Source organism: Cupriavidus campinensis, assembly GCF_905397395.1.
In the GTDB taxonomy this organism is placed as follows: Bacteria; Pseudomonadota; Gammaproteobacteria; order Burkholderiales; family Burkholderiaceae; genus Cupriavidus; species Cupriavidus campinensis.
In genome coordinates, this window is record NZ_CAJPVH010000019.1 from 1 (window position 1) to 56,481 (window position 56,481).

Genomic DNA, 56,481 nt, shown 5'->3' on the forward strand with positions numbered 1-56,481 from the left:
GCTGCCGCTGCCGCCCCGGCCGCCGCTGCACCGAAGGCCGCTCCGGCCCCGGCGCCGGCCGCCGCCACGCATGCCGGCAGCGCCGACATCCAGTGCGACATGCTCGTGCTCGGCGCCGGCCCCGGCGGCTACTCGGCCGCGTTCCGCTCAGCGGATCTCGGCATGAACACCGTGCTGGTGGAACGCTACGGCTCGCTCGGCGGCGTCTGCCTGAACGTGGGCTGCATCCCGTCGAAGGCGCTGCTGCACAACGCGGCCGTGATCGACGAAGCCAAGGCGTTGGCCGCGCACGGCATCCTGTTCGGCGAAGCCAAGATCGACCTGGATGGCCTGCGCCACTACAAGGAAACCGTGGTCGGCAAGCTGACCGGCGGTCTGGCCGGCATGGCCCGCGCGCGCAAGGTGCAGGTGGTGCGCGGCATCGGCACGTTCCTGGACCCGCATCATCTTGAGGTGCAGGAAACCGAAGGTGACGCCAAGGCCACGACCGGCAAGAAGACGGTGATCCGCTTCGAGAAGGCGATCATCGCCGCCGGCAGCCAGGCCGTGAAGCTGCCGTTCGTGCCCGAGGACCCGCGCATCGTCGATTCGACCGGCGCGCTGGAGCTGCCGGACATCCCCAACAAGATGCTGGTGATTGGCGGCGGCATCATCGGGCTGGAAATGGCCACGGTGTACAGCACGCTCGGCGCGCGCATCGACGTGGTGGAAATGCTCGACGGCCTGATGCAGGGCGCGGACCGCGACCTCGTCAAGGTCTGGGACAAGATGAACAAGCAGCGTTTCGACAACGTGATGCTGAAGACCAAGACGGTGGGCGTGGAAGCCAAGCCGGACGGCATCTACGTGAAGTTCGAGGGCGAGGCCGCGCCGGCCGAGCCCCAGCGCTACGACCTGGTGCTGGTGTCGGTCGGCCGTGTGCCGAACGGCAAGAAGATTGGCGCCGAGAAGGCGGGCGTGACGGTGACCGACCGCGGCTTCATCGAGGTGGACAACCAGCTGCGCACGAACGTGCCGCATATCTTCGCCATCGGCGACATCGTCGGCCAGCCGATGCTGGCGCACAAGGCAGTGCATGAGGCACACGTGGCAGCCGAGGCCGCGCACGGCGAGAAGGCTTACTTCGACGTCAAGCAGATCCCGTCGGTGGCCTACACCGATCCGGAAGTGGCCTGGGCCGGCCTGACCGAGGAGCAGTGCAAGGCGCAGGGCATCAAGTACGGCAAGGGCACCTTCCCTTGGGCCGCCTCGGGCCGCGCCATCGCCAATGGCCGCGACGAGGGCTTCACCAAGCTGATTTTCGACGAGGAGACGCACCGGATCATCGGCGGCGGCATCGTCGGCACCCATGCGGGCGACCTGATCAGCGAAGTGTGCCTGGCCATCGAGATGGGCGCCGACGCCGTGGATATCGGCAAAACGATCCACCCGCACCCGACGCTGGGCGAGTCGATCGGCATGGCAGCCGAGATCTACGAAGGCGTCTGCACGGACGTGCCGCCGCCGCGCAAGCGCTAAGCTTCGGCCGCAACGAGAAAGCCCGCCATCCCGGCGGGTTTTCTTTTGGATTGATATTTCGCAATTAACCGCCAAGCGGAGCCAGCGGGCGCCGGCCGCGAGCGGGCAGGGCGAACAGCGGCGGGGCTGTCCATCCGGCGTGGCGATTCCGGGGCCGATCTCCTAGCATCGTTGGGTGAACACGATGCGGAAGACACACCTGCTTGCCGCCGTGCTGTGCCTGGTGCTCCTGCCCGGCGCAGCCTGGTCGCAATTTGACGAACCGGGCAGCAAGCCGTCGATGGGCCAGCCGGGCAAGGACGTGATCTGGATCCCGACGCCCCAGCCGCTGGTGAACCAGATGCTCGACATGGCGAAGCTGACGCCCGAGGATCGGCTCGTCGATCTGGGCTCCGGGGATGGCCGCCTGGTCATTACTGCTGCCAAGCGCGGCGCCACCGCGCGCGGCATCGAGTTCAACAATGAACTGGTCGAACTGTCCCGGCGCACTGCCCGGGCCGAAGGCGTGGCCGGCCGCGCCACCTTCGAGCGCGCGGACATCTTCAAGTCGGATTTTTCCGATGCCACGGTCGTCACGCTGTTCCTGCTGCCGAGCGTGAACCTGCGTCTTCGCCCCACGTTGCTCGGCTTGCGGCCTGGCACGCGAATCGTCTCGAATTCGTTCGATATGGCGGACTGGCGGCCGGATGAGTACGTGCCGAGCGTCGAGGCCTGCCGGGGACCGTGCGGCGTCTACCTGTGGCTGGTGCCGGCCAGGGTGGCAGGGATCTGGGCGATGGGGAACAAGCTGCTGGTGCTGTCGCAGACGTTCCAGAAGCTGGAAGGCGTGATGCGCGAAGGCGAGCGGTCGACGCCGGTATGGGACGGCCGCGTGCGCGGCACGGAGATCGTCTTCACGATCGATGACGAGCGCTACGTCGGCCACGTGGATGGCCGCGAGATGCAGGGCGCCATCGAGGGTGGCGAGCCGTGGCGCGCCACGTTCCTCAAGCCGTAGCGCAATATCTCGGGACGAAAAAAAACCCGGCCCCTCATCAGAGGGGCCGGGTTCTTGCCGACCCGGCGCCGTGGCCGGAGCCGGTGCGCGGGGCGGGCGAGGGCGCTACCGCTCAGGCGGTGGCAGCCGGCTTCTTGGTAGCCGTGCGGGCCGTGGCCGAGGCTTGCTGAGCAGCCTTGGTTGCGGCGGTGGCGGCGGCCTGGAAGTTGGTTTCGGCCATTTCCACGGCTTGCTTCGTGGCCTTCTGGACCGACTCGTACGCGTTGTTGGCGGCCGAGATGGCCGACTTCACGATGGCGACGGTCGATTCCGAACCGGCCGGGGCGTTCTTGGCGAAGTTCTCGACGAGCGCTTGCACGTTCTTCGTGCCTTCGGCCAGTTGGGCTTCGGCCACCTTGGTGAACTCGCTCTGCGTTTCCGAGGCGATTTCATACAGGTGACGCGAGTACGCCAGGGTCTTTTCGGCAACCGGCTGCACCAGCGAAGCCTGGATGGCCAGCAGTTCCTGGGCATCCTTGGCGGACAGGGCCTTCTTGGCGTTGTCGACGTTTTCGGCAAAGGTCGCCTTGACCACTTGCATGTTCAGTTCGACAAGCTTTTCAACGCCTTCGAATGCTTTGGTGGTCAGACCGAACAGGGTTTCCAGGTTGGCTTTTTGTGCGGCTGCAACTTGTTCCGGGGTCAGGATCATTGCTGGTCTCCAGTGGTGAACTTCAAGGTCAAGCAAAATAGAAATTAATCCGCCCGAATGTCAAAGCCATGAACGCAATGTCCTGGCCAGCCCGAGCGATGTATTGGTGTGCGGTCGAACCGGGCTTGTTAAAAAGCTTTGATGCGCCGCAACAATTCCTATTCTAAGGGCAGAAAAAAGCCTGTCAAGCGGTTTTGTTGCACTGCACAAGAAATAGCAGACATTGAGCAGACATATGCGTCGTAATGACCACGTAAGGGGCGCCGGGCAAGGGTTTATCCCGATGCGACTGCCATGATGCAACGCGGGGAAGGTCTGCTGTTTGATACGTTTTCACGCAATGCGGAACGCGGTGCTACCATCGCAGACTGCCCGGTCGATAAATGGTCACGCACCGTCACTTCCCGGGAATTTCCCGCCCGATCCCCCCGATCCGCCCCGATGCAAGCTTTCTACGCCGACCACTTCGTCCTGCCGCTGCCGCCCGGCCATCGCTTCCCGATGCGCAAGTACAGCATGCTGCGAGACGCGGTGGTGCGTGAAGTGCCGGGCCTGACCCTGCACGAGGCGCCCCGCGCCGACGACGCGGCGCTGGCACTGGCCCATACCGCCGACTACATCGCCGATGTGTCTTCCGGCCGGCTCGATGCCGCCCGACAGCGCGAGATCGGCTTCCCGTGGTCGCACGAGATGGTGGAGCGCTCGCGGCGCTCGGCCGGCGCGACGATGGCCGCCTGCCGTACGGCGATGACGGAAGGGATCGCGGTCAACCTCGCCGGCGGCACCCATCATGCCTATGCCGACAAGGGCGGCGGCTTCTGCGTGTTCAACGATGCCGCCATCGCCGCGCGCCAGATGCAGCGCGAAGGGCGCGTGCGCCGCGTGGCTGTGATCGACCTCGACGTGCATCAGGGCAACGGCACGGCGTCGATCCTGCGCGACGACCCCAGCGTGTTCACGCTGTCGCTCCATGGCGAGAAGAACTATCCGTTCCGGAAGGAGGCGAGTGACCTCGACGTCGGCCTGCCGGACGGCTGCGATGACGATACCTACGCGGCGGCGCTGGCTGGCGCGCTGGATACGCTCTACGCACGCTTCGATCCCGAACTGCTGATTTACCTCGCCGGCGCCGATCCCCATGAGGGCGACCGCCTGGGCCGGCTGCGCCTGACGCTGGCCGGCCTGGCCCGACGCGACACGCTGGTGTTCGAATCCGCCCTCGCACGGCGCCTGCCGATGGCCGTGGCCATGGCCGGCGGCTACGGCAACCAGATCGAGGACACCGTGGCCGTGCACACCCAGACCGTGCGGCTGGCCGCGCGCCACCACCAGCGCTACGGCGCCGGGGCGACCGCCGCTGCGGCGGCAGCTTATTGAGATCGCAACACATCACAACAAAAACGCCGATGCCGATGAAGCCACAACCGGACACCCGCAGCGCCTACGCGCATTTCCAGCCAATCACCACGCGCTGGATGGACAACGATGTCTATGGCCACGTGAACAACGTTGTTTACTACAGTTACTTCGATACCGTCGTGAACACCTACCTGATCCGGGCGGGCGTGCTGGACATCGAGGCGGGCGAGACCATCGGGCTGGTGATCGAGACGCAATGCAACTATTTCTCGTCGCTCTCGTTCCCGGACACCGTCGTGGCCGGTCTGCGCGTGGCCCGACTGGGCAACTCGAGCGTGCGCTACGAGGTGGGCCTGTTCCGCAACGACGACGAGGTGGCTGCCGCGCAGGGCCATTTCGTCCATGTCTATGTGGATCGTGCAACACGCCGCCCCGCAGCGCTGCCGCCCGCATTGCGTCTGGCGCTGACACCGCTGGTGCGGCCAAGTGCAGAGTGATCAATAACACACAATAACCCGGAGACCCCCAAGCATGTCCAAGCCCGGCGCCGCCCCCCGCGACACCCTTGAAGTCACTTCCGCCACCGGCGATACGAGCCTGACCGATTCCGCGGCGATCGTCGACCGCGCCATCACCACGCGCCGCTCGATCCGGGCGTTCCTGGATACCCCGGTCTCGCGCGAGACCATCGAGGACATCCTCGCCGTGGCCAGCCGCGCACCGTCCGGCACCAACACCCAGCCGTGGCGGGTCTACGTGCTCTCGGGCGACGCCAAGGCGCGGCTCTGCGCCGATGTGCTGGCCGCCTACCATGACCCCGAGCGCGACACCAAGTACCGCGAGGAATACCCGTACTATCCGCGCGAGTGGGTCAACCCGTACCTGGCGCGCCGCCGCAAGGTGGGCTGGGACCTGTACGGCCTGCTGGAGATCAGTCGCGAGGACAAGGCGCGCATGCACGAGCAGCACGCCCGCAACTTCCGCTTCTTCGATGCGCCGGTCGGCCTGATCTTCACGATCGACCGGATCATGGAGCAGGGCAGCTGGCTCGACTACGGCATGTTCCTGCAAAGCATCATGGTGGCAGCGCGGGCCCGCGGGCTCGATACCTGCCCCCAGGCGGCGTTCACGCAATTCCACAGCATCCTGGCCAGCCAGCTGCGGCTGACCGAGAACGAGATGGTGGTGTGCGGCATGTCGCTGGGCTACGCGGACCCGGAGGCGACGGCCAACCAATTGGTCACGGAGCGTGAACCGGTGAGCGAGTTCGCGCGTTTCCTCTCATGACTTTGCGCCGGATTGAGGTTTCCCCTGATGAGGATTTCACGAAAGCCGCCGATATTGTTGTTAGGGAAGCGGTTTCTTATATAGGTGCGAAGCATTGTGCGCAGTTGTCGACATACGAATGCGCACGACCATCACGGGCGCTAAAAATGGCGAATACGCCATATTTTCCGCAATATGGAATTGTTTGCGAATCGAACTTTAAAGAGCCTTCGTAAGTCTTTAATCTTGCTAACAATTTCTTTATTTCCTAAACTAGCGCCATTCCACCAAATGCCGCGCTGAACAGATCATGTTCCGGTCCAAATCCTTTATTTCCCGACTCTTCAGCATGCCCCTGACCGCCATCGCCACCTCGGCGCTGGTGTCGGTGTCCATGCTGGCCGCGCCGGTGACGTACGCAGCGACGAAGTCGACTGTGACGAAAACCTCGGCTAAAAAGCAGGCAACTGCTACCAAATCCACTAAAAAGGTCGCTTCTGCGAAGGAGCGGTCATCGTCTTCGCGGAAGGTGATCGTGCTGCGGCACGGCAAGAAGGCCGTGATGGCCAGCCGTGCACAGCCGGTTCGCGCGGCCTTCGTACCGTCGAAACCGACGCTCGCCGAGGCCATGGGCCTGCGCGATACGGAAGATGCGCTCGCGCTGCGTTCCTCCGTGGCGCTGGTGTTGGACCAGAACACGAACGAAGTCCTGTTTCAGAAAAATCCGACGGCGGTGCTGCCGATCGCTTCGATCACCAAGCTGATGACCGCGCTGGTGGTCATGGATTCCCGCCTGCCGATGGACGAAGTGCTGACGGTGAGCGAGGAAGACCGCGACACCGAGAAGCACAGCAGCTCGCGCCTGCGCTTTGGCACGCAGCTGACCCGCCATGAAATGATGCTGCTGGCGCTGATGTCGTCGGAAAACCGTGCCGCTTCGGTGCTGGGCCGCAGCTATCCGGGCGGCCTGCCGGCGTTTGTGAGCGCGATGAACCGCAAGGCGCGCGAACTCGGCATGAACGACAGCCACTTTGTCGATTCGAGCGGTCTTTCCAGCAGCAATGTGTCGAGTGCGATGGACCTGGCCCGCCTGGTCAATGCCGCTTACCGCAACCCGACCATCCGCGAATTCTCGACCCAGACCGAGCATGAAGTGAACGTGCTGGGCCGTCCGCTCCATTACGTGAGCACCAACCGCCTCGTGCGCGGCGGCAACTGGGAGATCGGCCTGCAGAAGACCGGTTTCATCTCGGAAGCCGGCCAATGCCTGGTGATGCAGGCCCGCGTGAACGACCGCAACGTGGTGATGGTGTTCCTCGACTCCGTGGGCAAGCTGTCGCGCTTTGCCGATGCCACGCGCGTGCGCACGTGGCTTGAGCACCAGCCGTCGGTGCAGGGCCCGCAACGGCCGTTCCCGGCCTCCCCAAACCTTACGCAGGGTCCTAGCGCGCCGCACGCGGCGCACGCGATCCTGGCCTCGCAGCAGGCACGCGGCACCTGATCCAGGTAGCCGCCGCCAATTGAAAACGCGCCGCGGGGCAGCCCGTCGGCGCGTTTCTTTTTGGGGGGAGTGCGCGGGGGCGCTCAGGGGTGCTCAGGCCCAATCAGGCCCAATCAGGCCCAATCAGGCCCAATCAGGCCCAATCAGGCCGACACGGCGTCCGCCACGTAGCCCATGCCGCGCGAAATCTGCAGCGCGGTGTCCTTGAGGTTCTGCAGCCAGCTGTCCTGCAGGCGGTCTGCCGGCGCGGACAGCGACAGCCCGGCCACCAGCCGGCGCGAGTCGTCGTAGATGCCAGCCGCAATGCAGCGCACGCCCAGCTCCAGTTCCTCGTTGTCGCGCGCATAGCCGTTGGTGCGCACCCAGCTCAGTTCGCGCTCCAGCTTGGCGATGTCCGTGATCGACGTCCCCGTATGCCCGGCCAGCCCGGTGCGCGTGGCATAGCTGCGCACGCGCCCGGCCTCGTCGGCGGCCAGGAACAGCTTGCCGACCGAGGTCAGGTGCAGGGGGGCGCGGCCACCGATGGCGCGCACCACCTGCATGCCCGAGCGCTCGCTGTAGGCGCGCTCGATATAGACGATTTCATCGCCCTGACGCACCGAGAGGTTCACGGTCTGCCCGGTGACGCGGTGCAGCGCACGCATCGGTGCGAGTGCCGCATCGCGCACGGACAGCCGTGCCTTCACGAGGTTGCCGAGTTCCAGCAGCCGCATGCCGAGCCGATAGCTGCCGGGGTCCGAGCGATCCACGAAACGGCACGCCACCATGTCATTGAGAATGCGGTGTGCCGTGGACGGATGCAGGCCGGTGGCCAGCGACAACTCCTTGAGACTGACGGGGTCCGCGTGCTGGGCGAGCGCATCCAGCAGCGTCATCATGCGTTCGATGACCTGGATGGAGGTCTTGCCGGGTGACTTGTCTGCTTCTGCCATAGGAGGAAATGTTGCCATGCGGCAAATTAAGCGTTTGCCTGATTCTATCTCGCATTGTGAAAATTTCAATAGGTGAAATGCAATTACCGGGATTCCTATCCAATGACGGGGCCGCTTTCGCATGAGCGGCATTGCGCGCGGGGATGAACAAGTTTGCGGCGCGCGCTGCCCGCAGCGGCGCGGCGGGGGCGCATAATTGCGAGGTTTCGGGTCTGGATAAAAGGAAGCGATGCGAATCGGACTGTTCGCCACCTGTCTGGTGGACCTCATGCGCCCGGAGATCGGGTTTTCGGTGCTGAAGCTGCTGGAATCGGCGGGTTACGAGGTCATGGTGCCCGAGGCGCAGACCTGCTGCGGCCAGCCCGCCTACAACTCGGGCGAGCGCGCCGTCTCGCGCGACCTCGCCGAAAAATTCCTGCGTGAGTTCGAGATGTTCGACTACGTGGTGATCCCCTCGGGCTCCTGCGGCGGCATGGTCCGCGCGCACTACCAGGACCTGCTGCGCGACGACCCCGAACTCCACGGCCGCTACGAGCGCCTGCGCGAGCGTGTCTACGAACTGACCGATTTCCTGGCCAACGTGGCCAAGATCGAGACCGTCGACTCGGCGTTTTCCGGCCACGTCACCTATCACGACTCCTGCTCCGGCCTGCGCGAACTCGGCGTCAAGCAGCAGCCGCGCGCGCTGCTCGGCAAGCTGCCCGGCGTGCAGCTGACCGAGATGAAGGATTGCGAGGCCTGCTGCGGCTTCGGCGGTACGTTCTCGGTAAAGTACGGCAATATCTCGACGGCCATCGTCGACGAGAAATGCGCCAACATCCAGGCCAGCGGCGCCGACGCCGTGGTGCTGGGCGACCTTGGCTGCATGCTCAATATCGAAGGCCGGCTGCGCCGGTCCGGCGATACGCGCACCCGCGTGCTGCACATTGCGCAGGTCCTGGCGGGCGACGCCTGATCGATCGAACCTCGGCAAAATACGATGCAAGTCCACAGCATGGAATTCAAGGCGCGGGCCGGGCAGAAGCTCGCCGACCAGCGCCTGCAGCAGAACCTCAAGAAACTGTCGACCAAGTTCGTGACGGCGCGGGCCGATGCGATCCGCGACATCGACTTCGACGCCACGCGCGCCGCGCTCAAGGAGCGCCGCAACCGCGCGCTGGAAAACCTCGACGTCTGGCTCGCCAAGTTTGAAGAAAATGCGACCAGGCGCGGCGCCACGGTGCTGTTCGCCGAGACCACCGCCGACGCAGCCCGCCTGGTGGCCGAGATCGCGCAGAAGCATGGCGTGAAGAAGGTCATCAAGAGCAAGTCGATGGTGACCGAGGAGATGCGCCTGAACCAGGTGCTGGGCGAGATGGGCGTGCAGAGCATCGAGACCGATCTGGGCGAGTACATCCTCCAGATCAACGATGCCGAGCCGCCGTCGCACATCATCGCGCCCGTGATCCACAAGGACAAGGACGAGATTGCCGACCTGTTCGCGCGGGTCCACCACAAGCCGCGCCTGACCGACATCCCGCAGATGACCCGTGAGGCGCGCGAGGTGCTGCGGCCCGAGTTCCTGTCCGCCGACATGGGCGTGACGGGGGGTAACTTCATCATTGCCGAGACGGGCTCGGTGGCCGTGGTGACCAACGAGGGCAACGAGGGCATGTGCACCGTCATGCCGCGCGTGCACGTGGCCGTTACCGGCATCGAGAAGGTGTTGCCGACACTGGAAGACCTGGCCACGGTGATGCGGCTGCTGCCGCGCTCGGCTACCGGGCAGGCGATTTCCAACTATTTCTCGCTGCTGACCGGCCCGCGCGCCGAGGGCGAGCGCGACGGCCCCGAGCATATGTACTTCGTGCTTGTGGATGGCGGCCGGACCGGCCTGATCGGCGGCGAATTCCAGGAGATGCTGCGCTGCATCCGCTGCGGCGCCTGCATGAACCACTGCCCGGTGTACCAGAAGATCGGCGGCCATGCCTATGGCTGGGTCTACCCGGGACCGATGGGCAGCGTGCTGACGCCGAGTTATGTCGGCCTCGCCAATGCGGTCGATCTGCCCCAGGCCGCCACACTTTGCGGCGAGTGCAACAGAGTGTGTCCTGCGTCGATCCCGCTCTCAGACCTGCTGCGCAAGCTGCGCGAGAAGCAGATGGAACGCGGCCTGCGCCCGTGGCAGGAGCGGCTGTCGCTGCAGGTCTGGGGCTATGTGGCGCGCCGCCCGGCGCTCTACGCCTTCGCCACGCGCATGGGCGCGCGCCTGCTGGCGCGGATGGGTGGCCGGAATCGGCTGATTGCCAGCCTGCCGATGGCGGGCAAGGGCTGGACCGACACGCGCGACATGCCCGCGCCGAGCGGCCGGACCTTCCGCGAGTTGTACAAGGAGAGGAGGGCGCGCGCATGAGTACGCACCAGGACAACCAGCGCGCACTGAACGCGATGCGCGAGGCATTGGCGAGCCATGTGGCCGGTACGATGCCGGTGGCGGATCTCGTCGGCGCGTGGCGCGCGGCGGCCACGTCTTTGACGCTGCCGCCGGTTTTCAGCCAGGCGATGGAGGAATTGCTACGCCGCCTGGAGATGTCGGCGGTGTTCACCCAGGACAGCTGCTCGTTCTCGAGCACGGCCGTCACGGACCAGCTCAAGCGCTGGCTGGACAGGGCCGAGACGGCGTAACGGGCGTCAGCCACGTAAACGACAACGGCCGGGGAGCACCCCCGGCCGTCTTTCTTCCCTTTCGATTCAGCTCAGTTCAGCTCAGCAGCAGCGCGTCATCATCCAGCTGCTCATGCCGGGTCTGCTCGAACATCCGCAGCAGGTCGGGCACGTCGAGGCCCTTGCGCTGGTCGCCTGACACATCCAGTACCACCTGCCCCTGGTGCAGCATCACCGTGCGCTCCCCGTAGTCCAGCGCCTGCCGCATCGAGTGCGTCACCATCATCGTCGTGAGCTTGCTTTCCGAGACGATCCGCGCGGTCAACTCCAGCACAAAGGCGGCGGTTTTCGGGTCCAGCGCGGCCGTGTGCTCGTCGAGTAGCAGGATGCGCGACGGCTGGAGCGATGCCATCAGCAGGCTCACCGCCTGCCGCTGGCCGCCGGACAGCAGGCCGATCCGGTCCGTCAGACGATTCTCAAGCCCGAGGTTCAGCAGCCGCAGCTTGTCGCGGAACAGCTCGCGCGACGCCTTGTTCAGCGCCGGGCGGAAGCTGCGCCGCGAGCCGCGCGCCATGGCCAGCGCCATGTTTTCCTCGATGGTCAGCGCCTCGCAGGTGCCGGCCATCGGGTCCTGGAACACGCGGGCCACCAGATGGGCGCGGTCCCAGGCGGGCTGCCGGGTCACGTCGATGTCGTCGATGGTGATGCGGCCGCTATCCACCATCTGGTCGCCGCTGACGGCGTTCAGGAAGGTGGACTTGCCGGCGCCGTTGGAGCCGATCACGGCCACGAACTGGCCGCTCGGGATCTCCAGGTTCAGGCCGCGCAGCGCGCGGTTCTCGATCGGCGTGCCGGGGTTGAAGGTCAGCTTCAGGTCTTGTGCGCGCAGCATCTCAGGCACCTCCGTTCTTGCGGCCAAACAGCTTCTTGCGCGTGGCCGGCAGCACCAGCGCCAGCGTCACCAGCGCCGCCGTCACCAGATTCAGATCCTGCGCCTTGAGGCCAATGAACTCCGTGTTCAGCGCCAGCGCGATGAAGAATCGGTACAGGATGGCGCCCAGCACCACGGCCAGCGTCACATAGACCAGACGCCGCGCCGGCAGGATGGTCTCGCCGATGATCACGGCGGCCAGGCCGATCACGATGGTGCCGATGCCCATCGAGATGTCGGACCCGCCCTGGGTTTGCGCGAACAGCGCGCCGGCCAGCGCCACCAGCCCGTTGGAGAGCGCCATGCCGGCCAGCGTGGCACGGCCCGTAGGCACGCCCTGCGACCGCGCCATGCGCGGATTGGCACCGGTGGCGCGCATCGCCAGGCCCAGTTGCGATGAGAAGAACCAGTCCAGGCCGACCTTCGCCACGATCACCACCACCAGCAGCACCAGCGGGCGCAGCAGGTAGTCTGGCAGCCACTCGGGCTGGAGCACCGTGAACAGGGTCGGCTCGGTAATCAGCGGCACGTTCGGGCGGCCCATGATGCGCAGGTTGACCGAGTACAGCGCGATCATCATCAGGATACTGGCCAGCAGATCCATGATCTTGAGCCGCACGTTGAGCCAGCCGGTGATCCATCCGGCCACCCCGCCGGCCGCGATGGCGGCGAATGTGGCCAGGAAGGGGTCCTGGCCAGCGGCGATCAGCGTGGCCGCCACGGCGCCGCCGAGCGGAAAGCTGCCATCGACGGTGAGATCGGGGAAATTCAGGATGCGGAACGAGATCAGCACCCCGAGGGCCACGAGGCTGAAGATCAGGCCGATCTCCAGGGCGCCCATAAGGGAAAAGAGGGACATGGGGAAATCCTGTTGCGGGGGGCCGGCCGGGCTGTCGCGCGCCGGGTAGGCGACGAGCGCGCTGCGGTCCGGAGGCCCCGGCCGGCCGGATAGGCCGGGCCGGGGCCGGAGAGCGTCAGGCCGCGCAACCCCTCGGGGGCGGCGCGGTCCGTTGCGGGTCTTACTTGATGACGGTCTTGGCTTCCTTGACCAGTTCCGGCGCCAGCGTCACGCCCTGCTTGGCGGCGGCGCTGGTGTTCACGAACAGTTCGAGGTTGTCCGAGGTCTGCGAGGCAATCGCGCCGGGCTTCTCGCCCTTCAGGATGCGCACGACAACCTTGCCGGTCTGGTGGCCCAGGTCGCTGTAGTTGATGCCCAGCGCGGCCACGGCGCCACGCTTCACGCTGTCCGTGTCAGCGGCCACCAGCGGAATCTTCGACTCGTTGGCCACCTTCACCAGCGCCTCGTAGGCCGAGACCACGTTGTTGTCGGTGTTCGTATAGATCACATCGACCTTGCCGATCAGGCTCTTGGCAGCCGGGCCGATATCCACGGTACGCGGCGCGGCGGCTTCCTTCAGCGTCAGGCCCTGCTTGGCCAGCAGTTCCTTCAGTTCCTTGACCACCACCACCGAGTTGGCTTCGCCGGGGTTGTAGACCATGCCGACGGTCTTGACCTTGGGCACCACGCGCTGGATCAGGGCGACCTGCTTGTCCAGCGGCAGCTTGTCCGAGACGCCGGTCACGTTGGTGCCGGTGGCGCCCCAGCCCTTGACCAGTTGGGCAGCCACGGGGTCCGTCACGCCCGAGTACACCACCGGCACGGTCTTGGTGGCGGCCACCACGGCCTGCGCGGACGGCGTGGCGATGGCGACAATCGCGTTCGGCTGGTCGCCGACGAACTTGCGGGCGATCTGGGCGGCGGTGCCGGTGTTGCCCTGCGCGCTCTGGTATTCCCACTTCAGGTTCTTGTCGGCGTCATAGCCGGCAGCCTTCAGTTCGGCGCGCACGCCGTCGCGGATGGCGTCGAGCGCCGGGTGATCGACGATCGACAGCACTTTCACGGTCTGGGCCTGCACGGCGCCGCCGTACAGCACCGACAGCGCGACCACGCCGCCGAGAATGGTTTGGGTGGATGCCTTGAGGCGCGACTGAAGACGCAGCATGTAATGGTTCTCCCCCGAGGGTTCGGTACTTTTGAAGCCTGCGAGGATACCATTTTCGGGCCTCCCGCGGCTCTCTTTTAGTGCACCGGTCGGCCATATCCTGCTGTTAAACGCCTCGGCGGGCGAGGCGTGCCGCAAATTATTGCGCCAGGAAGCCGATTTTCGTGAATGTGTTGCGGTGCAACATCCTCAACCGGCAACGGGGTGGCGCAAGGCGGCGGCGCAGTCCCGCACCAGGGCGGGGCCGCGGTAGATCAGGCCGCTGTAGACCTGGACCAGTTGCGCGCCGGCATCGATCTTCGCGCGCGCGTCGGCGCCGCTGAAGATGCCGCCCACGCCGACGATCGGCAGGGCATCGCCCACCACGGCGCGCAAGGCGCGCACCACGCGGGTGGAGGATTCGAACACCGGGCGCCCGGAGAGGCCGCCCGCTTCCTCGGCATGCGGCAGGCCCTGGACCGCCTCGCGCGAGATCGTGGTGTTGGTGGCAATCACCCCGTCGATGCCGTGCCGCACCAGCGCATCGCCGATATTGCGGATCTGGTCGTCGTCCAGGTCCGGCGCAATCTTCAGCGCCAGCGGCACATAGCGCTTGTGCTGGTCGGCCAGGCGCTGCTGGGCGGTTTTCAGCGTGGAGAGCAGGCTGTCCAGCTCGCTCGCGCCCTGCAGCTGGCGCAGGTTCTTGGTATTCGGCGACGAGATGTTCACCGTCACGTAGCTCGCGTGCGGATAGACGCGCTCGAGGCAGTAGAGGTAGTCGTCAGCCGCGCGCTCGATCGGGGTGTCGGCGTTCTTGCCGATATTCAGGCCCAGCACGCCGCCCTCGGCCTTCCAGCGCGACGCCTGCACGTTGGCCACGAAGGCATCCACGCCGCCATTGTTGAAGCCCATGCGGTTGATCAGCGCATCGGCCTGCGGCAGCCGGAACATGCGCGGACGCGGGTTGCCGGGCTGGGCGCGCGGCGTGACCGTGCCCACCTCGATAAAGCCGAAGCCGAACGCGGCAAGACCGTCGATGTACGCGCCGTCCTTGTCGAGACCGGCCGCCAGCCCCACGGGGTTCGGGAAGCGCACGCCCATGACGGTGCGCGGATCGGCGGCGATGGTGTTGCCAAGGCAACCGGCCAGGCCCATGCGCTGGGCGCGCATGAGGTTGTTCAGCGTGAAATGGTGGGCATCCTCCGCATCCATGGAGAACAGGGCGGGGCGAAACAGGGGATAGAGCGCGTTGAGCACGGGGAGGGGGCGCGGCCGCGGCCGGCGTGAAGTCGGTACCAGGGCGGCATTGTAGCGTGCGGCAGGCGCTACGCCTGGGCGGGCCCCGGTTGGGGTGCCGCGGCCGGCGTGGTGGCCGGTGCGGCGTTGGGTGCGGGCTTCGGTGCGGGGTTGGGTACAACAGCATCGTCGTCGAACGGATGCCACTGGTTGCCCGTGAGCACCTGGAGCGGCCGGAAGCGCGCCTTGTAGGCCATCTTGCGGCTGTCGGCGATCCAGTAGCCCAGATAGAGGTGCGGCAGGCCCAGCTCGCGGGTCTGGTTGATCTGCCAGAGGATGTTGTAGGTGCCGTAGCTCGCGCCGACGGCCATCGGGTCATAGAAGGTGTAGACCGACGACAGGCCGTCGTCGAGCACATCGATCATGCTGACCATGCGCAGGCGGCCCGCCTCGGGCGAGCCCGGCGGTTCGCGGAACTCCACCAGCCGCGAGTTCACGCGGCTTTGCAGCAGGAACTGCTCGTACTGGTCCCGGCTGTCCTGGTCCATGCCGCCGCCGGCGTGGCGCATCGACTGATAGAGCAGATACAGCGCGTAATGCTCCTCGACGTAGGTCAGCGGCGCCACCAGCGCCTGCAGGCCCTCGTGCTGGCGCCAGGCGCGGCGCTGGCTGCGGTCCGGGTGGAACTGGTCCACCAGCACGCGGCACGGCGTGCAGGCGCGGCATTCGTCGCAATAGGGGCGATAGGTGAAGATGCCGCTGCGGCGGAAGCCGGCGCGCACCAGCCGGGAGTAGACATCGGCATTGATCAGGTGCGCGGGCGTGGCCACCTGCGAGCGCGCCATGCGGCCATCGAGATAGCTGCAAGCGTAGGGCGCCGTTGCGTAAAACTGCAACGCGGAGAGCGGAAGTTCCTTCAGCTTGCTCATGGCTCGCTCATGACGAAAAGACGGAGGCGGCGGACACCGCGTGGCGGCATCCTGTCTGGCAGTCTATCAGAGCAAACCGGGCGGCGTGTGCAACGCGGTGCAGATCCGCTGGCGTTGCAATGATGGGGCGAAGGTCATATACTGGCCAGACCGCTTGAGAGGCGTCCCACTTATGGCAATCAGAGCCGGACAGTCGTGTCTCTCAGGCGGTTTTTCTTTTGTGCGCCACCGTCATGGTGGGCATGTCGCCACGTTCGCTGGCCCCCTCCCAAAGCAGTAGCCCCTTGGCGCGCCACACGCGCTCGAAATCCCTGTCTTCCTTCGCATAGATGCTCGCGAGCTCGTTGCAACGGGCGCGGCCGATTTGCTTGTCCGCATGCAGGATGGCAACGAGCGGGCCCAGATGAATGGTGTCGAAGGACAGCACTACCGCGTTCACATCATGCGGACGGGTGTGTGACCTGAAGATCGCCTTGGGTGCCAGCAGGGTGCCATAGATCCCTTCCAGAAATCGCCGCGGCACGTTGCGCCGGAACAGCATTTTCTCGACATTGGCGACCTTCACGGCCAGTGGAAGGTCGGGAAAACCAAGTTCCAGATAGCGGCGCGGCGTGGTGCCGAGCCGGATGGCGAGCCCCATCACCGTGTTGGCCTTGTCGGTCAGCAGCGTGGCACAGGTGGTCTTGAGAACGAGATCGTAGTTGGGGTCTTTCATCCGGCAGGTGAACGGCACGACACGCGAAGTAGCGAGTGTCTGCCCACCTGCCTTCAGGCGGATTTGCGCTGCGTCAAACAGCTGGCGCCCAGCGTGCCAGCACAGACTTGTCGAACTGCCACGGCACGATGTCGGGCTGGGCGGTGGCGGCCCGGACGTGGGCGACGAAGTCTGCGCGGGGGATGGGGCGGGCGCCGAGGGAGGCCAGGTGGTCGGTTTCCTGCTGGCAGTCGATCATCGTCACGCCGTGTTGGTCGAGGAAGGCGCAGAGCGCGGCCAGGGCGATCTTGGAGGCGTCGGTGCGCTGCGCGAACATCGACTCGCCATAGAACATGCGGCCCAGCGCCACGCCGTAGAGGCCGCCCACGCGCTCGCCCCGATACCAGCTTTCCACGGAGTGGGCGCGGCCGGCGCGGTGCAGCGCGCCGTAGGCGCTGACGATGTCGTCGGTGATCCACGTGCCGAACTGGCCGTCGCGGGCGGTCATGGCGCATGAGCGCATCACGGCGATGAAATCATCGTCGACACGGATTTCCCAGTCGGGGTCGCGTAGCGTGCGGCGTAGTGTCTTGCGCAGCGTGGCGGAGACCTTGAGCGCCTGCGGCGTCAGCACCATGCGCGGGTCGGTGCTCCACCAGAGCACCGGCTGGCCTTCGGAATACCACGGGAAGATACCTTGCCGGTAGGCCAGCAGCAGCCGTTGCGGCGAGAGGTCGCGGCTGGCCGCGAGCAGGCCGGGTGCATCGCTGGCCGGGCCGAGCGCCCGCTCGACAGGCGGAAACGGGTCCTGTGGGTCCAGCCAGGTGATCATGGGGCGGCGGGGCGTCGCCCGGGTTCAGGGGGTGACGGGCGGCGAGGCGGGCGACGTGGCCTGGGACGCCTCGGCCGCCGACAGCGGCGTCACCGTGGCACGGCTGGTCAGCGGCCGCATCGGCTTGTCGATGTCGAGGCTGTGCAGGCGGAAGCTGCCATCGGCGATCCGGCCTGCCGCGCGGTCGGCGAAGAAGCAGCGCAGCGTGTGGATGACGGTGGGAAAGGCCAGGTCGTCCCAGGGCACATCGGCTTCATCGACCAGCTTGACCTCGAGGCTTTCCTCGCCCGGGGCGATGTCCAGGTCCTGCATCGTCGCCAGGTAGAACAGATGCACCTGGTGCACGTGCGGCACGTTGAGGATCGAGAACAGTTCGCCCACTTCCACGCGGGCGCCGGCTTCCTCGAGGGTCTCGCGCGAGGCGGCCTGGGCCGTGGTCTCGCCAATCTCCATGAAGCCGGCCGGCAGCGTCCAGAACCCGTAGCGGGGCTCGATGGCGCGCTTGCAGATCAGGATCTTGTCTTCCCAGACCGGGATCGTGCCCACGACGTTGCGGGGATTGACATAGTGGATGGTGCCGCAGCCGTCGCATACGCTGCGCGGGCGATTGTCGCCTTCGGGTACGCGCAGGACAACCGCATGACCACAGTTCGAGCAGAATTTCATGAGGGGCGTCCGGGAGGAATGGCGCCAAGTGTATCACCGCGCCGCCCGGCCGCTGTGGGCGCGATGTGCGCTCCTGGGGTGCACATCGCGCTGTCTCGGGGAGGCGGGTTACTTGCGCTGGGTTGCCTTTGCGCCGCCTGCCGCGCCCGGGCCGGCAGTCGGCACCCAGTCCTCGGGGCGGTCTGGCGGCACGATGTCCGCCTTGCCCTTGCGGGGGTCTGGCAGGTTGACCGGCGCGGGCCGGTCGTTGCGGTGACCCTTTGCGCCGTGGGCCGGCTTCTGGGCCGTCGGCTTGGCCTGGGTATGGCTGCCGCCGCTGCCTTGGGCGAAGGCCGCGCCGCCCGCCAGCGCGGCACAAACCGTGCAAGCCGCCGCCCAGATCGCCATCGATTTCGTGCTACGCATGGTCATGTTGGTTTCTCCTTCAGTGACGTGTGAGATGAACCCTACGGACCTCGGGCGTCTACCGCCATGGATTGACCTTGGAAAGTGATGCATGTTGCATCCCCGGCGTCTTGAACATGACCCGCATCAAGTCTGTGGCGATTACGTTCCCTGCGCCCTCGCCTGAATGGACGGCGATGCCTACCATCGGCCGCTTCATTCCAACGCGGAGCAGAAAGATGAAAACAAGACACGTGGTGCGGTTCAGTGGAACCGCCCTGGCAATGGCCATGCTGCTGGGCGCGAGCGTCCCGGCGATGGCCGTGACGGCGAAGGAGGGCGGCGCCGCCGTCAGCAAGCCTCGCCCCAATCCCTTCCTTGCCGCGGAAGCGTACGCGCTCACCCATTTCGACCCCGCTCAGACCGACGTGATGCCTTATGCGCTCCCGCGCGGCACCTTCCATGTCGATCTGCGCAAGGCGCCGCGTGTGCAGGCCGGGCCGATCAGCATCATGACGCTGGCCACGCCCTCACCGCGCTATATGTGGGCGGCCTCCACGGGCGGTGTCTCCTATGTGGATGTCAGCAATGGCGGCTGGCGCGAGGTAGCCCGGCTGCCGGACCCGGACGCCAAGCCGCTGCCCGCCGGTCTGCTCGACAAGATCCTCGCCGAGCCGCTGGACGATGTCGCGCGCGTGGAGAAGGCGGTCAAGACCGACCTGGCGCTGGACCGCAAGCGGATCAGCGCCAATATCTACGTGGTGTCGGGCAAGGATGGCGTGCTGTATGCGACCAATCGCTCCGCGGTCCGCGCCTATGGGCTGATCGATCCGAAGCGCCCGGAAGCCGGCATCAAGCTATTGCGGACGATCGATCTCAAGGACCGCCTGACCGCGCTCGAGAATGCCGGCGGCGTGATGCTGAATATGACGTATGACGGGAATTTGGTGGTGGCCGCCGCGCAGTCCATCCGCGTGCTCGACCGCGATTTCAAGCCCGTCGGCGACGCTTTCCAGTTCCCGGAAGGGGAGATCGTCTCCAACGCGATGGCCGTCGATGAGAAGAACGGGATCTATATCGCTTCCGACAAGATGATGCGCAAGCTGGTGTGGACCGGGAAGACGCTGTCCCGCGACGCCGCCCACGGCGCCTGGGAATCGGCCTATGACTCGGGCCAGACGCCGATGCCGAGCGTGAAGTTCGGCAACGGCACGGGCTCCACGCCGACCCTGATGGGCTTTGGCGACGATGCGGACAAGCTGGTGGTCATCACCGACGGCTCGGACCGCATGAAGCTGGTGGCGTTCTGGCGCGATGAGATCCCGGCCGGCTTCACGCAGCGGCCCGGCACGAAGTCGAGCCGCATTGCCGATCAGATCCAGGTCACCTGCGGGCTGCCGGCCAGCACGCCCTACGTCCAGTCCGAGCAATCGGTGGTGGCACTGGGCTACGGCGCCTTCGTGGTGAACAATATCCGGCCGAAGGGCGTGGCCGATCGGCTGGTCGATGTTCTCGCGGGCGGCCCGGCGCTGACGCCGGCCACCGGGGCGGAGCGCTTCGAGTGGGATACGAAGACCAAGGGGTGGCGCTCGGTGTGGACGCGCAATGATGTGGTGTCCACGAGCATGGTCCCGACCGTGAGCGGGCCATCGCGGATCGTGTTCGTGAATGGCTACGCCAAGAAGGATGGCTGGGAAGTGACCGGGATGGACTGGGAAACCGGCAAGACGGTCCATCGCTCGATCTTCGGGCAGGACAATCTGGGCAACGGCGCCTATGCGCTGATCCAGTCGTTGCCGAATGGCGACCTGCTGTTCAACAGCGTTGGTGGCCCGACGCGCGTGAGGTACGGGGCGACCGCCAAATCCAAATAAGTGATCGGATAGAAAACAAAAAACCCGCCTGAATGGGCGGGTTTTCTTGTTGCTGCTTGTTCGTTCCGGCGGTTGGTTGCGGGGGCAGGATTTGAACCTGCGACCTTCGGGTTATGAGCCCGACGAGCTGCCAGACTGCTCCACCCCGCGTCCGTCGAAGCTGAGAGTATATGGCAACCGTTTGCGCAATGCAACACCTTTGTCTCTCGGCTTCTGATGAGTACCGTGCAAGCGGCACCCGTCTTCCTGTTAGAGCGTTTCGCAGGGGGCGCGTTCAGGTCGATTTCGGGGTTTCGCTTGTGCGCTGCCACAGCGTCGCTTCGAACTCGAAACTGTCGCGCTGCTGCAGGTCGTCGCGTTGCCAGATCACGCGGTCCGGCCGAACGGTCAGCATCCACGTGGTGGTGGCGAGCGGGTTGGGCTGGTCGAAGGCGCGTGGCGTCAGCACCGCCGCACACGGGCCGCGCTCGGGGTCGCGTACGGAGGTGTAGCGGATCAGGCCCAGCCCGGCTTCGCGCGCCAGACGGCCAAAGGCCTGGCAGGGCGCGTGGTCGTCCGGGTCGATCCAGCGGGGGTCTTCATGGAATGGGGCGGCGTCCAGCGCCACGCCATCGGTCTTCACGCTGACCTGGAACAGTGTCTGCGCGCGGGCGTCGATGCGGGGCAGCGCGGGGCTGTCGAGCAAGAAGCGCCAGCGCCAGTAGCCCAGTTCGGCACAGGCCGTGCGGATGGCGTCGGCGCCATAGAACACGCCCGGGTCTTGCCCGCCGCGAAAGCGCGAGCCCCAGGGCGAGGGCGGATAGCGGAAGGGCGTGAAGATCAGGTAATGGAGGTGGCGTGCGTCGGCAGGCACGGCAGGCTTGCCGGCGTCGAGCACGGCTTCGAGCACGGCCTGTTCCTCGAGGCTGTCCACCAGGGGCATGGTCGAGACCACATGCTGGGCCTCCACCGCCCGCCACAGTTTGAGCGCGTACGGCTTGCGCTCAGATGCGACCGCGGGTGGCGTCCAGATAGTGAACGACACGTACGAGTCCTTCCGTGGTGCGAATCAGTTCGAGCGGCTTGCCGCCGAGCGCGAGGTTGTCATGGGTGAGCCACAGCCGCGCCTGCTCGTCGTGGCCGAGGATGGCATCGAGCGAGCGGAACAGGCGCACGAACAGCACGCCGAATTCCCACTCCTTGCGGTGCGCATCAAGCACATAGCCGCCGGACGCCATGCGCGAGACCGACGCGGTGCTGATGCCCAGCACGCTGGCCACGATGGCCTGGCTGATGCCAAGAAAGCCTGCCGCGCGCATCACGGCCTTGGTGAGCGTGGCGCCGGGGTTCACGCCGCCGGCGGGCTCGGTCTCCGGAATCTGATGAGATTGCATCGCCTATGCTCCTTTCTTGGGAAACATTATAGGCGGTGTATTTCAGAAGGAAAGGCCGTGACATAGGCCGATAGGTGCCTAATACGTCTCAATATGAAGCCGGCCCTCGGCGCGCAGCGTGGCCTCCAGGTCCGGCCAGGACTGGCCTGCCGCCGCGCGGACCTCGGCGAACGCGGCCAGCACGCCTTCCTCCATCCCCTTCAGGCCGCAGATGTACACATGGCCATGCGGGTCGGCCAGCAGCGCGGCCACCTGCGGGCCCGCTTCGCGTATCGCATCCTGCACATAGCGGCGCGGCATCTCGGCATCGCGGGAGAAAGCGAAGTGAATGTCGAGGAAGTCCTTGGGCAGCTTCAGCAGCGGGCCGAAGTAGGGCAATTCGCGCTGGTTGCGTGCGCCGAAGAACAGCAGGCGGCGCCCATCGAAACTCGCCATGTTGCGACGCATGCGCTCGGTCATCGCCCGCATTGGCGCGGAGCCGGTGCCCGTGCAGATCATCATCACGCTGGCCTCGCGGTGGTTCGGCATCAGGAAAGTGCTACCGAAGGGGCCGACGACCTGCACCGTGTCGCCCTTGGCCAGGTCGCACAGGAAATTCGACGCCACGCCGCGTACCGGCTGCCCGTCGTGGTCCTGGTCCACGCGCTTCACGGTCAGCGCGAGGTTGTTGTAGCCGGGGCGCTCGCCGTCGCGCGGGCTGGCCACCGAGTACATGCGGATGTAGTGCGGCTTGCCCGACGCATCGGTACCGGGCGGCACGATGCCGATGGCCTGCCCCTCCAGCACCGGGAAGAACTGGTTGCCGAAGTCCAGCACGATGTGATGGATGTCGCTCGACGCGTCCTCGGCCGTCAGCCGGTAGTTGCCGGCCACCGTGGCCGACACCGGCGCGCGCACGCCATGCAGGTTGACATAGGGATGCGCGGCCGACCACGGCGCCTTGGGCGAGGTGTGGCGGCTGGTCTCCACGGCCTGCACGTCGCTGGCGGGCGCCGTGCCAGCCCCGGCGGCGGCCTGGGCGAGTGCCTCGGCGGCAGTCGCGGAGGCGGAGGTTGCCGCGTCGATCTCCGCCTCGGGCAGCGGCACCTCGGGCGGCAGCTCATCCCAGAGCAGTTGGGCGTCGATCGGATACGCCTCGCCGCGCAGCATCGTGCGCCAGTTGTCGATGGCGCCCGTCGGGCAGGGCGACAGGCACGCGTTGCAGCCGTTGCAGACCTCGGCCTTGACCACGTAGTTGCGGTCGTCGTGGGTGATGGCGTCGATCGGGCAGGTGTCTTCGCAGGTGTTGCAGCGAATGCAGATTTCCGGATCGATCAGGTGCTGCTTGATGATGTCGGGCGCGCCCATGTCTGCCTCTTGTCCAGTGATCTAGTTGAAGCGCACGTATTCGAAGTCCACCGGCTGGCGGTTCACGCCCACCGCCGGCGGGGCGATCCAGTTGGCGTAGCGGCCCGGCTCCACCACGCGGCCCATCAGCGAGGCCACGAAGGCGCGGTCCGCGTCAGTGGCCAGCCAGGTGTCCGCGTTGGCCTGCCAGGCGGCCTCGCTCAGCACTTCGCCAGTGGGCGAGACGTGCACATTGGCGAAGGTGCCGATCTTGCGGTTGAACGCCTTGTGCGGCACGGTCAGCCGGAACGGGATGCCGGCCTTCTCGATCACCTTGTTCCAGCGCGCCACGCCGCCGACCGAATCCTTGATGTAGTCGTCGCGCAGCACCTCGTTCAGGGCATTGAGCATCGGCACCTCGCGCTCGGCCAGCTTGCCGTCGCGCACGTCGAGAATGCGGTACACGTCGCCCTTGAGCACGTGGTCGTCGCCGCGCTTGCCTTCCTCGAAGCGGCCCTTCAGCCCGGCGCTGTAGAACGTGGCCGCGTTGGAGGACTGGTCGGCGCCGAACAGGTCGATCGTCACGCTGTAGTGGAAGTTCAGGTAGCGCTGGATGGTTTCCAGGTCGATTACCCCGGCGGCGCGCACGTCGGCCGGGTCCTGGATGTCGCGCTCGCGCATGACCTCGCAGGTACGCTGGATCACGCGCGAAACGCCGCTCTCGCCCACGAACATGTGGTGGGCTTCCTCGGTCAGCATGAAGCGCGTGGTGCGCGCCAGCGGGTCGAAGCCGGACTCGGCCAGCGCGCAGAGCTGGAACTTGCCGTCGCGGTCCGTGAAGTAGGTGAACATGAAGAAGGCGAGCCAGTCTGGCGTGCGCTCGTTGAACGCGCCCAGGATGCGCGGGTTGTCCTCGTCGCCCGAGCGGCGGCCCAGCAGCGCCTCGGCTTCCTCGCGGCCATCGCGGCCGAAGTGGCGGTGTAGCAGGTAGACCATCGCCCAGAGGTGGCGGCCTTCCTCCACATTCACCTGGAACAGGTTGCGCAGGTCATAGAGCGACGGCGCGGTCAGGCCCAGGTGGCGCTGCTGCTCCACGGACGCCGGCTCGGTATCGCCCTGCGTGACGATGATGCGGCGCAGGTTGGCGCGGTGTTCGCCCGGCACTTCCTGCCACGCGGCCTGCCCCTTGTGCTCACCGAAGTGGATCTTGCGCTCGGCGTCGGCCGGTTGCAGGAAGATGCCCCAGCGGTAGTCGGGCATCTTCACATGGTCGAAGTGGGCCCAGCCGGACGGGTCCACCGAGACCGCCGTGCGCAGGTAGACATCGTAGTTATGCGAGCCATCGGGGCCCATGTCGCGCCACCAGTCGAGGAAGGCGGGCTGCCAGTGCTCCAGCGCGCGCTGCAGGGCGCGGTCATCGGAGAGGTTCACGTTGTTCGGAATCTTCTGGCTGTAGTCGATGCTCATGGCCGGGGTCTCCTTGGTCTTTTGTCGAAGGATCGAAGGGGGCGGTCAGACCCGGTCCCAGTCGAAACGTGCCTTGTTGCCGGTGCCGAATACCTTGAGCGCGCCTTGCTCGCCCACGGCGTTGGGTCGATTGAAGATCCAGTTCTGCCAGGCGGTGAGCCGGCCGAAAATGCGCGTCTCCATGGTCTCGCGCGGGCCGAAGCGCAGGTTGGCTTCCAGGCCGGTGAGGGCGTCGGGGGAGAGGCTCGCGCGTTCCTCCAGCGCGATGCGGATCTCGTCTTCCCAGTCGATGTCGTCCGGCGCGGCCGTCACCAGCCCCAGCGCCTCGGCCTGCGCGCCGTCCAGCGGCTGGCCGACCTGGGCGCGTACAGCCTCGATGGCGGCGGCGTCTTCATAGAAGCGCGCGGCGAGCCGCGAGAGGCCGTTCGGCATCGGATATCGTCCGAAATTGGCCCCATGGGGGACCAGGCGCGGCGTCGTCTCCGGGTCATCCGGCAGTTGGAGCATGTAGCTGCGGTCGGCGGCCAGCGCCAGTTCGAGCAGGGTGCCGGCGAAGCAGGAGCTCGGCTCGATCAGCGCGAACAGGCTGCGCGACGAGACGTCCAGCCGCGCCAGCGTCCGGCGCAGCATGCCGATGGTCTCGCGCACGAACCAGTGGCTGGCGTGGGCATCCATCAGCGTATCGGCCGCCAGCACCTCGGCGGCATCGCCCTCGGTCTTGAGGATCCACATGCCGATATCGAGGTGATTGGTGCGCAGCGTGAGGATGGCGTCGTCGAGTTCGCGCGCCATCTTGAGCGGCCACCACTGGGCGCCGGCGGCCAGGATGGCGTCGAGGTCGCGGGGCTGGTCGGCGGCGGGTGCCGAGACCGTCAGCGTGGCGCGGCGCGCGGCGGTGTCGATCTCCACGCGCACGGTGTCGTAGCGGTAGCCATCGGCGGCGTCCTGTCTTGTTAGTGGCGTTAGCGGCACACCTTTGGCGTCGGCAGGGCGGTCGCTCAGGGCGGCCAGCGCCTGCGCCCGCTCGCGCACGTGTTCGGTGAAGCGCGCGGGTTTGACCACATCGTCCACCAGCTTCCAGTCCTTGGCGCGCTGGCCGCGCACGCCCTCGGTGGTCAGGCAGAAGATGTCGGCGTGGTCGCGGCGCACGCGGCGCTTGTCGGTCACGCGCGTCAGGCCGCCGGTGCCGGGCAGCACGCCGAGCAGCGGCACTTCGGGCAGGCTGACCGCGGAGGAGCGGTCATCCACCAGCAGGATTTCATCGCAAGCCAGCGCCAGTTCGTACCCGCCGCCGGCCGTGGTGCCGTTGCAGGCGGCGATGAACTTGATGCCGGAATGGCGGCTGGCGTCCTCGATGCCGTTGCGTGTCTCGTTGGTGAACTTGCAGAAGTTCACCTTCCAGGCGTGGCTGGACTTGCCGAGCATGAAGATATTGGCGCCCGAGCAGAAAATGCGCTCGCGGGCGCTGGTCAGCACCACGGTGCGCACTTCGGGATGCTCGAAGCGGATGCGTTGCAGGGCGTCGTGCAGTTCGATATCGACGCCAAGATCGTAGGAATTCAGCTTCAGCGCGTAGCCGGGCCGCAGACCGCCTTCCTCGTCCACGTTCATGGACAGCGTGGCGACGGGACCGTCAAAGGTCAGCAGCCAGTGGCGATATTGGGACGGATGGCGCGCAAAGGTAACCGGGGCCGGGACCGACATGGGGCGTGTCTCCTTGATGCACTATAGTGCTTTCATCTTTGCGATGAAATATAGTGCATCATCGGGGGCGATGCAAGGGCCGATGCAGACCCGATGCAGACCCGATGCCCTATCGGGAATCAGCCGATAGCGGGCATCTGTGCGCGCAGGGCCTGAAGTGAGCTGTTGGCGTCCTGGCCGCTGGTATCGATCGACACATCGGCGCGCGCGTAGAGCGGCGTACGCGCCTGGAGGATGCGGCGCAGGTCGGTCATGGCCTCGCGGTTGCCCTCCATCGGCCGCATATCGCCCTGCGCCACCACGCGCGCCATGTGTTCCTCGGGCGAGGTGCGCACCCAGACCGTGTAGCAGCGCGCCAGCAGCAGGTTGAACGTGGCTGGCTCGGAGACCAGGCTGCCCGGCGTGGCCAGCACCATGGAGTCGTGCTCGCGCAGCACGCGTTCCAGCGCGCGCATCTCGTAGCGGCGGTAGGCGGCCTGGCCGTAGAGCGAGTGGATTTCGGAGAGGCTCGCGCCGGCTTCCTGCTCGATCGCCGCGTTCAGTTCGACGAAGGGGATGCCCTCGGCAGCCGCCAGCGCCCGGCCCAGCGTGGATTTGCCGGCGCCGCGCAGGCCGATCAGCGCGATGCGGCGATGCCGCGCTTCGCGCGATTCCGCCGGGGACAAGGCGTGGCGGGCTGCTTCGCGCACGCGGGCGAGGTCGCCGGCAGGCAGCTGCGCCAGCCATTGCACCAACTGCGAGAACTCGGCGGCGCGCTGGCTGCCGGGCTGCTCCGTGCCGCCCGCCGGATCGGCGTGGCCATCTACCTCGGCCAGTACCACGGGCAGCGGCACGTCCAGCGCGCCGGCCACGTGGCGCAGCAGCAGCACGGAGGCGTTGCCGGTGCCGGTTTCCAGGTTGGCGAGGTAGCGTTCGGACACCCCCGCGCCACGCGCAAGATCCTTGCGGGACATGCCGCGCGCCGCGCGCAGCGAGCGGATGCGCTCCCCGAGGTGCGTCAGATAGGGATCGCGCTCGGCGGCGCGGTTGTCGGCGTTCGCTTCGGCATTCGCTTCGGCATTCAGTGACGGTTCGGGGTCGCGACGCATGGGAGAAAGTTCGGGATCAGGCCAGCCAGGGCGGCATTATACGTGCGACAAAGTGCCGGTCGGCGGGTGCTGCCTACTGTTATATAGTGCATACCCTCGCTTGCATAATAGTCGATGTGAAATAAAATGCATCGACATCGGCGGCAAAGACTGCCGGTCACGAGATATCCAGAACAAGACCATCGCTGTAGCCGATCCCGCCGCACCCGTCGAACCATCGCCGGGGCGGCCAGAGGAGTGGAGACATGACGCCCCCGACCCCCAGCGCCGAGACCGTTGTCGCCGCGCTGCCCGCCCGTTACAACGCGGCCGATGACCTGTTGTCGCGCCACCTCGCCGCCGGCCGTGGCGCCAAGGTGGCCTATATCGACGATACCGGCCCGACCACCTTTGCCGAACTCGACGCGCGCTGCCGCCGCTTTGCCGGCGCGCTGCGCCAGGCGGGCTTCCGGCGCGAGGAGCGCGTGCTGCTGTGCGCGCTCGATACCATCGATTTCCCGACCGTGTTCCTCGGCTGCCTGCTGGCCGGCGTGGTGCCGGTGGCGGTGAACACGCTGCTGACCGTGGATGACTACGCCTATATGCTCGACCACAGCAGCGCGCGGGCCGTGGTGGTGTCCGCGCCGCTGCTCGGGACCATGCAGGCCGCCATCGACAAAGCCGGCGCGCATTACGATGTGATCGTTGCCGCACCCTGCGGGGAGGGCACCGGCCTGCCGACCGTGGCCGCGATGCTGGACAGCGCGCCGCCGCTGACGGAAGCCCTCGCCACCGGCCCGGACGACATGGCGTTCTGGCTCTATTCGTCCGGCTCCACGGGCCGCCCGAAGGGCACGGTGCACACGCACGGCAACCTGTTCCACACCGCCGACCTCTACGCGCGGCAGGTGCTGGGCCTGCGCGAGGACGACGTGGTCTTCTCGGCCGCCAAGCTGTTCTTCGCCTACGGGCTGGGCAATGCGCTGACGTTTCCGCTGTCGGTGGGCGCCACGACCGTGCTGATGGCCGAGCGGCCCACGCCGCAGGCGGTGTTCCAGCGGCTGACTACGCACCGTCCCACTGTCTTCTGCGGCGTGCCGACGCTGTTCGCGGGCCTGCTCGCCGCGCCGGACCTGCCGCCGCGCGCCGCCGTGGCGCTGCGCGTCTGCACCTCCGCCGGGGAGGCCCTGCCGCGCGACATCGGCGACCGCTTCCTGGCCCACTTCGGCTGCGACATCCTCGACGGCATCGGCTCCACCGAGATGCTCCATATCTTCCTGTCGAACCAGCCCGGCAAGGTCCGCTACGGCACCACGGGGCTGCCGGTGCCCGGCTACGAACTGAAGCTGCTCGACGAGCGCGGCGAGCCGTGCGCCACGGGCGAAATCGGCGACCTCTATATAAAAGGGCCCTCGGCGGCGCTGATGTACTGGTGCAATCGCGAGAAAAGCCGCGACACCTTCGTCGGCGCCTGGACCCGCAGCGGCGACAAGTACCTGCGCGATGACGCGGGCTACTACACCTACGCCGGCCGCAGCGACGACATGCTCAAGGTGGGCGGCATCTACGTCTCGCCGTTCGAGGTGGAGGCGGCGCTGGCCCAGCATCCGGCCGTGCTGGAGGCCGCCGTGATCGGCGTGGCCGATGCCGCCGAACTGGTCAAGCCGAAGGCGTTCGTGGTGATGCGCCCCGGCCACCAGTGGCACGACGGCATGGCGGCCGAGTTGCAGGCTTTCGTCAAGTCGCGGCTGGCGCCTTACAAATATCCGCGCCAGATCGAGTGCGTGGACGAACTGCCCAAGACCGCCACGGGCAAGATCCAGCGATTCCGGCTGCGCCAGCGTGAAGACGCCGCGCGGCACGCCTGAGGGAGCCGCCATGGAGACCACCGTGGACACTGCGCTGGTAAAGGTGCCGTTCGATGGCCGCACTATCGACATCGAATACCAGTGGATCGGCGCGCGACGGCGGCACCGCCCACTCGTGGTCTTCCTGCACGAGGGGCTCGGGTCGGTCAGCATGTGGCGCGACTTTCCGCGCAAGCTGTGCGAGGCGGGCGATTTCCGCGGGCTGGTCTTCTCGCGCTACGGCTACGGCCGCTCCACGCCGCGCCCGCCGGACGAGCAGTGGGGCGTGGACTTCATGCACCGCCAGGCGCGCGAGGCGCTGCCGGCCCTGTTCGATGCCCTGGAGATCGGCCCCGGCCGCCGCCATGGCAAGCCCTGGCTGCTGGGCCACAGCGACGGCGGCTCCATCGCCCTGATCCACGCGGCCAGCTTCCCGGACGATGTGGATGGCCTGACCGTGCTCGCGCCCCACATCATGGTGGAAGACATTTCGGTGCGCAGCATCGCCGCCACGCGCGAGACCTACCTCCACACCGACCTGCGCGCCCGGCTGGCGCGCCACCACGCCCACGTGGATTCCGCCTTCTGGGGCTGGAACGATATCTGGCTCAACGCCGATTTCCGCCACTGGGACCTGCGCCCGATGCTCGACCATATCCGCTGCCCGGTGCTGGCCGTGCAGGGCGAGGATGACGAGTACGGGACCATGGCGCAGATCGAGGGTATCCATCGATATGCCCCGCAGACCGTGCTGCTTAAACTCGCGCGCTGTGGACACTCGCCCCACCGCGACCAGACGGGGGCGTTGACGGCGGCCTCGGCGGCGTTTATAACGGCACATACTTCAACCTTAAAATAATTCGACCCCGGGGAGGAGAACCCATGCAACGCACCGCTTTGCGCAGGCCGCTGTTTTCATCGCTGCACACCACGCTCGTCGCTTCGATTTCCGCCACGCTGCTGGCCACCGGGGGCAGCGCGCTGGCGCAGTCAGCCCAACCCGCCCCGGGCGCCAAGATCAAGGTGGGCTTCATGCTGCCGTACACCGGCACCTACGCGGCGCTGGGCTCGGCCATCGAGAACGGGTTCCGCATGTATGTGCAGCAGCAGGGCGGCAAGCTGGGCGGGCGCGACATCGAATACTTCAAGGTGGATGACGAATCGGACCCGGCCAAGGCCCCCGAGAACGCCACCAAGCTGATCAAGCGGGACCAGGTGGACGTGGTGGTGGGCACGGTGCATTCGGGCGTGCAGATGGGCATCGTCAAGGTGGCCAAGGAAAACAACACGCTGCTGATCATCCCGAACGCCGGCGCCGATGAGGCCACCGGGCCGCTGTGCGGGGCCAACATCTTCCGTACCTCGTTCTCGAACTGGCAGCCCGGCTACGCCATGGGGCAGGTGCTGGCCGAGCGCGGCATGAAGAAGGTGGTCACGCTGACGTGGAAGTACGCGGCGGGCGAGCAGTCCGTGAAGGGCTTCAAGGAAGCCTTCGAGGCCAAGGGCGGCAAGGTGGTGAAGGAGCTGAGCCTGCCGTTCCCGAACGTGGAGTTCCAGGCGCTGATCACCGAGGTGGCCTCGCTGAAGCCGGACGCCGTGTTCGTGTTCTTCGCCGGCGGCGGGGCGGTCAAGTTCGTCAAGGACTGGCAGGCGGCCGGGCTCAAGGACAAGATTCCGCTGTACGGCTCCGGCTTCCTGACCGACGGCACGCTGGAGGCGCAGGGCACGGCGGCGCAGGGGCTGGAAACCACGCTGCACTATGCCGATGGCCTGACCAACGCCCGCGACAAGACCTTCCGCACCGACTACGCCAAGACCTACAAGCTCCAGCCGGATGTGTATGCGGTGCAGGGCTATGACGCCGCGCAGCTGCTGGCCGCTGGCGCCAATGCCGTGAAGGGCGATATGTCGCGCAAGCCGGAGGTCATCAAGGCCATGGAAGCCGCCAAGGTCGACAGCCCGCGCGGCGTGTTCACGCTCTCCAAAGCCCACAACCCGGTGCAGGACTTCTACCTGCGCAAGGTGGATGGCCGCGAGAACAAGGTCAGCGGCGTGGCGGTGAAGGCCCTGGCCGATCCCGCGCGCGGCTGCCGCCTGTAAGAGATGGCGTCTCATAGATAGGACAGCCCGCGCAGCATGGACATCGTTTCCTTCCTCATCCAGTGCCTGAACAGCGTGCAGTACGGGCTGCTGCTGTTCCTGGTCGCCAGCGGGCTGACGCTGATCTTCGGCATCATGGGCGTGATCAACCTCGCCCATGGCAGCTTCTACATGCTGGGCGCCTACCTGGCGTTCACGCTGGCCAGTCTCACCGGCAACCTGTTCATCGCGCTGCCGCTCGGCATCGTGCTGGCCGTGGCGTTTGGCTACGTGCTCGAATGGGCGTTCTTCAGCTACCTCTACCAGCGCGACCACCTGCAGCAGGTGCTGATGACCTACGGCCTGATCCTCGTGTTCGAGGAGCTGCGCAGCATCCTGGTGGGCGATGACGTGCACGGCGTGCCGATTCCCGGCCTGCTCGACGGCGCGCTGCCGATCGGCAACGACATGACGTATCCGGTCTACCGGCTGTTCATCTCGGCCGTCTGCCTGCTGGTGGCAGCGGCGATGTACTGGGTCATCCGCCGCACCCGGCTGGGCATGATGATCCGCGCCGGGGCCACCAACCGCGAGATGGTGCAGTCGCTCGGCATCAATGTGAACGTGCTGTACCGGCTGGTGTTCGCGCTGGGCGTGGCGCTGGCGGTGCTGGCGGGGATGATTGCCGCGCCGGTGTCGTCGGTCTACCCGGGCATGGGGGGGCAGGTGCTGATTGTCTGCTTCGTGGTGGTGGTGATTGGCGGGATCGGGTCGGTCAAGGGGGCGCTGGTGGCTTCGCTGCTGCTCGGTTTCGTCGATACCTTCGGCAAGGTGTTCTGGCAGGACGCCGCCGGCGTGCTGATCTACGTCTTGATGGCCTTGATCCTGCTGTGGAAGCCCCAGGGGCTGTTCCGGGCCGGCTGACCTGCGTGCTCCATCGATGAAACCGACTCTCTCCGCTCCCCCGCTGCAAGACGTGCGCCGGCCGCCCTGGCTGGCGGCGCTGGGCTGGCTCGTGGCGCTGGCCGTGCTGGCCGTGGCGCCGCTGCTGCTGACCGCCGACAGCCACAAGTTCTATATCGAGCTGCTGAGCAAGGTGATGATCATGGCGATCTTCGCGCTCTCGCTCCAGCTGCTGATTGGCTACACCGGGCTGGTGAGCCTGGGCCATGCCGCCTACTTCGCCATGGCCGCCTATGCCACGGCCATGCTGGCACCCGAGGGCGGGGCCGGCAACGGCTGGCTGCTGCTGCTGGGCGCGCTGGGCGCGGCGGGGGCACTGGCGCTGGTGGTGGGGGCGCTGGTGCTGCGCACGCGCGGCGTGTACTTCATCATGGTCACGCTGGCCTTCGCCCAGATGGTCTATTTCGTGTTCCACGATACAAAGATCGCCGGCGGCAGCGACGGCACCTATATCTACTTCCGGCCCGAGTTCAGCCTGCTGCGGGACCGCCCGCTGACCGTCAACGACCCGGTGAACTTCTACTGGCTGGTGCTGGTGGCGCTGGTGCTGACGGTGGTGGCACTGGCGGTGCTGCTGCGCTCGCGCTTCGGCCACGCGCTGGTCGGCATCCGCCATAACGAGCAGCGCATGCGGGCGGCCGGCTATGCCACCTATCGCTACCAGCTCGGCGCGTTCGTTGCCGGCGGCGTGTTCGCGGGGCTGGCGGGCTATCTCTATGCCATCCAGTTCGGCTTCGTGAACCCGGAAATCGCCTCCTGGCACCAGTCGGGCAATGCCATGCTGATGGTGATCCTGGGCGGCGTGGGCAGCCTGGCCGGCGCGGTGCTGGGCGCGTTCTCGTTCGTGCTGCTGGCCGAATGGTTCAGCACGCTGACCAAGCACTGGCAACTGCTGATGGGCGGCTTCATCATCGTGGCCGTGGCGCTGCTGCCGCGTGGGCTGGTCAGCGTGCCGGCGGTGCTGCGCCAGCGCTCGCCGCGCCGGCGCGGCAATGGCGCGGATGCCGGAAACGCCGGCGAGGCCGCCGCGGACAGCCACGCCCGCAGCCGGGAGGCCGTATGACGCAAGCCATCCCCGTATTGCAGGCCGAGGGCCTGACGCGCCGCTTCGGCGGGCTGACTGCCGTGGACAGCGTGAACCTGACCTTGCGCCTGCACGAGATCCACGCGGTCATCGGCACCAACGGCGCCGGCAAGTCGACCCTGATCAATATGCTCTCCGGCGAACTGCCGCCGTCCACCGGCCGCCTGCGGCTGCAGGGCGAGGATGTGACCGGCTGGAGCCAGCCCCGGCTGGCGCGGCAAGGTATCGGCCGCAGCTACCAGCGCAACAACATCTTCCTGCCGCTGACCGTGCGCGAGAACTGCCGGTTGGCGGCGCAATCGCGCGCGCAGCGGGCCTGGCGGCTGTGGGAGCCGGCGCAGGCCTGCCGCACCAGCCGCGCGCTGGCCGACGAAGCCATGGAACGCGCCGGCCTGGCCGCGCATGCCGGGCGCCTCGCCAGCGAACTCGCCCATGGCCAGAAGCGCCAGCTGGAAGTGGCGATGTGCCTGGCCACGCAGCCCGTGGCGCTGCTGCTGGACGAGCCGCTGGCCGGCATGGGTGCCGAGGAATCCGCGCGGATGCTGGATCTGCTGCGCGGCCTGCGCGACGGCCACGCGATCCTGCTGGTCGAGCACGACATGGAGGCGGTCTTCGCCGTGGCCGACCGCATCACGGTAATGGTCAACGGCGCAGTCATCGCCACCGGCGATCCGGCCGCGATCCGCGCCAACGAGGCGGTGCAGCTGGCCTACCTCGGGGAAGAAGAAGGGGCCCACGCATGAGCGCCGCATCGCCGGACATCATCGACGCCATTGGCGTGAACGCCTGGTACGGCTCCAGCCACGTGCTGCGCGGCGTGGACTTCCGCGTGGGCGCGGGCGAGACCGTGGGCCTGCTGGGCCGCAACGGCATGGGCAAGAGCACGCTGCTGCGGACCCTGCTGGGCCATGTGCGTCAGCGCGAGGGCGATATCCGCGTGGCCGGCCGGGATGTGTCCCGCGCCCAGCCGCACGAGGTGGCGCGGCTCGGCATCGCCTACGTCCCGGAAGGGCGTGGCATTTTTCCGAATTTGTCGGTCCGGGAGAATTTGCTGATGGCGGCGCGGGTAGGCTGCCACGGCCGCAAGGACTGGGATGAGGCGCGCGTGCTGGACCTCTTCCCCCGGCTCAAGGAGCGGCTGTCCCATGGCGGGCAGCAGCTGTCGGGCGGGGAGCAGCAGATGCTGTCCATCGGCCGCGCGCTGATGACCAATCCGGACTGCCTGGTGCTGGACGAAGCCACCGAGGGGCTGGCCCCGAAGATCGTGCGCGAGATCTGGCACGTGATCGAGACGGTACGGGCCACCGGCATCGCCTCGGTGGTGGTGGACCGCAACTACCGCGCCGTGCTGGCCCACGCGGACCGCGTGGTGGTGCTGGAGAAGGGGCAGGTAGTGCTGGCCGGCCCGGCCGCCGACCTGGCCGCCGCGCCGGCGGCGCTCGACCGTTACCTGGGTGTTTGAACTACTCTCCATAAAGTAACGTATCGATCTCTTTTGTGGCCATGCCGCAACGCCTTTGCGCGGTGCTGCGCACCCTTCGGCACCCAATCCGCCCGAATCCGCCCGAATCCGCCTTGACCCGCCGCCGCTTCTTTCCCATCCTTGATCGGGCACCCAGCCCACGATGGGCATCTTCCACAGTGGTCGTATCAGTTCACTTCATCTAGAATGCGCCCGTTTGTGCAATGCAATAGAGGCCAATAAGCCCCGTCGCGGCCGGAGCCGCTTGCGCGAGAGAACCCGTGCCCAGGACGTCACATTGCCTGGGATGCCAACCATGGCCGGGGAGGCGCGAGCCGGTCCACCAGACCCAAATCCATGACTCAATCCACAACCAGTCACTATTTCGTCGAAAGTCCGAGTACCCGGGCCCTCGTCATCGCCGCCATTGGGGTCGTCTTTGGCGACATCGGCACCAGCCCCCTCTATGCGCTCAAGGAGTGCTTCAGCAAGGAGCACGGCATTCCGTTCACGCCGGAAGCGGCGCTGGGCATCATCTCGCTGCTGTTCTGGGCGATGATCATCGTGGTCTCGCTGAAGTACGTGGTCTTCATCATGCGCGCGGACAACGACGGCGAAGGCGGCGTGCTGGCGCTGATGGCGCTGGTGCTGCGCACCGCCGCGCCGCGCTCGCGCAAGGCGCGCATGCTGATGATGATGGGCATCTTCGGCGCGTGCATGTTCTACGGGGATGCGGTCATCACGCCGGCCATTTCGGTGCTCTCGGCCGTGGAGGGCCTGGAGATCGCCGCGCCGCAGCTGGGGCACTTCGTGATCCCGATCACGCTGGTGATCCTGACCGTCCTGTTCCTGATCCAGCGGCACGGCACGGCCACCGTGGGCAAGTTCTTCGGCCCGATCATGACGCTGTGGTTCGTCACGCTCGGCGCGCTGGGCATCTACAACCTGATCCAGGCGCCTGGCATCCTGGCGGCGGTGAACCCGCTCTACGGCGTCAATTTCCTGATCGACCACTCGCTGCAGGCGTTCATCGTGCTGGGCGCGGTGTTCCTGGTGCTGACCGGGGCGGAGGCGCTCTACGTGGACATGGGCCACTTCGGCGCGCGGCCCATCCGCATCGGCTGGTTCATCCTGGTCATGCCGTGCCTGATGCTGAACTATTTTGGCCAGGGCGCGATGCTGCTCCAGAACCCGGCCGCTTCCGTCAACCCGTTCTACCTGATGGTGCCGGAGCCGCTGCTGATTCCGATGGTGCTGCTCGCCACCTGCGCCACGGTGATTGCCTCGCAGGCGGTGATCTCCGGCGCGTTCTCGCTGACCAGCCAGGCGATCCAGCTCGGCTTCGTGCCGCGCATGCGCATCCGCTACACCTCGGCGGCGGAAATCGGCCAGATCTACCTGCCGGTGATCAACTGGACCCTGCTGGCGCTGGTGATTGCGGTGGTGATCTCGTTCAAGAAATCGGAAAACCTGGCTGCGGCCTACGGCATTGCCGTGACCACGACGATGCTGATCACCTCGTTCCTGGCCGCCTTCATGATGCGCAGCGTCTGGAAGTGGAACCCGGTGCTGGTGGCCCTGCTCGCCGGTGGCTTCCTGCTGGTGGACCTGACCTTCTTCGCCGCCAACCTGCTCAAGGTGGCCGAAGGCGGTTGGTTCCCGCTGCTGATGGGCAGCGCGGCGTTCTTCCTGCTGATGACGTGGTACAGCGGCCGCAAGCTGCTGCGCGCGCGCAGCCTGGAGGACGGCATTCCGCTGGAGCCGTTCATCGCTGGCCTGCTGGCGCACCCGCCGCACCGCGTGGAAGGCACGGCCGTGTTCCTGACCGGCAACACCGAGTCGGTGCCGGTGTCCCTGCTGCACAACCTCAAGCACAACCGGGTGCTGCACGAGCGCGTGGTGTTCCTGAGCTTTGTCACGCGCGACATCCCGTTCGTGGATGACGACCATCGCCTGACCTGCAAGGACCTCGGCGGCGGCGTGTTCATCCTCAAGTCCGAGTACGGCTTCAAGGAGACCCCGGACGTGCAGCGCGTGCTGGACCTCGCGCAGCGCAAGCTGGGCATGTCGTTCGAGCTGATGGAGACGTCGTTCTTCATCGCGCGCGAGTCGGTCATCCCCTCCAAGCTGCCGGGCATGTCGATGTGGCGGGAAAATCTCTTTGCGTGGATGCATCAGAACGGCGCCAAGCCGTCTGACTTCTTCTCGATCCCGGCGAACCGGGTGGTGGAGTTGGGCACCAAGGTCGAAATCTGACCGCTCCGGGGCGGCGCTTCGCCTATACATGAGAACCCGGCCAGCGGAGTAGGGCCCGCTGGCCGGGTTTCTTTTTGCCCCCGGGAGCCTCTCATGTTCAGATTCTGCACGGTACGCACCTGGCGCCGGATGGCCGTCGCCATCGGCTTGATGACCGGCGCCAGCCAGTTCGCCAGCGCGGGCACGCCTGTGCCCAACCCGTTCCTGGCTGCCCCCACCTACGCCATCACCCATTTCGATTCGTCCCAGAGCGACACCTTCCCCTATGCCGTGACCGGCGGCTCGCGCACCGTGGCGCCCCCGCCGCCGCTGCAGCTCTCCCAGGCGACCAACGGGCCGGTCAACATCATGACCTTCGCGTCGACATCGCCCAACTACATGTGGGGCGTGTCGCCGACGGGCGTGACCTATATCTCGGTGGCCAACGACGCCTTCACGCCCGTGGCGCGGGCGCTCCTGCCGGGCGCGACGGCCACGCTGCAGACCACCTTGCTCGGCCTGCTGACCAATCCGATCGGCACGGTCGCGCAGGCCCAGGCCATCGTGGCGCAGTTGCTGCCCACCGGCGGCATTCCCAGCGCCTACGGCGTGGTGGACAACAACAACGTCCTCTATATCAATAGCGGCAACCAGATCCTGGCCCTCGCGCTGAACGTGCCGGCCGTGCCGCTGTTGGGGATCAGCGTGGTGCGGTCGCTGAACGCCGCCACGTTTCTCCAGCCCGGCGAGAACCTGGCCGGGGTGGTGATGACCTATGACGGCAAGCTGGTGGTGCTGGGCACGCGGTCTGTGTCGATTGTCGACCGGTCGTTCACGGGGCCGGTGCATACGGTCACGCTCGGCGCGGACGAGAGCGTCAGCAATTCCGCCGCCGTCGACGAGAACAACGGGATTTATGTCGTTTCCGACAAGATTCTGAGGAAACTCGTCTGGACAGGCAGCGCGCTGTCCCAGAACGCGGCGGACGGCGCGTGGAGCAGCCCCTATCCCAGCGGCGACACCTTCCCGACCGTCTTCGGCTCAGGCTCGGGCAGCACGCCTACGCTGATGGGCTTCGGCACCGATCCCGACAAACTCGTGGTCATCACCGACGGCCTCACGCGCATGAGCCTGCTGGCGTTCTGGCGCGACCAGATTCCCGCCGGCTTCACCAACCGCCTGGCGGGACAGATCCAGGTGAATTGCGGCTTGCCGGCCGCGTACCCCATCCAGTCCGACCAGTCGGTCGCGGTGAACGGCTACGGCGCGTTCGTCGTCAACAACGTGTCTGCGGCGGATGGGAGTACCGGAAGCGGGACGAGTGCGATCGTGGATGGGCTGATCCGGGGGCCGCTGCTGCCATCGCCGATCGGGGTCGAGCGCTTCGCGTGGAACCCGCAGACCCATGCGTGGACCTCGACCTGGGCGCGCAGCGATATTTCGTCGAACTCGATGGTGCCCGCCGTCAGCGCGGGCTCGAACCTCGTGTTCACGAACGGGTACTACCAGAATGGCTGGGGATGGGTGGTCACCGGGCTGGACTGGAACACCGGCGCCACCGTGCACCAGACCATCCTGGGAACCGGGATCTGGGGCAACGGCTTCTACGCGGTGGTGCAGTTCCTGCCGGATGGCGACCTGCTGTTCAACAGCATCATCGGACCCACGCGGGTCCAGCAGCCGAGCGGGATCATCAATCCGCTCTGAAGGAGTGGGGCGGGGCGGGGCGGCCGGCCCGGTGTGCCGGGTGGCCGCCCGAGGGCGAGGGGTGGGGATCAGCGCTTGAGCTTGGCGAACGCGGCGGCCATGGCGCCGGCCACCTCGGGTTCGCGCTTGCCGCCGCCGAATCCCTTGCCGCCACCACCGCCACCGCCATGGCCACCGTGGCGCTGGCCGCCCCGGTGCTCGCCGCTCCGGTCGCCACCGGCGCGTGGCGCAGCCTGGCCCGGCTCGTCGTCCAGACGCATGGTCAGGCCGATGCGGTTGCGCTTGACGTCCACCTCCATCACCTTGACCTTGACGATCTGGCCAGCCTTGACCACCTCGTGCGCGTCCTTCACGAACTTGGTGGAAAGCGCCGAGATGTGGACCAGACCGTCCTGGTGCACGCCGATGTCCACGAAGGCGCCGAAGGCGGCCACGTTGGTCACCACGCCTTCGAGCACCATGCCCGGCTGGAGATGCTTGATGTCCTCCACGCCGTCCTGGAACGTCGCGGTCTTGAACTCAGGGCGCGGGTCGCGGCCCGGCTTCTCGAGTTCGGTCAGGATGTCACGCACGGTCGGCAGGCCGAACGTCTCGTCGGTGAACTGCTGGGCGGTCACGCCGCGCAGGGCGTCGCGGTTGCCCATCACGTCGGACAGGCCCTTCTTGATGTGATCGAGAATGCGCTGCACCACCGGATACGCTTCCGGGTGGACCGACGAGCGATCCAGCGGGTTGTCGCCCGTGTTGATGCGCAGGAAGCCGGCGGCCTGCTCGAAGGTCTTGTCGCCCAGGCGCGGCACCTTCTTGAGCGCATCGCGGTTCGGGAACGCGCCGTTGGCATCGCGGAATTCGACGATATTGCGCGCCAGCACCGTGTTCAGGCCCGATACGCGGGCCAGCAGCGGGGCGGAGGCGGTGTTCACGTCCACGCCCACGGCGTTCACGCAGTCTTCCACCACGGCGTCCAGCGCACGTGCCAGCTCGCGCTGGTTCACGTCGTGCTGGTACTGGCCCACGCCGATCGACTTCGGATCGATCTTCACGAGTTCAGCCAGCGGGTCCTGCAGGCGGCGGGCGATCGACACCGCGCCGCGCAGCGACACGTCAAGCTCCGGGAACTCCTTGGCGGCCAGCTCGGAAGCCGAGTAGACCGAGGCGCCGGCCTCGCTGACCACGATCTTGGTCAGCTTCAGTTCCGGGGCGCGCTTCATCAGGTCCTGCACCAGCTTGTCGGTCTCGCGGCTGGCCGTGCCGTTGCCGATGGAGGCCAGCGCCACGTTGTGCTGTTTCGCCAGGCGGGCCAGTGTGGCCAGCGAGCCTTCCCAGTCGCGGCGCGGCTCGTGCGGGTAGATCGTGGCGGTGTCCAGCAGCTTGCCGGTATGGTCGACCACGGCGATCTTGCAGCCGGTGCGGATGCCCGGGTCGATGCCCATCACTGACTTCGGGCCGGCCGGCGCCGCCAGCAGCAGCTCATGGAGGTTGCGGCCGAAGATCTTGATGGCCTCGTTTTCGGCGGTTTCGCGCAGCTGCGTCAGCAGTTCGGTCTCGATATGCGGCTGCACCTTCACGCGCCAGCACCAGCGGCACACATCGCCCAGCCACTTGTCAGCCGGGCGGTTCCGGTTCTCGATGCCCACATGGCGCGCGATCATGCCTTCGCACGGGTGCGGCACCATCGCGTCCTGTTCCTCGCCCAGGCCCAGCTTCACCATCAGCACGCCCGCGTTGCGGCCGCGGAACAGCGCCAGCGCCCGGTGCGACGGCACGGTGCGGATGGTCTCGCTATAAGCGTAGTAATCGCGGAATTTCTCTTCCTCGGCGCCTTCCTTGCCTTCCATCACCGTGGAGGCGACCACACCGTGGTTCCACAGGTGCTCGCGCAGCTTGCCTAGCAATTCAGCGGTTTCGCCAAACTGTTCGGAGAGGATGTCGCGCGCGCCGTCCAGCGCGGCCTTGACGTCGGGCACGCCGCCGTCGGCGGTGGGGTTGCCGTTGACGAACTTGGCGGCCTCGGCCTGCGGGTCCAGCGTAGGATCGGCCAGCAGCGCCTGGGCCAGCGGCTCCAGGCCGCATTCGCGGGCGATCTGGGCGCGCGTGCGGCGCTTGGGCTTGTACGGCAGGTACAGGTCTTCCAGCGTCTGCTTGGTGTCGGCGGCCTCGATGGCGGCGCGCAGCGCGTCGGTCATCTTGCCTTGTTCCTCGATCGACGCCAGGATCGTCGCGCGGCGGTCTTCCATGTCGCGCAGGTACAGCAGGCGCTCCTCGAGGTTACGCAGTTGCGTATCGTCCAGGTTGTCCGTCACTTCCTTGCGGTAGCGGGCGATGAACGGCACGGTGGCGCCTTCGTCCAGCAGCGCGACGGCCGCCGCCACCTGGCGCGGTTGCACGGACAGTTCTGCCGCGATGAGCGACACAATCTTTTGCGAGACGGAAGCAGGCAAGTTGGACATCGGGAAACTAGTCGGTCGAAAGCGGGGCATTTTGCCACAAGCGCAGGGCACTGCCGGTGACGGGAAGACGGCTTTTCACGTGCCTGTTCCGCGACACCGCCCCCGCGCACCCCGCCAGCCCCGTGCCAGCCTGGCTTCGGCCCCACCCCAGCCCCACCCCAGCCCCGGATCGGACACATGTTGCAACGTTTGCCGGTGGGGCTGACAAGCCCCCCGGATGCTAGAATTCGGCCATGATCGTCAAGCCCCGTTCGGCCGCCGTGGCCCATCTCGTCTCCACCCCCGTCCTTGCCGCAATGTGCGCCGCCTGCTTGCTGGCCGCGCCGGCCCTTGCGCAGACCAGGAACCCGCCCCCGCGCGACTTCGAGGCCGAGCGCAAGGCGATTGGCGACTCCCGCGCGTGGACCAATTACCGCTTCGCCGAGGCCGAACGTGCCTGCTACAGCAAGTTCCTCGTGAACCGCTGCATCGACCAGGCCAAGGACGTGCAGCGCGATGAACTCCACGTGCTGCGCGCCAAGGAACTGGAAGTGGGCGATGCCGAACGTGCCTGGAAGGCCGCCGAGCGCGACCGCGAGCAGGCGCTGCGCCAGGCCGAGTACGAGGCCGGCCAGCCGGGCCGCGCCGCCAACGAGGCCGCCAGCCGTGCCTCCTACGACCGCAAGCAGCAGGAACAGGCGCTGCGCGACGCCCAGCAGGGCGCCGACGCGCCCCAGCGCGCCGCCAACGCCGAGAAGTACAACCAGAAGCAGTCCGACTTCGACGCCAAGATGAACGAGGCGCGCCAGAAGGGCGCCGACCAGGCCCGCCAGCGACAGGAAAACACGCGGGCCTACCAGCAGAAGCAGGCGGACGCCGCCCAGCGCCAGAAGGACCTCGACGAGCGCCGCGCCAATGCCGAGGAAAAGAAAAAGCAGGGCCAGGGTTCCACCCCGAGCCCGTTCGGGTTCTGACCGGCGTGACAGCGCAGGCTGTCGGCGCCGGCCGGACGATCCACGGGGAGCCGCTACATGGATGAGAATCTCAACACACTGGCGCGGCAGATCATCGAACTGCAAATCGAGCATCGCGATCTCGATTTCCTGATCGATCACCTGTCCGAGGACGCCGCCCACGACGAACTTCAGCTGCGCCGACTCAAGAAGCGCCGGCTCAAGCTCAAGGACGCCATCACGCTGTTGCAGCTTCAGCTCGAGCCGGACGTACCGGCCTGATTTCCCGCAGGCGCGCCCCACGCGCCACGCCTTTGCAGAAAGCCCATTTTGTCTGAACCGACCGACGACGCGCTTCCCGAATCCGCCGAAACGCCATCCCCTGAAGCGCTGCCGCAGGACGACCACACCTCGCTGAACGAGGCGGTGGCGGCGGCATCGGCCAACCAGGCGGCCACGCAGGCGGCGCAGCTGGCGACGATCTTCGCCGATACCGGCACGCTGGCCACCGGCATCCCCGGCTACCGGCCGCGCGCGTCCCAGCAGAAGATGGCCGAGGCCGTGGCGGGCGCTATCGCCCAGAACGACTCGGTGATCGTCGAGGCGGGCACGGGTACGGGCAAGACCTTTGCCTACCTCGTCCCGGCGATGCTGTGGGGTGGCAAGGTGATCCTGTCCACGGGCACCAAGAACCTCCAGGACCAGCTGTTCCTGCGCGACATTCCCACGGTGCGCAAGGCGCTGAACGTGCCGATTTCGGTCTCGCTGCTCAAGGGGCGTTCCAACTACCTGTGCCACTACCACCTCGAGCGCGCGCAGGCCAATGGCCGGCTGGCGTCGAAACAGGACGCGGCGTGGCTGCGTGACATCGGCCGCTTCGCCAAGACCACCACCTCGGGCGACAAGGCCGAACTGGCCGCCGTGCCCGAGAACGCGCCGGTCTGGCAGCTCGTGACGTCCACGCGCGACAACTGCCTCGGCAGCGAGTGCCCGCAGTACAAGGAGTGCTTTGTGATGCGCGCCCGCAAGGAGGCGCAGCAGGCCGACGTGGTGGTGGTGAACCATCACCTGTTTTTTGCCGATGTGGTGCTGCGCGACACCGGCATGGCCGAATTGCTACCCGCCGCCAACACGGTGATCTTCGACGAAGCCCACCAGTTGCCGGAAACCGCGACGCTGTTCTTCGGCGAAACGCTTTCCACCAGCCAGCTGCTGGAACTGGCGCGCGACACCGTGGCGGAAGGGCTCTCCCATGCGCGCGATGCCGTGGACTGGGTGGCGCTCGGTGGTCCGCTGGAACGCGCCGCGCGCGACCTGCGGCTGGCCTTCGGCAAGGACAACCTGCGGCTGGCGCTGGGCCAGATCGAATCCGACCCGCGCACGCGCGAGCCGTTCTTCGAGACGCTCGACGCGCTGGACAGCGCGCTGTCGGATTTTGTCGAGGCGCTGGAAAGCCAGGCCGAACGCGCGGAGTCGCTCGAACAGTGCCACCGCCGGGCGGTGGAACTGGCCCAGCGGCTGGCGGCCTGGCGCGACGACCGCGTGGCGCCGGCGCCCGCCCCGGCCGCGCCGGCAGACGCCAGTGGGGAAGGTGAGGGCGATGGCGGGGACGATGGAAAGCTGCCGCCGGTACCCGTGTCACTGGGCCCGGAGACTGTGCGCTGGGTCGAGGTGTTCTCGCACACCGTGCAACTGCATCGCACGCCGCTGTCCATCGCACCGATCTTCACGCGCCAGCGCGAGGGCCAGCCGCGCGCCTGGGTTTTCACCTCGGCCACGCTGTCCGTGAAGGGCAACTTCACCCACTACGCGGCCCAGCTCGGTCTGGACAAGGACCGCTCGCTGACGCTGCCAAGCCCGTTCGATTACGCGAAGCAGGGCCTGCTCTACGTGCCGCGCAACATGCCGGCGCCGCAGTCGCCCCAGTTCACCGAGGCGGTGGTCCATGAGGCGATGCCACTGATCGAGGCCGCCGGCGGACGCACCTTCCTGCTCTGCACCACGCTGCGCGCGGTGCAGAAGGCATCGGACATGCTGTACGACCTGTTTGCCGAGCGCGGGCTGAACCTGCCGCTGCTGGTGCAGGGCCAGGCGAGCCGGACCGAGTTGCTGGATCGCTTCCGGCAACTCGGCAACGCGGTGCTGGTCGGCAGCCAGAGCTTCTGGGAAGGGGTGGATGTGCGCGGCGAAGCGCTGTCGCTGGTCATCATCGACAAGCTGCCCTTCGCCCCGCCCGACGACCCGGTGCTGGCCGCCCGGATGGAGGTGCTGCAGAAGAAGGGCCTCAGTCCATTCGCGGTGCACCAGTTGCCGCACGCGGTCATCACGCTGAAGCAGGGCGCGGGGCGACTGATCCGCTCCGAGTCCGACCGGGGCGTGCTGGCGATCTGCGACACCCGGCTCGTGGAAAAGCCCTATGGCCGCCAGATCTGGCAGAGCCTGCCGCCGTTCACGCGCACCCGGGAGGCAGACACCGTGATCCGCTTCCTGGAGGGATTGCGGAAGGCGGGGCCAGAGTCAGAGCCGGAGCCAGAGCAGGCGCCGGCGGACGAATAAGGGCAATAAAAAACCCGACGGGATCGTCGGGTTTTTTATTGGCTGCGGGCGCGTCTCAGAACACTTCCCACCAGGACTTGTCTTTCCGGCGCGCGCCGTACTTCACGAAGTCGCTGTCCGGATAGTTGCGCTCCATCACGCGGGCCGCGTCATCGCGCAGATCCTTCATGCCCAGCGAATCGTACGAGCGCACCATGATGTACAGCGCTTCCTCGTTGGCCGGCGCGCCGTCGTAGTCCTTCAGCGCCTGCTGGGCCCGGTTCACGGCCGCCAGGTAGGCGCCGCGGCGATAGTAATAGCGGGCGGCATGCACTTCATGCTGGGCCAGCGCATTGACGATGTACTGCATCCGCAGCGTCGCGTCCGGCGCGTACTTGCTGTCCGGGTAGCGCGTGATCAGGATCTGGAAAGCGTCGTAGGCGGCACGCGCGGCTTTCGGGTCGCGTTCGCTCAGGTCCTGGCCCGAGAAGCGGCCCAGCCAGCCCAGGTTGTCGTTGAAGTTGATCAGGCCCTTGAGGTAGTAGGCGTAATCAATGTTGGGATGGCTCGGGTGCAGCTGGATGAAGCGGTCGACGGCGGCCAGCGCGGCGGCAGTCTCGCCATCCTTGTAGTTGGCGAACGCGGTGTCGATCTGCGCCTGCTGGGCGTAGCGGCCGAACGGGTAGCGGCCTTCCAGCTTTTCATAGAGCTTGACGGCGCGTGTATAGTCGCCGCCATCCAGCGCATCCTTGGCTTCCGAATATAATTTGTTCGCCGACCAGCCGGCCGTTTCGTCGGGCTGGTCGCCAAGCAGGCCGCATGCAGACAGCATGACGCAGCCGCCTGCGAGCAAAATCGCTCCAAATCTCGCGCGCCAGTTCGCGCGTTTCATGCTCTGCAATTGCATTGGGCAACCTGTTCCGGATGAAAAATAGCGTCAAGCATTATAGCCCAAGCCCTAAGGCCGAAAACGGTCCGGCGAACGATTCCCCGGCGGATCTCGATTCCCCGCTGGATGCCGACGATTTCAATGACGATCTCGGCGATGTCAGCGATCTCGGCGAAACCGGTGGCGCGGTGATGGCCACGCCCGCCACCGCCGTGGATCAGCCGCCTTTAACTCTAGAAGTGGATAGTGCATCACATGGCGAGCGGCTCGACAAACTGCTCGCGCGGCATTTCAGTGAATTCTCGCGCAGCCGCATCCAGCAATGGATCGAGGAAGGCGCCGTGCGGGTGGATGGCGAGCCGAGCCGCGCCAAGGCTTCGGTCCAGATGGGCCAGCAGATCGAGATCCAGCCGCAGGTTGCGCCGGAGTCCCTCGCCTTCACGGCGGAGGACGTGCCGCTGGACGTGGTGTTCGAGGACGCCACGCTGCTCGTCATCAACAAGTCGGCCGGGCTGGTCGTGCATCCGGCCGCCGGTAACTGGAGCGGTACGGTGCTCAACGGCCTGCTGCACCGCGACCCGGCCGCGCGCCAACTGCCGCGCGCCGGTATCGTGCATCGGCTGGACAAGGAAACCTCGGGCCTGATGGTCGTCGCCCGTACGCTTACCGCGCAGACCGACCTCGTGCGCCAGCTGGCCGCCCGGACCGTCAAGCGCACCTACCTCGCGCTGGTCTGGGGCGAGACGCCGGACGAGGGCACCATCGACGCGCCGATCGGCCGCGACCCGCGCGAGCGTACCCGCATGGCCATCGTCCATACCAATAGCGGCAAGCCGTCGCGCACGCACTTCAAGACGCTGGGCACGGTGCCGCTGGGCCGCGGCAAGGTGTCGATGGTGATGTGCCAGCTCGAAACCGGCCGCACGCACCAGATCCGCGTGCATTTCGAGTCGATCGGCCATCCGCTGGTGGGCGACCCGGTCTACCACAAGGCCACCAAGCGCGGCCAGCGCCCGGCCATCCGCGTGACGCTGCCGGTGCCGTTCGAGCGCCAGGCACTGCATGCGTACAAGCTGGGACTGGTGCATCCGGAGACCGGGCGCAAGGTGTCCTGGGAGGCCGAGCCGCCCGAGGACATGCAGGACCTGATCGAGGCGCTCGACTTCGAAGGCTACGCGGCGCGGCAGCTCGAGGACGACGATGACGACTTCGATGACGATGACGACCACGACGTCGAGATCATCTACGTGAAGGATGACGATGACGATTGAGCGGCAATCCGGCTGGATCGTGCCGGACTGGCCGGCGCCGGCCCGCGTGCGGGCGCTGTCCACGACCCGCCAGGGCGGCGTGAGCGTCGGCCCCTACGGGCTGGCCGATGGCAGCCCGGGCGGGCTCAATCTCGGTACGCATGTGGGGGACGACCCGTCCGCCGTGGCGGAGAACCGTCGTCGGCTGGCAGCGCATTTGCCTGCCATGCCGCGCTGGCTGGAGCAGGTTCACGGCTGTGCCGTGGCGACCGCCGATGGGATGGAAGGCGGGGAGGGCGGCGTGCCGCGTGCCGACGCCAGCATCGCCACCACCCCCGGCCATGTCTGCGCGATCATGACGGCGGACTGCCTGCCGGTGTTGCTGTGCGATGCGGCGGGCACGGTGGTCGGCGCCGCCCATGCCGGCTGGCGCGGGCTCTGCGACGGCGTGATCGAGGCCACCCTGGCACGCATGGCCGCGCAGGCAGGCCCTGGTTCGGAGTGGCTGGCTTGGCTGGGCCCGGCTATCGGCCCATCGGCGTTCGAAGTGGGCGTCGAGGTCCGGGAAGCATTCCTGGCCCAGGCCCGCGAGGCGGAGCGGCCGGCTGTCGAGGCGGCATTCCGCCCTGGCGCGCCGGGCAAGTATTGGGCCGACCTGTACGCGCTGGCCCGTACCCGGCTGGCGCGCGCCGGCTGCACGCGCGTCTACGGCGGCGATGCCTGCACCGTGGCCGACGCGGCGCGTTTCTATTCCTATCGCCGCGACCGTATCACGGGCCGCATGGCCACGCTGGTCTGGCTAGCGGCCTGACGCGTCAGCTTCCTCCACGGGCTTCGGCCCGGCCTGCCCGGCGGGTCGTTTGGCTGCCCGTTCTGCTGCACGTTCGGCGGCCTCGCGCGCCTGGCGCCTGCGCCGCCGGCCGGGCGTTCCCATGATGTAGACGACGATCGATACCGGCGCCACGCCGTAGCACAGGAACGTGGCCACCCCGGCCACGAGGTTCGTCTCGGTAATCGACATCATCAGGGCTACGTAGATCCAGCCGATTGCGACGATATACATCAGGCGTTCATCTCTTTCTGTTAAAAGTACGGTGCCGTCACGTGGCGGCCGGAAACGGCCCCCGGACTGCCCGCGAACCCGCCTCAGGCTTACCGTCCGGTAGGTCGGGGATGCGTTTCCCGCACGCGCGTTCGCAATGCGGAATTCCGCATTGACAGCGTCTACATTGCAAGGCAACAATGCCTTCAAATGTATCGGAACCGAGGAAGTTCTCCAGGGTTTCGCCGGCAAGCATAGCGTATGACCTGGCGCCGCCGATGCGGCGTCCCGGTCTGGGTGACCAGATTACCCAGAGGCGCAACCCGGATTCGGGGCGGGTCGGGAGACAGTTACCCCGAGCCCGTCTTCACATCACGACGGCAGAGAGACGAATACATCATGGCGACCGGCAAAGGTGCGGCAGCTTCCAGCGCGGAAGACAAGTCCCAACCGTTTCAGTTTGCGCCGGGGCCATTCGATCCAGCTGCATGGCTGGAGTGGTCCCGTCAGTGGGCTCCCGAAATCAACGGCAAGCTGCCGCCCGGTTTTCCGTCAGGCATGCCGAACGGCGTGCCGGGCGCGTTTCCGGGCTTTCCCGGCGGCGATGCGTTTGCCAGGGCGTTCCAGGGCGCATTCCAGGGCCCGGCCGGCGCCGGTCTGAAGATCCCGCCCACGTTGCTGGCCCAGATCCAGGAACGTTACCTGAAGGATTTCTCCGAACTCTGGCGTGAAATGGGCGCGGCTGCCGTGCCGAACGGCGCTGCCGGCAATGGCAACGGCGATGCCGAGGCCGCCAGCCAGCGCCTGTCCGATCGCCGCTTCGCCAGCGCGGCCTGGCGCAACAACGCGCCGTACCGCTACGCCGCCGCGTTCTACCTGCTGACCGCCCGCACGATGACCGAGCTGGCCGACGCCGTGGAGGCCGACGCCAAGACCCGCCAGCGCATCCGCTTCGCGGTGTCGCAGTGGGTGGACGCGATGTCGCCCGCCAACTTCCTCGCCACCAATCCCGACGCCCAGCAGCGCCTGATCGAATCGGGCGGCGAATCGCTGCGCACCGGCATGCGCAACATGCTCGGGGACCTGACCCGGGGCAAGATCTCCCAGACCGACGAAACCGCCTTCGAGGTGGGCCGCAACGTGGCCGTGACCGAAGGCGCGGTGGTCTATGAGAACGAATACTTCCAGCTGCTCCAGTACAAGCCGCTGACCGACAAGGTCCACGCCCGGCCGCTGCTGCTGGTGCCGCCGTGCATCAACAAGTTCTACATCCTTGACCTGCAGCCCGAAAGCTCGCTGGTCCGCTACGTGGTGGAGCAGGGCCACACGGTCTTCCTGGTGTCGTGGCGCAACCCCGATGCGTCGATGGCCGAGCGCACCTGGGACGACTACATCGAGCACGCGGCCATCCGCGCGATCGAGGTGGCACGGGACATCAGCGGGCAGGACAAGATCAACGTGCTCGGCTTCTGCGTGGGCGGCACCATCGTCGCCACGGCGCTGGCCGTGCTGGCCGCGCGCGGCGAGCGCCCGGTGGCCAGCCTGACGCTGCTGACCGCGCTGCTCGATTTCACCGACACCGGCATCCTGGATGTATTCGTCGACGAACCGCATGTGCAACTGCGCGAGGCCACCATCGGCGGCGCCGCCGGGGCCCCATGCGCGCTGCTGCGCGGCGTGGAGCTGGCCAACACGTTCTCGTTCCTGCGGCCGAACGACCTGGTCTGGAACTACGTGGTCGACAACTACCTCAAGGGCAACACGCCGGTACCGTTCGACCTGCTGTTCTGGAACGGCGACGCCACCAACCTGCCGGGGCCGTGGTACTGCTGGTACCTGCGCCATATGTATCTGCAGGACGAACTGAAGGTGCCCGGCAAGCTGAGCGTCTGCAACGCGCCGCTGGACCTGGGTGACATCGACGTGCCTACCTATATCTATGGCTCGCGCGAGGACCACATCGTGCCGTGGACGTCCGCGTACGCTTCCACCGGCCTGCTGAACAACAAGCTGCGCTTCGTGCTCGGCGCGTCCGGCCATATCGCCGGCGTGATCAACCCGCCGGCCAAGAAGAAGCGCAGCCACTGGATCAACGAGGCGCTGCCCGGTTCGGCCCAGGAATGGCTGGCCGGTGCCGAGGAGAAGCCCGGCAGCTGGTGGCCGGACTGGATGGCCTGGCTAGGCAAGCAGGCCGGCGCCAAGCGCGCTGCGCCGGCCGACTACGGCAACGCCCGCTACCGGGCCATCGAACCCGCACCGGGCCGCTACGTCAAGCAGCGCGCCTGAACGTTTTCCGCCGGGGCCGGTTCCGTGGGACTGGCCCGGGGTTTCGTACCGATTGGCTTCATGCTTTCTCGAAAGGACTTCAAATGACCGACATCGTCATCGTTTCCGCAGCCCGCACCGCAGTTGGCAAGTTTGGCGGCTCGCTGGCCAAGATTCCGGCGCCGGAGCTGGGCGCCCTCGTCATCAAGGCCGCGCTCGAGCGCGCCGGCGTGAAGCCGGACCAGGTGAGCGAGGTCATCATGGGCCAGGTGCTCACGGCTGCCGCCGGCCAGAACCCGGCGCGCCAGGCCTCGCGCAAGGCCGGCCTGCCGGACATGGTGCCGGCCATGACCATCAACAAGGTATGCGGCTCGGGCCTGAAGGCCGTGATGCTGGCCGCCAATGCGATCATCGCCGGCGAGGCGGAGATCGTCGTGGCCGGCGGCATGGAGAACATGAGCGCCGCGCCGCACGTGCTGCCGGGCTCGCGCGACGGCTTCCGCATGGGCGACACCAAGCTGGTCGACTCGATGATCGTCGATGGCCTGTGGGACGTGTACAACCAGTACCACATGGGCATCACGGCGGAGAACGTCGCCAAGGAGTACGGCATCACGCGCGAGGCGCAGGACGAGTTCGCCGTGGGCTCCCAGAACAAGGCCGAGGCGGCCCAGAAGGCTGGCCGCTTCGACGAGGAAATCGTGCCGGTGCTGATTCCGCAGCGCAAGGGCGACCCGGTGGCGTTCAAGACCGACGAATTCGTGCGCCAGGGCGCCACGCTGGACAGCCTGTCCGGCCTGAAGCCAGCCTTCGACAAGGCCGGCACGGTGACGGCCGCCAACGCCTCGGGCCTCAATGACGGCGCCGCCGCCGTGGTGGTGATGTCGGCCGCCAAGGCCAAGGAATTGGGCCTGACCCCGCTGGCCACCATCAAGGCTTACGCCAACGCCGGCGTGGACCCGGCCGTGATGGGCATGGGCCCGGTGCCGGCCAGCAAGCGCTGCCTGTCGCGCGCGGGCTGGGGCGTGCAGGACCTGGACCTGATGGAAATCAACGAAGCCTTCGCCGCGCAGGCGCTGGCCGTGCACCAGCAGATGGGCTGGGACCAGTCGAAGATCAACGTCAACGGCGGGGCCATCGCCATTGGTCATCCGATTGGCGCGTCCGGCTGCCGCATCCTGGTGACGCTGCTGCACGAAATGAAGCGCCGCGACGCCAAGAAGGGCCTGGCCTCGCTGTGCATCGGCGGCGGCATGGGCGTGGCGCTGGCCGTGGAACGGAACTAAGCGAGACTGATCCGGCCGAAAACGAGTATTTGAGTTGCACTGAGGGGTAGCCGGCGGCAGGAGACATGGATTTGTCCGCCGGCGTCTATAACAGAGATCGGTGCCATTGCATCGATCAGCGAGCCAACAGGAGTGAATATGACTCAGCGCATTGCATATGTGACCGGCGGCATGGGCGGCATCGGAACCGCCATTTGCCAGCGCCTGGCCCGTGACGGCTACAAGGTGGTGGCGGGCTGCGGCCCGAATTCGCCGCGCCGCGAGAAGTGGCTCGAACAGCAGCGCGCGCTCGGCTTCGAGTTCGTGGCGTCCGAGGGCAACGTGGCCGACTGGGATTCGACCAAATCCGCCTTCGACAAGGTCAAGGCCGATGTCGGCGAGGTGGACGTGCTGATCAACAACGCCGGTATCACCCGCGACGTGGTGTTCCGCAAGATGACGCGGGCCGACTGGGACGCGGTGATCGACACCAACCTGACGTCGCTGTTCAACGTGACCAAGCAGGTCATCGACGGCATGGCGGACCGCGGCTGGGGCCGCATCGTCAATATCTCGTCGGTGAACGGGCAGAAGGGCCAGTTCGGCCAGACCAACTACTCGACGGCCAAGGCCGGCCTGCACGGCTTCACCATGGCGCTGGCGCAGGAAGTAGCCACCAAGGGCGTGACGGTCAACACGGTGTCGCCGGGCTATATCGCCACGGACATGGTCAAGTCCATCCGCCAGGATGTGCTGGACAAGATCGTGGCGACGATTCCGGTCAAGCGCCTGGGCCTGCCGGAGGAAATCGCGTCGATCTGCGCATGGCTGGCTTCGGACGAATCGGGCTTCTCCACGGGCGCCGACTTCTCGCTCAACGGCGGCCTGCACATGGGCTGACCGGCCGCTGGCTGCGCGACGCGCGGCCGGCCTGCTGCGGCGCACCGAGCGCGCTGCAGCAGGCCGGAAGCGTGCCGCGGCGCACCTCGCAAAACGGGCCGCCTGGCTGCCAGGACGGCCCGTTTTGCATACGATGCTGCGGGTTTTCCTTAATCGGGGTGGCTTTTCTTAGTGCTTTCTTGAGCATAGAATCAGGTCAGCGGCGCCCCCGGCACCAAACTAGAGCGCGGCGCGGGCGCCCCCGATTGCGCAGTGCATCGCATGCGGTGCAGCAGCGCGCAGCAGCAGATGCGCACCCCATGCATCAGCGACGACAAAGGATAGAGCACCGATGGCCACGACCAAAAAAGGCGCAGAGCGACTGATCAAGAAATACCCGAATCGCCGGCTCTACGACACGCAGACCAGCACCTACATTACGCTCGCGGACGTCAAGCAGCTGGTCATGGATTCCGAGGAATTCAAGGTCGTGGACGCCAAGTCCGGCGACGAACTGACGCGCAGCATCCTGCTGCAGATCATCCTGGAAGAGGAAACCGGCGGCGTGCCGATGTTCTCGAGCGCCATGCTGTCGCAGATCATCCGCTTCTACGGACATGCCATGCAGGGCATGATGGGCACCTACCTGGAAAAGAACATCCAGGCGTTCATCGACATCCAGAACAAGCTGGCCGAGAACTCGAAGGGCCTCTACTCGGGCGAGGCCTTCAGCCCGGACATGTGGTCGCAGTTCATGAACATGCAGGGCCCGATGATGCAGGGCATGATGAGCAACTACATCGAGCAGAGCAAGAACCTGTTCGTGCAGATGCAGGAACAGATGCAGAACCAGGCCAAGAACATGTTCGGCACGTTCCCGTTCAACCAGCAGGAAAAGAAGTAAGCCACCGAGGCACACCCAGGCCGGCCCGCCGGTCGTCCGGATTCCCCCATCGCCGCGCGCGCCTTTATTGGGGCGCCCGCGGCGATGTCGTTTGTCATGAAGCGAGTGGCTCCCGCTTCTGCATCACGACGCCCAATCGCCCGCCCTGGGTTAAAATTCGCCCCACCTTCGGCCTTGCGCCGGCCCCCACAAGACGCAGTCAGGAAGTACAAGTGAAAAGTGACGAAAAATCAACGGCTTACGCGGCCGGCGTAGCCAATTTGCCCCGCGTGGGGTTTGTCAGCCTGGGCTGTCCGAAGGCGCTGGTGGATTCCGAGCAGATCCTGACCCAGTTGCGCGCCGAAGGCTACGCGATCAGCGGTACCTATAACGATGCCGATCTGGTCGTGGTGAACACCTGCGGCTTCATCGACGAAGCCGTGCAAGAGAGCCTGGACGCCATCGGCGAGGCCCTGGCCGAGAACGGCAAGGTCATCGTCACGGGTTGCCTGGGCGCCAAGAAGGATGCGGCCGGGCACGACATCGTCTCGTCGGTTCACCCGAAGGTGCTGGCCGTGACCGGCCCGCATGCGCTGGGGGAGGTCATGCAGGCCGTCCACACGCACCTGCCCAAGCCGCACGATCCGTTCACGGACCTCGTGCCGCCGGCCGGCATCAAGCTCACGCCCAAGCATTACGCCTACCTGAAGATTTCCGAAGGCTGCAATCACCGCTGCTCGTTCTGCATCATCCCGTCGATGCGGGGTGATCTGGTCTCGCGTCCGGTGGCGGAAGTGATGCTGGAGGCTGAAAACCTGTTCAAGTCGGGCGTCAAGGAGCTGCTGGTGATCTCGCAGGACACCAGCGCCTATGGCGTGGACGTGAAGTACCGCACCGGCTTCTGGAATGGCCGCCCGCTCAAGACCCGCATGACCGAACTGGTCGGCGCGCTGGGCGAACTGGCCAGCCAGTACGGCGCCTGGGTGCGCCTGCACTACGTGTACCCGTACCCGCACGTGGATGAGATTATTCCGCTGATGTCGCAGGGCAACGTGCTGCCGTACCTCGACGTGCCGCTCCAGCACGCCCACCCGGACGTGCTCAAGCGCATGAAGCGCCCGGCCAATGCCGAAAAGACGCTGGATCGCATTCGCGCCTGGCGCGAGATGTGCCCCGAGCTGACCATCCGCAGCACGTTCATCGCCGGGTTCCCGGGCGAGACCGAGGAAGAGTTCCAGACGCTGCTCGACTTCATCGCCGAAGCCGAGCTGGACCGCGTGGGCTGCTTCGCCTATTCGCCCGTGGACGGCGCCACCGCGAACGACCTGCCCGGCGCGCTGCCGGACGAGGTACGTGACGAGCGCCGCGCGCGGTTCATGGAGGTGGCCGAGGAAGTTTCCGCGCGCCGCCTGCAACGCAAGGTCGGCCAGACGCTGCGCGTGCTGGTGGACGAGGTGAACCAGGATGGCGGCGTGGGCCGGTCGTCCGCCGATGCGCCCGAGATCGACGGTCTGGTCTATATCGACCCGGCCGCGAAGCCGTCGCAACGCTACAAGACCGGCGACTTCGTCCACGTGAAGATTACCGGCGCCGATGGCCACGATCTGTGGGGTGAAGTGGTTTAAACGTCACTGCCGGGCCCGGGACATTAGGTAAAAGTACGGTCGTTCGTTTTGGGGTGGCCGGGACTATACTGTGCGCCGCAACATGAACTCATGGAGACAAGACATGACGCGTGAAGTGGTGGTTGTCAGCGGTGTGCGCACCGCAATCGGCACCTTCGGCGGCAGCCTGAAGGACGTGGCCCCGACCGATCTGGGCGCGCTGGTCGTGCGCGAGGCACTGGCCCGCGCCAACGTGTCCGGCGACGACGTCGGCCACGTGGTATTCGGCAATGTGATCCAGACCGAACCTAAAGACATGTACCTGGGCCGCGTGGCGGCCGTGAACGGCGGGGTGTCGATCAACGCCCCCGCACTGACTGTGAACCGTCTCTGCGGTTCGGGCCTCCAGGCCATCGTCAGCGCCGCCCAGTCCATCCTGCTCGGCGATGCCGACGTGGCCATCGGCGGTGGCGCGGAGAGCATGAGCCGCGCGCCGTACCTGGCGCCGATGGCGCGCTGGGGCGCGCGCATGGGCGATGCCAAGCTCGTCGACATGATGCTCGGCGCGCTGCACGACCCGTTCCACGCCATCCACATGGGCGTGACGGCCGAGAACGTGGCCAAGGAGTACGACATCTCGCGCGCCCAGCAGGACGAGGCTGCGCTGGAGTCGCACCGCCGCGCGTCGGCTGCCATCAAGGCCGGTCATTTCAAGGACCAGATCGTTCCCGTCACGCTGAAGTCCCGCAAGGGCGATGTCGTGTTCGACACCGACGAGCACGTTCGCCACGACGCCACCATCGACGACATGACCAAGCTCAAGCCGGTCTTCGTCAAGGAAAACGGCACGGTGACGGCGGGCAATGCGTCGGGTCTGAACGACGCGGCGGCCGCCGTGGTGCTGATGGAGCGCGCCGAAGCCGAGCGCCGTGGCCTGAAGCCGCTGGCGCGCCTGGTGTCCTACGGCCACGCCGGCGTGGACCCTAAGACCATGGGTATCGGCCCGGTGCCGGCCACCAGGATCGCGCTCGAACGCGCCGGCCTGTCGGTCAAGGATCTCGATGTGATCGAGGCCAACGAGGCCTTCGCTGCCCAGGCGTGCGCCGTGACCAAGGCGCTCGGCCTCGATCCGGCCAAGGTCAACCCGAACGGCTCGGGGATCTCGCTGGGCCATCCGATTGGTGCGACCGGCGCGCTGATTACCGTCAAGGCTGTGCACGAACTGCAACGCGTGCAGGGCCGCTATGCGCTCGTGACGATGTGCATTGGCGGTGGCCAGGGCATTGCTGCTATCTTTGAGCGTATCTGAGTCCTGATCCGGGGTTTGCCTTGCTGCGTCCGATGCCTTTCCGCCTGACCGTTGTTGCCGCGTTCGCGGTGTTCGTTCCGCTGGCCGCCCAGGCGGCTGGCAGCGAGTCGTTGTCAACAGGTGGGCAGGGCGGGCAGGGCAGTCTCGGCATCAACGAGGCCATCCGCGCTGGGGAAGCCCGGCGCGGGACGTCGCTGTCCTCGGGCCCGGTCGGCTCGCTGGCGCCGCGCTCCGAGTACGCGAAGTTCCCGGTCTACGTCGGCAATGTCGGCGACAAACAAGTGCGGCTGCGCGTCGGCCCCAAGACCGATACCCGCGACAGCCTGCAGGGCGAGTACGCCTCCGGCGACGGCAAGGGCGGTGTGCGCCTGTTGTCTGGCGAATGGAACGAAGGCGCCTTCCTGATGGAAGAGTCCGATGACGGCACGC

51 protein-coding genes and 1 tRNA gene (1 of these 52 only partly in view) are annotated in these 56,481 nt (G+C 66.8%); 31 read left to right on the forward strand and 21 right to left on the reverse strand.

Annotation, left to right across the window (positions count from 1 at the left end):
- Positions 1-1,518, forward strand: a 1,518-nt coding sequence (gene lpdA / locus KHO18_RS13065; RefSeq protein ID WP_211943334.1) for a dihydrolipoyl dehydrogenase, incomplete at its 5' end; no start/stop codon positions are given.
- Positions 1,519-1,702: 184 nt separating this feature from the next.
- Positions 1,703-2,515 carry an SAM-dependent methyltransferase gene (locus tag KHO18_RS13070; RefSeq protein ID WP_211943335.1) on the forward strand — a complete coding sequence of 271 codons (813 nt, stop codon included), beginning with the start codon at positions 1,703-1,705 and terminating at the stop codon, positions 2,513-2,515.
- 112 nt (positions 2,516-2,627) lie between these two features.
- Here the strand turns inward: KHO18_RS13070 and phaP1 are convergent, their stop codons facing one another.
- Complete coding sequence (gene phaP1, locus KHO18_RS13075) at positions 2,628-3,206, reverse strand: TIGR01841 family phasin PhaP1 (protein ID WP_144195815.1); 579 nt, start codon at positions 3,204-3,206, stop codon at positions 2,628-2,630.
- 441 nt (positions 3,207-3,647) lie between these two features.
- Between phaP1 and KHO18_RS13080 the strand changes: the two genes are divergently transcribed.
- The 4 genes from KHO18_RS13080 (at position 3,648) to pbpG (ending at position 7,332) form a co-directional block, all read left to right on the forward strand.
- Positions 3,648-4,583, forward strand: coding sequence for a histone deacetylase family protein (locus KHO18_RS13080; protein WP_144195813.1), 936 nt, complete (start codon positions 3,648-3,650; stop codon positions 4,581-4,583).
- Positions 4,584-4,618: 35 nt separating this feature from the next.
- Entirely contained in the window at positions 4,619-5,062 is a 444-nt protein-coding gene (locus KHO18_RS13085; protein ID WP_144195811.1) for an acyl-CoA thioesterase, read from the forward strand.
- 34 nt (positions 5,063-5,096) lie between these two features.
- Positions 5,097-5,852, forward strand: a complete 756-nt coding sequence (locus tag KHO18_RS13090) for a nitroreductase (RefSeq protein ID WP_244844770.1) — start codon at positions 5,097-5,099, stop codon at positions 5,850-5,852.
- A 289-nt stretch (positions 5,853-6,141) separates the two neighbouring features.
- Positions 6,142-7,332, forward strand: a complete 1,191-nt coding sequence (gene pbpG, locus KHO18_RS13095; RefSeq protein ID WP_211943336.1) for a D-alanyl-D-alanine endopeptidase — start codon at positions 6,142-6,144, stop codon at positions 7,330-7,332.
- A gap of 143 nt (positions 7,333-7,475) precedes the next feature.
- On the opposite strand, the gene KHO18_RS13100 is transcribed toward pbpG, so the two are convergent.
- Entirely contained in the window at positions 7,476-8,264 is a 789-nt protein-coding gene (locus tag KHO18_RS13100) for an IclR family transcriptional regulator (RefSeq protein WP_144195807.1), read from the reverse strand.
- Between the two features lie 229 nt (positions 8,265-8,493).
- Between KHO18_RS13100 and KHO18_RS13105 the strand changes: the two genes are divergently transcribed.
- Genes KHO18_RS13105 through KHO18_RS13115 form a run of 3 tightly spaced genes read left to right on the forward strand, consistent with a single transcriptional unit; the run spans position 8,494 to position 10,928 of the window.
- Positions 8,494-9,219 carry a (Fe-S)-binding protein gene (locus KHO18_RS13105; RefSeq protein WP_144195805.1) on the forward strand — a complete coding sequence of 242 codons (726 nt, stop codon included), beginning with the start codon at positions 8,494-8,496 and terminating at the stop codon, positions 9,217-9,219.
- Between the two features lie 24 nt (positions 9,220-9,243).
- Positions 9,244-10,656 (forward strand): LutB/LldF family L-lactate oxidation iron-sulfur protein, encoded by a 1,413-nt coding sequence (locus KHO18_RS13110; RefSeq protein WP_144195803.1) that lies wholly within the window; start codon positions 9,244-9,246, stop codon positions 10,654-10,656.
- Positions 10,653-10,928: a hypothetical protein gene (locus KHO18_RS13115; RefSeq protein ID WP_211943337.1), complete on the forward strand. Its 276-nt coding sequence runs from the start codon at positions 10,653-10,655 to the stop codon at positions 10,926-10,928. Before KHO18_RS13110 ends, KHO18_RS13115 begins: the two co-directional genes overlap by 4 nt.
- A 76-nt stretch (positions 10,929-11,004) precedes the next feature.
- Here KHO18_RS13115 and KHO18_RS13120 read toward each other — a convergent pair whose 3' ends face one another.
- From KHO18_RS13120 to KHO18_RS13160, 9 genes are all read right to left on the reverse strand, one after another.
- A complete protein-coding gene (locus tag KHO18_RS13120; protein ID WP_211943338.1) occupies positions 11,005-11,799 on the reverse strand; it encodes an ABC transporter ATP-binding protein in 795 nt (264 codons plus the stop codon).
- 1 nt (position 11,800) lies between these two features.
- Positions 11,801-12,697 (reverse strand): ABC transporter permease, encoded by an 897-nt coding sequence (locus KHO18_RS13125; RefSeq protein ID WP_144195797.1) that lies wholly within the window; start codon positions 12,695-12,697, stop codon positions 11,801-11,803.
- Positions 12,698-12,857: 160 nt separating this feature from the next.
- Positions 12,858-13,841, reverse strand: coding sequence for an ABC transporter substrate-binding protein (locus tag KHO18_RS13130; RefSeq protein WP_211943339.1), 984 nt, complete (start codon positions 13,839-13,841; stop codon positions 12,858-12,860).
- Between the two features lie 189 nt (positions 13,842-14,030).
- Positions 14,031-15,077, reverse strand: a complete 1,047-nt coding sequence (locus KHO18_RS13135) for a quinone-dependent dihydroorotate dehydrogenase (protein WP_144195793.1) — start codon at positions 15,075-15,077, stop codon at positions 14,031-14,033.
- A 68-nt stretch (positions 15,078-15,145) separates the two neighbouring features.
- Complete coding sequence (locus KHO18_RS13140; RefSeq protein ID WP_244844772.1) at positions 15,146-15,985, reverse strand: arginyltransferase; 840 nt, start codon at positions 15,983-15,985, stop codon at positions 15,146-15,148.
- Positions 15,986-16,187: 202 nt separating this feature from the next.
- Positions 16,188-16,700, reverse strand: a complete 513-nt coding sequence (locus KHO18_RS13145; RefSeq protein WP_211943340.1) for a MuF-C-terminal domain-containing protein — start codon at positions 16,698-16,700, stop codon at positions 16,188-16,190.
- 73 nt (positions 16,701-16,773) lie between these two features.
- On the reverse strand, positions 16,774-17,511 hold the full coding sequence (aat, locus tag KHO18_RS13150) for a leucyl/phenylalanyl-tRNA--protein transferase (protein ID WP_211943341.1): 738 nt from the start codon (positions 17,509-17,511) through the stop codon (positions 16,774-16,776).
- A gap of 24 nt (positions 17,512-17,535) precedes the next feature.
- Positions 17,536-18,177, reverse strand: a complete 642-nt coding sequence (locus tag KHO18_RS13155) for an NUDIX hydrolase (protein ID WP_144195788.1) — start codon at positions 18,175-18,177, stop codon at positions 17,536-17,538.
- 108 nt (positions 18,178-18,285) lie between these two features.
- Positions 18,286-18,588: a hypothetical protein gene (locus tag KHO18_RS13160; protein WP_144195786.1), complete on the reverse strand. Its 303-nt coding sequence runs from the start codon at positions 18,586-18,588 to the stop codon at positions 18,286-18,288.
- Between the two features lie 212 nt (positions 18,589-18,800).
- Between KHO18_RS13160 and KHO18_RS13165 the strand changes: the two genes are divergently transcribed.
- Positions 18,801-20,435, forward strand: coding sequence for a hypothetical protein (locus tag KHO18_RS13165; RefSeq protein ID WP_244844774.1), 1,635 nt, complete (start codon positions 18,801-18,803; stop codon positions 20,433-20,435).
- Positions 20,436-20,508: 73 nt separating this feature from the next.
- Here the strand turns inward: KHO18_RS13165 and KHO18_RS13170 are convergent.
- From KHO18_RS13170 to KHO18_RS13200, 7 genes are all read right to left on the reverse strand, one after another.
- Positions 20,509-20,585 (reverse strand) — tRNA-Met (locus KHO18_RS13170).
- 124 nt (positions 20,586-20,709) lie between these two features.
- Positions 20,710-21,459 (reverse strand): RES family NAD+ phosphorylase, encoded by a 750-nt coding sequence (locus KHO18_RS13175; RefSeq protein WP_186296744.1) that lies wholly within the window; start codon positions 21,457-21,459, stop codon positions 20,710-20,712.
- A complete protein-coding gene (locus tag KHO18_RS13180; protein WP_144195784.1) occupies positions 21,419-21,808 on the reverse strand; it encodes an MbcA/ParS/Xre antitoxin family protein in 390 nt (129 codons plus the stop codon). The genes KHO18_RS13175 and KHO18_RS13180 overlap by 41 nt, the downstream gene beginning before the upstream one ends.
- Positions 21,809-21,886: 78 nt before the next feature.
- Positions 21,887-23,155: a benzoyl-CoA 2,3-epoxidase subunit BoxA gene (gene boxA, locus KHO18_RS13185; protein ID WP_144195782.1), complete on the reverse strand. Its 1,269-nt coding sequence runs from the start codon at positions 23,153-23,155 to the stop codon at positions 21,887-21,889.
- A 21-nt stretch (positions 23,156-23,176) separates the two neighbouring features.
- The gene (gene boxB, locus KHO18_RS13190; RefSeq protein ID WP_092292894.1) at positions 23,177-24,601 is read right to left on the reverse strand and encodes a benzoyl-CoA 2,3-epoxidase subunit BoxB; all 1,425 of its coding nucleotides are present in this window, start codon (positions 24,599-24,601) and stop codon (positions 23,177-23,179) included.
- Between the two features lie 45 nt (positions 24,602-24,646).
- Entirely contained in the window at positions 24,647-26,305 is a 1,659-nt protein-coding gene (gene boxC, locus KHO18_RS13195; RefSeq protein ID WP_211943342.1) for a 2,3-epoxybenzoyl-CoA dihydrolase, read from the reverse strand.
- 119 nt (positions 26,306-26,424) lie between these two features.
- On the reverse strand, positions 26,425-27,393 hold the full coding sequence (locus tag KHO18_RS13200) for a helix-turn-helix transcriptional regulator (protein WP_211943343.1): 969 nt from the start codon (positions 27,391-27,393) through the stop codon (positions 26,425-26,427).
- Between the two features lie 245 nt (positions 27,394-27,638).
- Here KHO18_RS13200 and KHO18_RS13205 point away from each other — a divergent pair, with 245 nt between their 5' ends.
- From KHO18_RS13205 to KHO18_RS13245, 9 genes are all read left to right on the forward strand, one after another.
- On the forward strand, positions 27,639-29,240 hold the full coding sequence (locus KHO18_RS13205) for a benzoate-CoA ligase family protein (protein ID WP_211943344.1): 1,602 nt from the start codon (positions 27,639-27,641) through the stop codon (positions 29,238-29,240).
- A gap of 10 nt (positions 29,241-29,250) precedes the next feature.
- Positions 29,251-30,078 (forward strand): alpha/beta fold hydrolase, encoded by an 828-nt coding sequence (locus tag KHO18_RS13210; RefSeq protein WP_144195775.1) that lies wholly within the window; start codon positions 29,251-29,253, stop codon positions 30,076-30,078.
- Between the two features lie 23 nt (positions 30,079-30,101).
- A complete protein-coding gene (locus tag KHO18_RS13215; RefSeq protein ID WP_144195773.1) occupies positions 30,102-31,319 on the forward strand; it encodes an ABC transporter substrate-binding protein in 1,218 nt (405 codons plus the stop codon).
- Positions 31,320-31,355: 36 nt separating this feature from the next.
- Positions 31,356-32,222, forward strand: a complete 867-nt coding sequence (locus KHO18_RS13220; protein ID WP_144195771.1) for a branched-chain amino acid ABC transporter permease — start codon at positions 31,356-31,358, stop codon at positions 32,220-32,222.
- 16 nt (positions 32,223-32,238) lie between these two features.
- The gene (locus tag KHO18_RS13225) at positions 32,239-33,324 is read left to right on the forward strand and encodes a branched-chain amino acid ABC transporter permease (protein WP_144195769.1); all 1,086 of its coding nucleotides are present in this window, start codon (positions 32,239-32,241) and stop codon (positions 33,322-33,324) included.
- Positions 33,321-34,088 carry an ABC transporter ATP-binding protein gene (locus tag KHO18_RS13230; RefSeq protein ID WP_144195767.1) on the forward strand — a complete coding sequence of 256 codons (768 nt, stop codon included), beginning with the start codon at positions 33,321-33,323 and terminating at the stop codon, positions 34,086-34,088. Before KHO18_RS13225 ends, KHO18_RS13230 begins: the two co-directional genes overlap by 4 nt.
- The gene (locus KHO18_RS13235; protein ID WP_144195766.1) at positions 34,085-34,807 is read left to right on the forward strand and encodes a branched-chain amino acid ABC transporter ATP-binding protein; all 723 of its coding nucleotides are present in this window, start codon (positions 34,085-34,087) and stop codon (positions 34,805-34,807) included. Before KHO18_RS13230 ends, KHO18_RS13235 begins: the two co-directional genes overlap by 4 nt.
- Before the next feature lie 357 nt (positions 34,808-35,164).
- Entirely contained in the window at positions 35,165-37,063 is a 1,899-nt protein-coding gene (locus tag KHO18_RS13240) for a potassium transporter Kup (RefSeq protein ID WP_144195764.1), read from the forward strand.
- A gap of 93 nt (positions 37,064-37,156) precedes the next feature.
- On the forward strand, positions 37,157-38,749 hold the full coding sequence (locus tag KHO18_RS13245) for a hypothetical protein (RefSeq protein ID WP_144195762.1): 1,593 nt from the start codon (positions 37,157-37,159) through the stop codon (positions 38,747-38,749).
- Positions 38,750-38,817: 68 nt separating this feature from the next.
- Here KHO18_RS13245 and KHO18_RS13250 read toward each other — a convergent pair whose 3' ends face one another.
- On the reverse strand, positions 38,818-41,199 hold the full coding sequence (locus tag KHO18_RS13250) for a Tex family protein (protein ID WP_144195760.1): 2,382 nt from the start codon (positions 41,197-41,199) through the stop codon (positions 38,818-38,820).
- Positions 41,200-41,432: 233 nt separating this feature from the next.
- Between KHO18_RS13250 and KHO18_RS13255 the strand changes: the two genes are divergently transcribed.
- Genes KHO18_RS13255 through KHO18_RS13265 form a run of 3 tightly spaced genes read left to right on the forward strand, consistent with a single transcriptional unit; the run spans position 41,433 to position 44,687 of the window.
- Positions 41,433-42,152 (forward strand): hypothetical protein, encoded by a 720-nt coding sequence (locus KHO18_RS13255; protein WP_144195758.1) that lies wholly within the window; start codon positions 41,433-41,435, stop codon positions 42,150-42,152.
- A 57-nt stretch (positions 42,153-42,209) separates the two neighbouring features.
- Positions 42,210-42,413, forward strand: a complete 204-nt coding sequence (locus KHO18_RS13260) for a DUF465 domain-containing protein (protein ID WP_092292923.1) — start codon at positions 42,210-42,212, stop codon at positions 42,411-42,413.
- 48 nt (positions 42,414-42,461) lie between these two features.
- Complete coding sequence (locus KHO18_RS13265) at positions 42,462-44,687, forward strand: ATP-dependent DNA helicase (protein WP_211943345.1); 2,226 nt, start codon at positions 42,462-42,464, stop codon at positions 44,685-44,687.
- 55 nt (positions 44,688-44,742) lie between these two features.
- Here the strand turns inward: KHO18_RS13265 and KHO18_RS13270 are convergent, their stop codons facing one another.
- A complete protein-coding gene (locus KHO18_RS13270) occupies positions 44,743-45,573 on the reverse strand; it encodes an outer membrane protein assembly factor BamD (protein ID WP_144195754.1) in 831 nt (276 codons plus the stop codon).
- A gap of 17 nt (positions 45,574-45,590) precedes the next feature.
- Here KHO18_RS13270 and KHO18_RS13275 point away from each other — a divergent pair, with 17 nt between their 5' ends.
- Positions 45,591-46,826 carry an RluA family pseudouridine synthase gene (locus KHO18_RS13275; protein WP_144195752.1) on the forward strand — a complete coding sequence of 412 codons (1,236 nt, stop codon included), beginning with the start codon at positions 45,591-45,593 and terminating at the stop codon, positions 46,824-46,826.
- Positions 46,816-47,616, forward strand: a complete 801-nt coding sequence (gene pgeF / locus KHO18_RS13280) for a peptidoglycan editing factor PgeF (RefSeq protein WP_144196273.1) — start codon at positions 46,816-46,818, stop codon at positions 47,614-47,616. Before KHO18_RS13275 ends, pgeF begins: the two co-directional genes overlap by 11 nt.
- Here the strand turns inward: pgeF and KHO18_RS13285 are convergent.
- Positions 47,605-47,868, reverse strand: coding sequence for a hypothetical protein (locus KHO18_RS13285; protein WP_211943346.1), 264 nt, complete (start codon positions 47,866-47,868; stop codon positions 47,605-47,607). The two genes, pgeF and KHO18_RS13285, sit on opposite strands and share 12 nt — an antisense overlap.
- Before the next feature lie 378 nt (positions 47,869-48,246).
- On the opposite strand from KHO18_RS13285, the gene phaC reads away from it, so the two are divergent.
- The 7 genes from phaC to KHO18_RS13320 all read left to right on the forward strand — a co-directional run.
- A complete protein-coding gene (gene phaC / locus KHO18_RS13290; RefSeq protein ID WP_144195748.1) occupies positions 48,247-50,133 on the forward strand; it encodes a class I poly(R)-hydroxyalkanoic acid synthase in 1,887 nt (628 codons plus the stop codon).
- 83 nt (positions 50,134-50,216) lie between these two features.
- Positions 50,217-51,398: an acetyl-CoA C-acetyltransferase gene (locus KHO18_RS13295; RefSeq protein WP_149136172.1), complete on the forward strand. Its 1,182-nt coding sequence runs from the start codon at positions 50,217-50,219 to the stop codon at positions 51,396-51,398.
- 138 nt (positions 51,399-51,536) lie between these two features.
- Positions 51,537-52,277 (forward strand): 3-ketoacyl-ACP reductase, encoded by a 741-nt coding sequence (locus KHO18_RS13300; RefSeq protein WP_144195744.1) that lies wholly within the window; start codon positions 51,537-51,539, stop codon positions 52,275-52,277.
- A gap of 331 nt (positions 52,278-52,608) precedes the next feature.
- Positions 52,609-53,160 carry a polyhydroxyalkanoate synthesis repressor PhaR gene (gene phaR, locus KHO18_RS13305; protein ID WP_144195742.1) on the forward strand — a complete coding sequence of 184 codons (552 nt, stop codon included), beginning with the start codon at positions 52,609-52,611 and terminating at the stop codon, positions 53,158-53,160.
- Positions 53,161-53,372: 212 nt separating this feature from the next.
- Positions 53,373-54,764, forward strand: coding sequence for a 30S ribosomal protein S12 methylthiotransferase RimO (gene rimO / locus KHO18_RS13310; protein ID WP_313816700.1), 1,392 nt, complete (start codon positions 53,373-53,375; stop codon positions 54,762-54,764).
- Positions 54,765-54,867: 103 nt separating this feature from the next.
- Positions 54,868-56,052 (forward strand): beta-ketothiolase BktB, encoded by a 1,185-nt coding sequence (gene bktB, locus KHO18_RS13315; RefSeq protein WP_211943347.1) that lies wholly within the window; start codon positions 54,868-54,870, stop codon positions 56,050-56,052.
- A 32-nt stretch (positions 56,053-56,084) separates the two neighbouring features.
- Positions 56,085-56,481 carry the 5' portion of a hypothetical protein gene (locus KHO18_RS13320; protein WP_144195738.1) on the forward strand. 215 nt of this gene lie beyond the right edge of the window, so 397 of the gene's 612 nt are visible here — the first part of the coding sequence; its start codon is at positions 56,085-56,087; its stop codon lies off the right edge, out of view.

What these genes read in the sequence shown, in the direction of transcription:
- KHO18_RS13085 (WP_144195811.1), top strand. Translation starts at nt 4,619, where the DNA reads ATGAAGCCACAACCGGACACCCGCAGCGCCTACGCGCATTTCCAGCCA.
- boxA (WP_144195782.1), bottom strand. Translation starts at nt 23,155, where the DNA reads ATGGGCGCGCCCGACATCATCAAGCAGCACCTGATCGATCCGGAAATC.
- KHO18_RS13080 (WP_144195813.1), top strand. Translation starts at nt 3,648, where the DNA reads ATGCAAGCTTTCTACGCCGACCACTTCGTCCTGCCGCTGCCGCCCGGC.
- KHO18_RS13205 (WP_211943344.1), top strand. Translation starts at nt 27,639, where the DNA reads ATGACGCCCCCGACCCCCAGCGCCGAGACCGTTGTCGCCGCGCTGCCC.
- KHO18_RS13210 (WP_144195775.1), top strand. Translation starts at nt 29,251, where the DNA reads ATGGAGACCACCGTGGACACTGCGCTGGTAAAGGTGCCGTTCGATGGC.
- KHO18_RS13145 (WP_211943340.1), bottom strand. Translation starts at nt 16,700, where the DNA reads ATGAAAGACCCCAACTACGATCTCGTTCTCAAGACCACCTGTGCCACG.
- phaP1 (WP_144195815.1), bottom strand. Translation starts at nt 3,206, where the DNA reads ATGATCCTGACCCCGGAACAAGTTGCAGCCGCACAAAAAGCCAACCTG.
- KHO18_RS13230 (WP_144195767.1), top strand. Translation starts at nt 33,321, where the DNA reads ATGACGCAAGCCATCCCCGTATTGCAGGCCGAGGGCCTGACGCGCCGC.
- KHO18_RS13070 (WP_211943335.1), top strand. Translation starts at nt 1,703, where the DNA reads ATGCGGAAGACACACCTGCTTGCCGCCGTGCTGTGCCTGGTGCTCCTG.
- KHO18_RS13275 (WP_144195752.1), top strand. Translation starts at nt 45,591, where the DNA reads ATGAAAAATAGCGTCAAGCATTATAGCCCAAGCCCTAAGGCCGAAAAC.
- KHO18_RS13285 (WP_211943346.1), bottom strand. Translation starts at nt 47,868, where the DNA reads ATGTATATCGTCGCAATCGGCTGGATCTACGTAGCCCTGATGATGTCG.
- KHO18_RS13240 (WP_144195764.1), top strand. Translation starts at nt 35,165, where the DNA reads ATGACTCAATCCACAACCAGTCACTATTTCGTCGAAAGTCCGAGTACC.
- aat (WP_211943341.1), bottom strand. Translation starts at nt 17,511, where the DNA reads ATGATCACCTGGCTGGACCCACAGGACCCGTTTCCGCCTGTCGAGCGG.
- KHO18_RS13225 (WP_144195769.1), top strand. Translation starts at nt 32,239, where the DNA reads ATGAAACCGACTCTCTCCGCTCCCCCGCTGCAAGACGTGCGCCGGCCG.
- KHO18_RS13110 (WP_144195803.1), top strand. Translation starts at nt 9,244, where the DNA reads ATGCAAGTCCACAGCATGGAATTCAAGGCGCGGGCCGGGCAGAAGCTC.
- pbpG (WP_211943336.1), top strand. Translation starts at nt 6,142, where the DNA reads ATGTTCCGGTCCAAATCCTTTATTTCCCGACTCTTCAGCATGCCCCTG.
- KHO18_RS13235 (WP_144195766.1), top strand. Translation starts at nt 34,085, where the DNA reads ATGAGCGCCGCATCGCCGGACATCATCGACGCCATTGGCGTGAACGCC.
- KHO18_RS13115 (WP_211943337.1), top strand. Translation starts at nt 10,653, where the DNA reads ATGAGTACGCACCAGGACAACCAGCGCGCACTGAACGCGATGCGCGAG.
- KHO18_RS13200 (WP_211943343.1), bottom strand. Translation starts at nt 27,393, where the DNA reads ATGCGTCGCGACCCCGAACCGTCACTGAATGCCGAAGCGAATGCCGAA.
- KHO18_RS13100 (WP_144195807.1), bottom strand. Translation starts at nt 8,264, where the DNA reads ATGGCAGAAGCAGACAAGTCACCCGGCAAGACCTCCATCCAGGTCATC.
- KHO18_RS13105 (WP_144195805.1), top strand. Translation starts at nt 8,494, where the DNA reads ATGCGAATCGGACTGTTCGCCACCTGTCTGGTGGACCTCATGCGCCCG.
- KHO18_RS13300 (WP_144195744.1), top strand. Translation starts at nt 51,537, where the DNA reads ATGACTCAGCGCATTGCATATGTGACCGGCGGCATGGGCGGCATCGGA.
- KHO18_RS13270 (WP_144195754.1), bottom strand. Translation starts at nt 45,573, where the DNA reads ATGCAATTGCAGAGCATGAAACGCGCGAACTGGCGCGCGAGATTTGGA.
- boxC (WP_211943342.1), bottom strand. Translation starts at nt 26,305, where the DNA reads ATGTCGGTCCCGGCCCCGGTTACCTTTGCGCGCCATCCGTCCCAATAT.
- KHO18_RS13125 (WP_144195797.1), bottom strand. Translation starts at nt 12,697, where the DNA reads ATGTCCCTCTTTTCCCTTATGGGCGCCCTGGAGATCGGCCTGATCTTC.
- KHO18_RS13090 (WP_244844770.1), top strand. Translation starts at nt 5,097, where the DNA reads ATGTCCAAGCCCGGCGCCGCCCCCCGCGACACCCTTGAAGTCACTTCC.
- KHO18_RS13165 (WP_244844774.1), top strand. Translation starts at nt 18,801, where the DNA reads ATGAAAACAAGACACGTGGTGCGGTTCAGTGGAACCGCCCTGGCAATG.
- phaC (WP_144195748.1), top strand. Translation starts at nt 48,247, where the DNA reads ATGGCGACCGGCAAAGGTGCGGCAGCTTCCAGCGCGGAAGACAAGTCC.
- KHO18_RS13245 (WP_144195762.1), top strand. Translation starts at nt 37,157, where the DNA reads ATGTTCAGATTCTGCACGGTACGCACCTGGCGCCGGATGGCCGTCGCC.
- boxB (WP_092292894.1), bottom strand. Translation starts at nt 24,601, where the DNA reads ATGAGCATCGACTACAGCCAGAAGATTCCGAACAACGTGAACCTCTCC.
- KHO18_RS13250 (WP_144195760.1), bottom strand. Translation starts at nt 41,199, where the DNA reads ATGTCCAACTTGCCTGCTTCCGTCTCGCAAAAGATTGTGTCGCTCATC.
- pgeF (WP_144196273.1), top strand. Translation starts at nt 46,816, where the DNA reads ATGACGATTGAGCGGCAATCCGGCTGGATCGTGCCGGACTGGCCGGCG.
- KHO18_RS13180 (WP_144195784.1), bottom strand. Translation starts at nt 21,808, where the DNA reads ATGCAATCTCATCAGATTCCGGAGACCGAGCCCGCCGGCGGCGTGAAC.
- KHO18_RS13130 (WP_211943339.1), bottom strand. Translation starts at nt 13,841, where the DNA reads ATGCTGCGTCTTCAGTCGCGCCTCAAGGCATCCACCCAAACCATTCTC.
- KHO18_RS13155 (WP_144195788.1), bottom strand. Translation starts at nt 18,177, where the DNA reads ATGAAATTCTGCTCGAACTGTGGTCATGCGGTTGTCCTGCGCGTACCC.
- KHO18_RS13140 (WP_244844772.1), bottom strand. Translation starts at nt 15,985, where the DNA reads ATGAGCAAGCTGAAGGAACTTCCGCTCTCCGCGTTGCAGTTTTACGCA.
- KHO18_RS13295 (WP_149136172.1), top strand. Translation starts at nt 50,217, where the DNA reads ATGACCGACATCGTCATCGTTTCCGCAGCCCGCACCGCAGTTGGCAAG.
- phaR (WP_144195742.1), top strand. Translation starts at nt 52,609, where the DNA reads ATGGCCACGACCAAAAAAGGCGCAGAGCGACTGATCAAGAAATACCCG.
- KHO18_RS13120 (WP_211943338.1), bottom strand. Translation starts at nt 11,799, where the DNA reads ATGCTGCGCGCACAAGACCTGAAGCTGACCTTCAACCCCGGCACGCCG.
- bktB (WP_211943347.1), top strand. Translation starts at nt 54,868, where the DNA reads ATGACGCGTGAAGTGGTGGTTGTCAGCGGTGTGCGCACCGCAATCGGC.
- KHO18_RS13215 (WP_144195773.1), top strand. Translation starts at nt 30,102, where the DNA reads ATGCAACGCACCGCTTTGCGCAGGCCGCTGTTTTCATCGCTGCACACC.
- KHO18_RS13220 (WP_144195771.1), top strand. Translation starts at nt 31,356, where the DNA reads ATGGACATCGTTTCCTTCCTCATCCAGTGCCTGAACAGCGTGCAGTAC.
- KHO18_RS13260 (WP_092292923.1), top strand. Translation starts at nt 42,210, where the DNA reads ATGGATGAGAATCTCAACACACTGGCGCGGCAGATCATCGAACTGCAA.
- KHO18_RS13160 (WP_144195786.1), bottom strand. Translation starts at nt 18,588, where the DNA reads ATGACCATGCGTAGCACGAAATCGATGGCGATCTGGGCGGCGGCTTGC.
- KHO18_RS13255 (WP_144195758.1), top strand. Translation starts at nt 41,433, where the DNA reads ATGATCGTCAAGCCCCGTTCGGCCGCCGTGGCCCATCTCGTCTCCACC.